The organism is Janthinobacterium aestuarii (assembly GCF_051380835.1).
GTDB classification, from domain to species: Bacteria; Pseudomonadota; Gammaproteobacteria; order Burkholderiales; family Burkholderiaceae_D; genus Janthinobacterium; species Janthinobacterium aestuarii.
Genome location: NZ_JBNYXU010000009.1, coordinates 1 through 56678, shown reverse-complemented (window position 1 = coordinate 56678; position 56678 = coordinate 1). Strand labels below are relative to the sequence as shown.

Here is a 56678-nt window from a genome sequence, read left to right as displayed (position 1 = left end):
ACATCGACTGGGCGCAACTGCAGCTGGACCAGTCCACTTTGGGCAAGCATGAACGCATCGAATCGATCGCGCGACGCGACCTGAGCATGACGCCGCTGACGGCGGCGCGTACGCAATACCTGACGGAGGGCGAATAATGAAGTTGGGCGGTAATAGCAACGGCCGGGTGGCGGCATCGAAAGGCGTGCCATTCTCGAAGAACCCCGTACTGGCGGTGCGTCTGCCCGTCTGGCGTTCGCGCGTCGTGCTGTTCCTGCTGTTCTTCGCTTTCGCCGGCCTGGGGGCGCGCGCCCTGTGGCTGCAGGGCGTGTCGACGCAGTTCCTGCAAAAGCAGGGCAAGGCGCGCTATGAGCGCACGCTGGAATTGCCGGCCACGCGCGGCAAGATCACCGACCGCAATGGCCAGGTGCTCGCTTCGTCCGTCCCGGTGAAAGCCATCTGGGCGATTCCCGACGACGTGCTGCAGGCGTCACCGGAAAAAATCAATGCGCTGGCCGGCCTGCTGGAAATGAACGTCAACGAATTGCGCAAGAAGCTCGATTCGGACCGCAGCTTCGTTTACCTGAAACGCCAGGTCGAGATGGACGTGGCCGACAAGATATCCAAGCTGGGCATCGACGGCATCGACGAACGCAAGGAATACAAGCGCTTCTATCCGCAGGGCGAAGTGATGACCCACGTGGTGGGCTTTACCAACGTGGAAGACGTGGGCCAGGAAAGCATGGAACTGGCGCAGCAGAAAACCCTCGTCGGCACCACCGGCAGCCGCCGCGTGATCAAGGACCGCCTGGGCCACATCGTCGAAGACATCGGCTTCATCCACGAACCGCATGACGGCAAGGACCTGACTCTGTCCGTCGACAGCAAGATCCAGTACATCGCCTTCACGCAGTTGAAGGAAGCGGTGGAGAAATTCAACGCCAAGGCCGGCGGCGCCGTGGTGCTCGACGTGCACACGGGCGAAGTGCTGGCCCTGGCCAATTACCCGAGCTACGACCCGAACGACCGCCGCAAGCTCACGGGCCAGCAGCTGCGCAACCGCGTCATGACCGATACCTTCGAACCAGGTTCGACCCTGAAACCGATCACGGTCTCGCTGGCGCTCGACACGGGCCGGGTCAAGCCGGGCACGCTGATCGACACGGGCCCGGGCCGCTACACCATCGCCGACCGCACGATCACCGACACCAAGCCGCACGGCGTGATCAATGTCTCCGAAATCATCGAGATGTCGTCGAACATCGGCACCTCGAAGATCGCGCTGGGCATGCCGTCGCAGGAAATGTGGGAAATGTTTACCAAGGTGGGCTTCGGCCAGCAGCCGAAATGGGGCTTCCCCGGCGCCGTGGCCGGCCGTGTGCGTCCGTATAAATCGTGGCGCCCGGTGGAACAGGCCACCATGAGCTACGGTAACGGCATTTCCGTGTCGCTGATCCAGCTGGCGCGCTCTTATATGATGTTCGCGCGCGACGGCGACACGATTCCCCTGTCGTTCCAGAAGGTCAATGAACTGCCCGTGGGCCAGCAGGTGATCAAGCCGAAGACGGCCGCCGAAATGCGCGCCATGCTCGAACTCGTGGTCTCCGGCGCGCACGGCTCGGCCAAGCGCGCCCAGGTTGCCGGCTACCGCGTGGGCGGCAAGACGGGTACCGCCTATAAAGTGGAAAACGGCCGCTATGCGATGCCGCGCAAATACATCGGCTCTTTCGTGGGCATGGTGCCGATGTCGGCGCCGCGCTTCATCATTGCCGTGATGATCGATGAACCGACCGGCCCCGCCCACTATGGCGGCCAGGTTGCCGCTCCCGCTTTCGCGGCAATTGCGACCAACGCGCTGCGCGCGATGAACGTACCGCCCGATTCCTCCGTTACCGAAATTGTGGTCCCGGCCAACGCCGGCCCGGAGGCCATGTGAAGTCACTCATGACCATACAAGACATCAGTTTGTGGATCAAAACGGCTGCCCCGTCGGGGCAGCTGACGTCCGATTCGCGCCGCGTGCAGCGCGGCGACGTGTTTTTCGCCTATGCGGGCGCCACCGATTTCATCGGCGCCGCCATCGCGCAGGGCGCCGCCGCCATCGTGCATGACGCCGTGGAATGGAACGCCGCATGGAGCGTGCCGCACCTGTTGGTCAGCGACCTGAAACGCCTGGCCGGCCCCGTGGCGCATGCTTTTTACGGCATGCCCGACAGCGCCATGTTCAGCGCCGGCGTGACGGGCACGAATGGCAAGACCTCGTGCGCGCTGTGGCTGGCGCAAGCGCTGGCGCGCCTGGGTGTAACGTCGTCCGTCATCGGGACGTTGGGCGTGGGCCTGTGCAAGCCGCGCGGCGCCATTGAATTCGACGTCACCGGCTACACGACGCCGGACGCCGTGCTGCTGGCGCGCAAACTGGCCGCCATGCGCGACGCAGGCGCCAAGGCCGTTGCCATCGAAGTATCGTCGATCGGCCTGGACCAGGACCGCGCGGCAGGCATGCATTTCGACGTCGCCATGTTTACCAATCTGACGCGCGACCACCTCGACTACCATGGCGACATGGCGGCCTACGAGGCGGCCAAAGTCAAACTGTTCGACTGGCCCGGCCTGAAAACGGCCGTCATCAACCTGGACGACGCCATGGGCCTGCGCCTGGCGCGCCACGTGGATGGCAAGCTGTCCGGCGAATATCCGGTCATCGGCTACACCTTGCAGGATGCTGCAGCCTTGCCCGACTTGCCGGGTGTGCTGATGCTGCGCGCCAGCCAGTTCCGCAGCCGCAATGCCGGCACCGACTTCCATCTGGAATGCGCGCTGGGCGTGGCGCTGGTCAAGACGCAGCTGGTGGGCCACTTCAATATCAGCAACGCGCTGGCCGTGCTGGGCGCCTTGCTGGCGCACGGCACCGGCCTGCGCGCGGCCATCGACGGCATCGAATCGCTGCAGCCGGCCCCGGGCCGCATGCAGCAGGTGGGCGGCCAGGAAGCGCCGATGGTCGTCATCGATTACGCGCATACGCCGGACGCATTGGAAAAAACCCTGGCTGCCTTGCGCCAGGTGGCGCAAGAGCGGGGCGGCCAGCTGTGGTGCGTGTTCGGCTGCGGCGGCGACCGCGATCCGGGCAAGCGTCCGCAGATGGGCGCCATCGCGCAGCTGGCCGATCACGTGCTCGTCACCAGCGACAATCCGCGCAGCGAAGATCCGCACGCCATCATCGCGCAGATTGTCGCCGGCATGCGCGCAGACGGCCCGCAGCCGCAAGCCATCGAAGACCGCGCCGCCGCCATCCTGTCGGCCATCAAGCACGCGGCCAAGCCGGACGTGATCCTGTTGGCGGGCAAGGGCCATGAGCCGTACCAGGAAATCAAGGGCAAGAAACTGCCGTTCTCCGACGCCGACCATGCGCAGCTGGCCCTGTCCGCGCGCCTGACGATGATGAGGACGAACTGATGGATCGCCTCATGCATGCAAGCCTGACGGAACTGATGCCATCGCTGCAAGGCGCGCAGCTGACGGGCGACGCCGTTTTTGACGGCGTGTCCACCGACAGCCGCAGCGCCCCAGCCGGCTCGCTGTTCGTCGCCCTGCGCGGCGAGAGTTTCGACGCCCACGACTTCCTCGACCAGGTGGCCGCGCGCGGCGTCGCCGCCGTGGTGGTCGAGCGCCTGCCCGAAGGCTGGGACAGCGGCAAGGTGCCGGCCATCGTGGTGGCCGATACCCTGGCCGCGCTGGGCCGCATCGCCAACCATTGGCGCGGCCGCTTCAATTTACCCGTCATCGGCGTCACCGGCAGCAATGGCAAGACTACCGTCAAGGAGATGATTTCAGCCATCCTGGCGGCGGCCTTTGGCGAAGAGGGTCGGCTGGCCACGCGCGGCAACCTGAATAACGAGATCGGCGTGCCACTGACCCTGTTCCGCCTGAGCGAGCAGCATAAGGCGGCCGTCATCGAGATGGGCATGAACCATCCGGGAGAAATTGCCCGCCTTGCCGCGATTGCCGCGCCGACCCTGGCGATGGTCAACAACGCGCAGCGCGAACACCAGGAATTCATGCATACGGTCGAGGCGGTAGCGCGCGAAAACGGCGCCGCGCTGGCGGCCCTGGCAGACGACGGCGTGGCCGTCTGCCCGCATGGCGACGAATTCACTCCCGTGTGGCGAGAGCTGGCCGGCGCGCGTGCCGTCATCACCTTCGGCCTGTCGAAAGAGGCGGACGTCAGCTGTACGCACCGCGCGGCCGAGGATTTTGGCAGCGACCTGTTCGTCAGCGTGCGCGCGCAGGACGGCAGTCTGCGCCAGTTCTTTGTCGGCTTGCAGGCGGCCGGTGAACACAATGTGCGCAATGCGCTGGCCGCCGTGGCATGCGCCGTTGGCGCCGGCATCGCGCCGGAACACATCAAGCAGGGCCTGGAGGCGTTCGCGCCCGTGAATGGCCGTCTGCAGAAAAAACGTGCCGCCAACGGCGCCACCATCATCGACGACACGTATAACGCCAATCCGGATTCGGCGCGCGCGGCCATCGATGTGCTGGCGCAGGCTGCGGCACCACGCATCCTGGTGCTGGGCGAGATGGGCGAAGTCGGCACGCAGGGGCAGCAGTTCCACGAAGAGATCGGCGCCTACGCCGCCGCCAAAGGCATTGAACACGTGCTGGCGACGGGCGGCCTGGCGCGCCATCTGCTCAATCCGGCGCAAGCTGCCGCGAGCCAGGAATCAGGCACGGTCGTGGAGTATTTCGAACAGTTCGACGGTTTGCTGGCGGCGCTCGATGCGCATTTGTCCGGCCGTTCGGATGCAACCGTATTAATCAAGGGCTCCCGTTTCATGAAGATGGAACGGGCCGTGCAGCATTTGATTGGTTCAAACAACAATAACAAGGAAGCTCACTAATCATGCTGCTCTGGCTCGCTCATTATTTCCAGGACGACATTGGCCCATTGCGGGTCTTTAACTTCATTACGTTCCGCGCCGTCTTCGCCACCTTGACGGCGATCCTGATCGGCCTGTGCGCCGGTCCCGCCGTGATCCGCATGCTCACGCGCATGAAGGTTGGCCAGGCCGTGCGTACGGACGGCCCGCAAACGCATCTGAAAAAACACGGCACGCCCACCATGGGCGGTGTGCTGATCCTCATCGCCATCGGCATTTCCACCTTGCTGTGGGCCGACCTGTCGAACCGTTTCATCTGGCCGGTCTTGATCGTCACCCTGGGCTTTGGCGCCGTCGGCTGGGCCGACGACTACCGCAAGGTGGTGCACCAGGACCCGGAAGGCATGCGCTCGCGCGAAAAATACTTCTGGCAGTCGCTGATCGGCATCGTCGCCGCGTTTTACCTGGCGTTTTCGGTCTCCGTGTCGGAGCCTGACGCGGGCCACGTGTGGAATCTGATCTACGCCTGGGTGCAGTCGGGCTTCGCCATGGACCTGCCGCCGAAGGCCGACCTGATCGTCCCGTTCTTCAAGACCATCAGCTATCCGCTGGGCGTGTGGGGCTTCATCGCGCTGACCTATTGCGTCATCGTCGGCACCAGCAACGCCGTCAATTTTACCGATGGTCTCGATGGCCTGGCCATCATGCCGACCGTGATGGTCGGCACGGCCCTGGGCCTGTTCGCCTACCTGACAGGTAACGCCACGTATGCGCGCTACCTGTTCATCCCGCACATCCCGGGCGCCGGCGAACTGGTGATCTTCTGCGGCGCGCTGGCCGGTTCCGGCCTGGCCTTCCTCTGGTATAACACGCACCCCGCGAAAGTGTTCATGGGCGACGTGGGCGCATTGGCATTGGGCGGCGCACTGGGCACCATCGCCGTCATCGTGCGCCAGGAAATCGTCCTGTTCATCATGGGCGGCATCTTCGTTGTCGAAACGCTGTCCGTGATCATCCAGGTCGTCTGGTTCAAGTACACGAAGAAGCGCTATGGCGCCGGCCGCCGCGTCTTCCTGATGGCGCCATTGCATCACCATTTTGAACAAAAAGGCTGGAAGGAGACGCAGGTTGTCGTGCGTTTCTGGATCATCACCATGATGCTGGTGCTGCTCGGCCTGACCACCTTGAAGCTGCGCTGATGATGTACGACGCTAAAACCGCACTGGTACTGGGCCTCGGCGAATCGGGGCTGGCCATGGCCCTGTGGCTGGCCCGCAGCGGTGCTCTAGTCCGCGTGGCCGACACGCGCGAGGCGCCCGAGCGCCTGGCCGCGTTGCAGGCCGCCGTGCCGCAGGCACAGTTCATCGCCGGCGCCTTCACGGCCGACCTGCTCGATGGCGTCGATTTCGTTGCCGTCAGCCCGGGCCTGGCGCCGGGACGCGAACTGGCGCACATTGCGCCGGCCTCTGCTGAAAAAAATATCCCCGTGTGGGGCGAGATCGAACTGTTCGCGCAGGCGCTGGCCGCGCTCAAGGCGCAACGCGGCTATGCGCCGAAAGTCATCGCCATCACGGGCACCAACGGCAAGACGACCGTCACCAGCCTGGTAGGCCTGCTGTGCGAACGCGCGGGATTGGCAACGCGCGTGGCCGGTAATATCAGTCCGGCCGCGCTCGACGTGCTGCGGGAAGTGCTCGATGCCGAGCCTGCGCCGCAGCCCGTGGATGCGGAAGCTGAAGCGGCCGAACCCGTCGCCAGCACCTTGCCGCAAGCGTGGATTCTGGAATTGTCCAGCTTCCAGCTGCACACGACGTTCAGCCTGCAGGCCGATGCGGCCACGGTCTTGAATCTGTCGCAGGATCACCTGGACTGGCACGGCGACATGGCTGCGTATGCCGAGGACAAGGCGCGCATCTTCGGCGACGAGACCGTGCGCATATTGAACCGCGACGATGCGGCCGTCATGCACATGGCCGATCCGCTGACCGAGACGATCACCTTCGGCACGGGCGAACCGGTGGACGTGGACAGCTTTGGCCTGGTCAATGAACGGGGCATCTTCTGGCTGGCGCAAGCCGTGCCCAGCGAAGAAGTGATCGAGAAAAAGCGCAAGAAGAACGATCCGGCGCCGGAACCGGTGCCGACGATGGCCAGGAAACTGATGCCGGCCGACGCGCTGAAAATCCGCGGCCAGCACAACGCCTCGAATGCGCTGGCGGCGCTGGCCCTGTGCCGCGCCATCGGCCTGCCATTCGCCCCGCTGCTGCACGGTTTGCGCGAATACCAGGGCGAGCCACACCGCGTGGAGCTGATCACGGCAGTCAATGAAGTCGAATACTACGACGACAGCAAGGGCACGAACGTGGGCGCGACAGTCGCGGCCCTGTTCGGCCTGGGCAAGGCGTTTGGCGGCGCGGAACAGCGTTTGGTGCTGATCGCTGGCGGCGACGGCAAGGGACAGGATTTTTCGCCGCTGGCCGAACCCGTATCGCGCTATGTGCGCGCCGTGGTGCTGATCGGCCGCGATGCGCCTGCGCTGCGCGCGGCCCTCGAGCCGGCCGGCGTGGACATCGTCGATTGCAGCACCTTGCCCGAAGCCGTCAAGCGCGCCAGCAGCCTGGCGCTGGCCGGCGATGCCGTGCTGCTGTCGCCCGCGTGCGCCAGCCTGGATATGTTCAAGAACTATGCGCACCGCGCGCAGGTGTTTGTCGACGCCGTGCGCGACATCGCCCTGGAAAACGGACAGGATATCTGATGGCTTTCCAACTGCCCTTCAGCTTTGGTTCCGGCTCGGCTGCCAAGCCGCTGGATAGCCGCGCGCGGCAGTCGAAGATGATGGACTACGACAAGCCGCTGGTGTGGGTGGTCCTGCTGCTCATGTTGCTGGGCATGGTGATGGTGTATTCGGCGTCGATCTCGCTGTCGGATGCGCGCAAGTTCGCCGCCTACACGAACAATTATTTCGTCGTGCGCCAGGCGCTGTTCATCGGCGTGTCGATCATCGTCGGTGCGCTGGTGTTCCGCATCCCCGTCGCCACCTGGCAAAAGATCGCGCCATGGCTGTTCATCGGCACCCTGGTGCTGCTGGTGATGGTGCTGATACCGGGCCTGGGCGTGTCGGTCAACGGCGGTCGCCGCTGGCTGAACCTGCCGGGCCTGCGGCCGCAGCCGTCCGAGCTGATGAAGGTGGTGATGGTGCTGTACGCGGCCGACTACACGGTGCGCAAGCAGGAATACATGCACAAGCTGACCAAGGGCTTCATGCCGATGGCGCTGGCCGTGAGCTTCGTCGGCTTGCTGCTGCTGATGGAGCCCGACCTGGGCGCTTTCGGCGTGATCGTCTGCATCGCCATGGGCATTCTGTTTCTCGGTGGCGTCAACGCCATCTGGTTCGGCGGCATCGGCGCCATGCTGACGGCGATCTTCGTCACCATCATCGCTTTGTCGAAATTCCGCCGCGAGCGGTTTTTTGCGTATCTCGATCCGTGGCAGGAAGACAATGCGCTGAACAAGGCTTACCAGCTGACGCATTCCTTGATCGCCTTCGGACGCGGCGAACTGTTTGGCGTGGGCCTGGGCGGCAGCGTGGAAAAACTGCACTACCTGCCCGAAGCGCATACGGACTTCTTGCTGGCCGTGATCGGCGAGGAACTGGGCCTGGTCGGCGTGCTGATCGTGATCGGCATGTTCTACTGGATTATCAAGCGCGCGTTCGACATCGGCCGCCAGGCGATCGCCATCGACCAGACCTTTGCCGGCCTGACGGCGAAGGGCATCGCCATCTGGATCGGCGTGCAGACCTTCATCAACATGGGCGTGAACCTGGGCCTGCTGCCGACCAAGGGCCTGACCTTGCCTTTGATGAGTTATGGCGGCACGGGTGTACTGATTAACTGTATCGGCTTGGCGATTTTGCTGCGCATCGATTACGAAAACCGGATCCTCATGCGCGGAGGCCGGCTATGAACAACGTGACGAATTTGAAAACGACGAAAAGACTGATGATCATGGCAGCCGGCACCGGCGGCCATATCTTCCCGGGTCTGGCGATTGCGCAGACGATGCGCGCGCGCGGCTGGGAAGTGAGCTGGCTGGGCACGACCCACGGCATGGAGCAGGATCTGGTGCCGAAGAGCGGCATTCCCATGGACGCCATTGCGTTCTCGGGCATGCGCGGCAAGGGCCTGGCGCACACGGTCAAGGGCGGCTTCAAGATGCTGGCCAGCTTCTTTGCCATCCGCCGTTTCATCGCGCGCCGCAAGCCGGACGTGGTGATGGGCATGGGCGGCTACGTCACGGTGCCGGGCGGCCTGATGGCGCGCCTGAAGGGCGTGCCGCTGGTGCTGGTCAATGCCGACGCGGCGCTGCTGTTGTCGAACAAGACCCTGGTGCCGCTGGCGCAGCAGGTGTGCTTTGGTTTCCCTGCCGATTTCGGCAGCGCCGCCGGCAAGGCCGTCGTCACGGGCAATCCCGTGCGCGCCGAGATCCTCGCCATGGCGCCGCCGGCCACGCGCTTCGTGGGCCGCAGCGGACCGTTGCGCATCCTCGTGGTGGGCGGTAGCCTGGGTGCGAAAGCGCTGAATGACAATCTGCCTGCCGCGCTGGCGTTGATGCCGGAGGCCGAACGCCCGCTGGTGACGCACCAGTCGGGCAAGAAGAATATCGACGCCCTGCATGCCGCGTATGCGCAGGCGGGCGTGCAAGCCAATGTGGTCGACTTCATCGACGACATGGCCAGGGCGTATACCGAGGCCGACCTGGTGATTTGCCGCGCAGGCGCCATCACCCTGTCGGAATTGACGGCGGCCGGCGTGGCCAGCGTGCTTGTGCCGCTGGTGGCCTCGACCACCAGCCACCAGCGCGACAACGCGCAATGGATGGCAAAACAAGGCGCGGCGATTCATCTGCCGCAAACGGAAATGAGTGCGGCGTCGCTGAGCACATTGCTGGCGTCCTTGACGCGGGATACCTGCCAGCACATGGCGCAAGCGGCACTGGCAGCAGGCAAGCGCGACGCCAATGAGGCGATCGCACACGTATTGGAAAAACTGGCATGAGGTTAGCTCTGTGAAGCATAAAGTAAACAATATCCACTTTGTCGGCATTGGCGGCAGCGGCATGAGCGGCATCGCCGAAGTGCTGGTCAACCTCGGCTACAAGGTGTCGGGCTCCGACCTGGGCAGCAATGCGGCGACGCAGCGCCTGGCGAGCCTGGGCGCGACCGTCATGCTCGGCCACGCGGCGGAAAATATCGGCGACGCCGATGCTGTGGTCACGTCGGGCGCCGTCCCGCAAGACAATCCGGAAGTGGCGGCCGCGCGCGCGCGCAAGATCCCGCTGGTGCCGCGCGCCGTGATGCTCGGCGAGTTGATGCGCCTGAAGCGCGGCATCGCGATTGCCGGCACGCACGGCAAGACGACGACCACCAGCCTGGTCGCCTCCGTACTGGCGCAGGGCGGTCTCGACCCGACTTTCGTCATCGGCGGCCGCCTGACCAGCGCCGGCGCAAACGCCAAGCTGGGCTCGGGCGACTACCTGGTGGCCGAAGCCGATGAATCGGATGCTTCGTTCCTGAACCTGACGCCGATGATCGAGGTGATCACGAATATCGATGCCGATCACATGGACACCTACGAGCACGATTTCGAAAAGCTCAAGCAGGCCTTCGTGCAGTTCACGCACCGCTTGCCGTTCTATGGCCGCGCCATGCTGTGCATCGATGACCCGCACGTGCGCGCCATCATCCCGTCCGTCACCAAGCCCGTCACCACCTATGGGTTCGCGGAAGACGCGCAAGTGCGCGCCATCAATGCGCGCGCCGTGGGCCTGGAAATGCACTTCACCGTGCTGCAGGAAGGCTATCCGGACCTGGACGTGGTGCTGAACCAGCCCGGCATGCACAATGTGCAGAATGCCTGCTCGGCGATCGCCATCGCGCGCGAAATCGGCATCGCCGACAGCGCCACGCAGCAGGGCTTGGCCGAGTTCTCCGGCGTGGGCCGCCGCTTCACGCGCTATGGCGACGTGGCGCTGCCGAACGGCGGCAGCTTCGCGCTGGTCGACGATTTCGGCCACCATCCGGTGGAAACGGAAGTGACCCTGGCCGCCGCGCGCGCCGCCTATCCGGGCCGCCGCCTCGTGCTGGCGTTCCAGCCGCACCGCTACAGCCGCACGCGCGACCTGTTCGAGGATTTCGTCAAGGTGCTGGGCGCGCCCGACGTGCTGCTCCTGTCCGAAGTGTATGCGGCGGGCGAAGCGCCCATCGTCGCCGCCGACGGACGCGCCCTGGCGCATGCGCTGCGCGCGCGCGGCAAGATCGAACCGATTTTCGTCGAATCCATGAAGGACATGGCCGACACCATCATGAGCGTGGCGCGCGATGGCGACGTCGTGCTGACCATGGGCGCGGGTTCCATCAGCGGCATCCCGAATCAACTGACAACGTATCCATCCAACACTGTAAAGGCCTGATGTGAACCAAGCTTCAGCTATCGATGTAAAACAATTGGGCAAGGTCGGCGTCCTGTTCGGCGGCAGCTCGGCCGAGCGCGAAGTGTCGCTGATGTCCGGCACGGGCGTGCTGGCCGCGTTGACAAGCCGCGGCGTGGACGCGCACGCGTTCGACACGGGCGAACGCAGCCTGGCCGAACTGGCCGCTGAAAAATTCGACCGCGTTTTCATCGCGCTGCACGGCCGCTTCGGCGAAGACGGCAGCCTGCAGGGCGCGCTGGAACAGCTGGGCATTCCCTACACGGGCAGCGGCGTGATGGCTTGCGCGGTGGGTATGGACAAGATTTACACCAAGATGATCTGGCTGATGCATCAACTGCCGACGCCGAAGTACGCGGTGCTCGATGACAGCTCCGACCTGGCCAAGGTCGCTGCGGAACTGGGCTTGCCGCTGATCGTCAAGCCGCCGCATGAAGGTTCGAGCATCGGCATCACCACGGTCAACGAGGCATCGGCCTTCCAGGCCGCCTATGATATCGCCGCCGGCCTCGATGATTCGGTGCTGGCCGAGGAATTCGTCAAGGGACGCGAATTCACCGTCGCGATCCTGGGCACGGGTGCCACGGCGCGTGCGCTGCCGCCGATCGAGATCGTCGCGCCGCAAGGCAATTACGATTACCAGAACAAGTACTTCACGGACGATACGCAGTATTTCTGCCCGCCGCAGCTGGATCAGGCGATCGTGGCGGAGATGGAACGCATCGCCGTGGCAGCCTACCGCGCTCTCGGCTGCGAAGGCTGGGGACGGGTGGACGTGCTGATGCGCGCGGCCGACAGCAAGCTGTTCCTGCTGGAAGTCAATACCTCGCCCGGCATGACGGGGCACTCGCTCGTGCCGATGGCGGCGCGCGCGGTGGGCATCAGCTATGAAGACCTGTGCCTGGAAATCGTCGCTGGCGCTCGTCTGAAAATGCACAAGGGACAGCACTGATATGTGGCATGACGCTAAAAGCCTCAATACGACTGCCAACGGCTTGCTGGCCGCGGTTCTGGTCGTGTGCGTGGCCGCCGGCGTCTGGTGGGTATCGCAGCGTCCCATGTTCGACCTGCGCACGATCAAGGTGGAAAGCGCGGACGACAAGGGCCTGCGCCACGTGAATTACCTGACTCTGCGCAGCGGCACTTTGGGCCGCATCAAGGGCAATTTTTTCACGACCAACCTGGAAAGCGTGCGCGGCGTGTTCGAATCGGTGCCCTGGGTGCGCCGTGCCAGCGTGCGGCGCGAGTGGCCGAACCAGCTGATCGTGGCGCTGGAAGAACACGAAGCGCTGGGCACCTGGGGCGAGGATGGACGCCTGCTGTCAGTCAAGGGCGACGTGTTTACGGCGAATGTGGCCGAAGCCGAAGACGACCATGAATTGCCTGCGTTTGCCGGCCCCGATGGCAGCGAAAAAGAAGTATTGGCCACCTATGTGCAACTGGCGAAATGGTTTGCGCCGCTGAAGATGGTGCCGGAAACCCTGTCGCTGTCGAGCCGCTATGCGTGGACGGTGAAACTGAATAATGGCATGAGCGTGGCGCTGGGACGCGAGCAAAATCATACGACCCTGAAGGCGCGGGTCGACCGGCTGGTGGGCATCTATCCGCAGCTGGCGAGCCGGCTGGAAAATATCGACACGATCGATATGCGCTACCAGAATGGCCTGGCGCTCAGTTCCGCCGGCCTGGTGATACCGGCCGAAGGCAAGGATGGCAAGCCAGTGATCAAGAAGAAAAACAGCAGTCCGATTAAAAAACCGACTTAACTTAATAATTTATAGCCCATACATTAGGCGAAAGAAATGACAAAAGACGCGAAAAACCTGATCGTCGGCCTCGACATCGGCACCTCGAAAGTGGTGGCGGTGGTAGCCGAAGTGATGTCCGACGGGCGCCACGAAGTGATCGGGCTGGGCCAGCACGAATCGAAGGGCCTGAAAAAGGGCGTGGTGGTCAATATCGAGGCCACGGTGGAGTCCATCCAGCGCGCGCTGGAAGAGGCCGAGCTGATGGCCGACTGCAAGATCCGCAATGTCTACGCGGGGATTGCGGGCAGCCATATCCGCAGCTTCAATTCCAGCGGCATGGTGGCCATCAAGGACAAGGAAGTGACGGCGACCGACGTGGCGCGCGTCATCGAGACGGCAAAAGCGGTTAACATTCCGACCGATCAGCAATTGCTGCACACGGTGCCGCAAGAGTTCATCGTCGACAGCCAGGAAGACGTGCGCGAGCCTATCGGCATGAGCGGCATCCGCCTGGAGGTGAAGGTGCATATCGTCACCGGCGCCGTGTCGGCGGTGCAGAACATCGTCAAGTGCGTGCGCCGCTGCGGCCTGGAAGTATCGGACCTGATCCTGCAGCCGATGGCGTCCGCCGATGCGGTGCTCACGCCCGACGAGAAGGAACTGGGCGTGGTGCTCATCGACATCGGCGGCGGCACGACCGATGTGGCGGTATTCTCCGATGGCGCGATCCGCCATACGGCAGTCATTCCCATCGCCGGCGACCAGATCACCAACGACATCGCCATGGCCTTGCGTACCCCGACCGCGGAAGCGGAAGAAATCAAGATCCGCTATGGCGTGGCCAAGCAGGTCCTGGCCGACCCTGGCGAATCGCTGGAAGTGCCTGGCCTGGGCGACCGCGGCCCGCGCAACCTGTCGCGCCAGGCGCTGGCGGCAGTGATCGAGCCGCGCGTCGAGGAACTGTTCGCCATGGTGCACCAGGTGGTGCGCGAATCCGGTTACGAAGGCGTGCTGTCGTCGGGCATCGTGCTCACGGGCGGCACGTCCATCATGCCCGGCATGGTGGAAATGGCGGAAGATATTTTCCTGAAACCGGCGCGCCTTGGCACGCCCGAGTATCGGGGCCAGCTGGCCGACGTGGTGCGCAGTCCGCGCTATGCCACGGTATTGGGCCTGCTGCTGGAAGCGAAGAAGCAATACCTGCGCGGCCACATCGTGACGCGTCAGGACGGCTCGGTGAAGGCAGTCTGGCAGCGCATGAAGGAATGGTTTTTAGGGAATTTTTAAGGGCATGATTTACGCCCGGCAGTACAGGTTTTTTGGCAGCATCGCAGGTACACACACATAACTTTATTTTATATTTAACCGCAGTTTTCAATCTCCAGTTCTCCTACCAATATGAGGCCTGGCGCTTGGAAACCGCATCTGATAGGAGCACATCATGGAGTTCGATATGGTCGATAACACAGCTTTAGGTACCGTCATCAAGGTCGTCGGCGTCGGCGGTGCGGGTGGCAATGCAGTCCAACACATGATCAACAAAGGCATGTCGGGCGTGGAGTTCATTGCCGCCAACACCGACGCACAGGCCCTGTCGACATCGAAGGCCCACAACATCATCCAGATCGGCGATACCGGTCTGGGCGCCGGCATGAAGCCTGCCGTCGGCCGCCAGCTGGCCGAAGAGTCGCGCACGCGCATCGCCGATTCGCTGCGCGGCGCGCACATGGTCTTCATCGCCGCCGGCATGGGCGGCGGCACGGGTACGGGCGCCGCTCCCATCGTGGCCGAAGTGGCCAAGGAACTGGGCGCGCTGACGGTGGCCGTGGTCTCCAAGCCATTCTCGTACGAAGGCCAGAAGTGCATGGACATCGCCGACGAAGGTCTGGAGCAGCTGTCCCTGCACGTCGATTCGCTGATCATCATCCTCAATGAAAAACTGGAAGAGATCTACGAAGACGAAAGCATGCTGGAATGGATGCAGCACGCCGATGATGTGCTCAACAACGCGGTGGCCGGCATTGCCGAGATCATCAACGTGCCTGGCCATATCAACGTCGACTTCAACGACGTGAAAACCATCATGGGCGAGCAGGGCAAGGCCATGATGGGCACGGCGACGGCTTCCGGCGTCGACCGCGCGCGCATCGCCGCCGAACAGGCTGTCGCTTCGCCGCTGTTGGATGGCATCGATCTGTCCGGCGCGCGTGGCGTGCTGGTCAATGTCACGGCCAGCCGTGGCTTGAAAGGTAAAGAGATCAAGGAAGTCATGGCTGCCGTGCGCGCGTTTGCCGCGCCGGACGCGTCGATCGCGCAAGGTATCGCCTACGACGACGCCATGGGCGACGACATCCGCGTTACCGTGGTGGCCACGGGCCTGGGCCGCGCGAAGAAAAACATCCAGCTGGTACCGCAGCAAGTGCTGCGCACCGGCACCCACAACAGCCCGTTGACCCCGTCGGCTGCCATGGGTAGCGCGCAAGCGGCGACGACGACGGTTGGCGTGGCCACGCCGGCAGCCGGTTTCGACGGCATGAAGGCGCCGGCGGTATGGCGCCGCGAATCGGCTTCCGAGCAAGTGCGCGCGATGGAAAAGAATGGCATGGAGACGTACGATATTCCAGCCTTCCTGCGCAAGCAAGCCGATTAAGGTGATCTGATGTCAGTAAAGATGACGGCGGCCTGAGGGCCGCCGTTTTTTTTGCCGGTTTTTGACTTTTGCCTTTGCCTTTCCGGCCATTTTCTGCACAAATACGACAAGTCAGGCATACTATCGCGCAGTGTCGGCATCATGCCGGCAGAACCCTCAACCGACAGTACACAAGGAGTCAACATGACCATCAAGATCGGCGACACCCTGCCAGAAGGCACCCTGGCCGAATTCATCGAAAGCGAAACCGAAGGTTGCGCACTGGGCCCGAACACGTTCAACGTGCAAGACCTGGTCAAGGGCAAGAAGATCGCCATCTTCGGCCTGCCAGGCGCCTACACCCCGACCTGCTCCGCACAGCACGTGCCAGGCTACGTGCAGCACGCTGCCGACCTGAAAGCCAAGGGCGTCGATGAAATCTGGTGCATCTCCGTCAACGACGCGTTCGTGATGGGCGCCTGGGGCCGCGATCAGAAAGCCACCGGCGTCGTGCGCATGATGGCTGACGGCAATGCCGCCTACAGCAAGGCGCTGGGCCTGGACGCCGATTTCTCCAAGCACGGCATGGGCACGCGCTCGCAGCGCTACTCGATGCTGGTCGACAATGGCGTCGTGACGCAATTGAACGTCGAGCAAGGCGGCAAGTTTGAAGTATCGAATGCCGAGACACTGCTGGGCCAGCTGGCTTAAATAAGCGGTAGGCCGACGTGCGGCGTTCGCATCACGTTTGCTCTGGCATTGTTGGATTACGCGCTGCGCGCTAATCCAACCTACGCGTTAATCCAACGTACGCAAAAAAAACGGCGCCATCGGCGCCGTTTTGACGTTTACTGTACCGACGGTTTCGTTGCCTCGAACATGGCCGCATCGATGCTGAACGAATAATCGTCCTGCAGCGCGAAATATCTTCTTGCTTCCTCGGGTGCGCCATCGAAGAGGTTGCGGATGGCCGCCACTCTTTCGCTTGGTGTGCGCATGCGCGCCACCCACTCGTCGAACTGCATCGTCAGTTTCCACACGCTGCGCAAGCTGTGCGTGAATCCCGCGTTATTGAATTTGGCGCCCCATTCGCAGGTGCGGTAGTCGCGCACGTGGGAAGCGTCGCGCAGCATTTCCACGGCCTGCAAGGTGCTGTCGTACAGGGCTGTCTTGGGCGCGACGATGTCGATCACAAGCAAGGTGCCGTTCGGGCGCAGCACGCGCCACGCTTCTGCCAGGGCAGCGGCAACGTCGTTCCAGTGGTGCGCGGAAAAGCGCGTGACGACCATGTCGAAGCTGGCGTCGGCAAACGGCAGGCGCGCCACGTCGCCCTGTTGCGTGCTGATGTTGTGCAAGCCGCGCTGCGCCTTGGCGTGGTCGACGACGTCGAGCATGGGCTGCGCCAAGTCGTAGGCGACCACCGATTGCGCCACGGGGGCGACGGCAAAGCTGGCGTGGCCGGCGCCGCAGCCCAGGTCCAGGACGGCGGGCTTGCCGTGGCGGCGTGCGCATTCCTGCATCAGCACCAGGTCGGCGCCTTGCGCGTGTACGGCGCTGCTCAGGTAGGCATTGGCCGTCTTGCCAAACTGTTCGGTAACGACATCGTGCTGCTGCATGGTTTTCTCCTGTTGATGGGTGAGTTCCTGCAGAATAGGGATAAAATTATCCTGTAACAAGACCATAAGTTATACTGGTATATCCACTACCATGCATCCATGCCATGTCGAATAAACTTGCTGAATTCATCCGCGCCCGGCGCGAAGCCGTCACCCCCGCCATGGCTGGCTTGCCCGGTGGCGGACGGCGGCGCACGCCGGGCTTGCGGCGCGAAGAGCTGGCGCAGCTGTGCGACGTCAGCCCCACCTGGCTGACATGGCTGGAGCAGGGACGGCCCGTGTCGGCCTCGGCCAAGATGCTGGCCCGCCTGGCGCAGGTGTTGCAGCTGAGCGCGGCCGAGCGCGCCTATCTGTTCGAGGTGGCCGACAAGCATGACCCCAGCCATGGGACAGGCGAGGGCGCGGGGCCTGCCAGCGCCGAACTGGCCGCCATCGTCGCCGCCATCGACGCGCCCGCGTACATCCTCGACCGCGAGTGGAACGCCGTGGCGTGGAACGGGGCCGCGTCCACCTTGTTTGCGGGCTGGCTGCAGGCCGGGGAGGGCGCGCCGAACCAGCTGCGCTTCATGTTCCTCGATGCGGCTGCGCGCGAGCTCGTCATCGGCTGGCCCGAGCGGGCGCAGCGGCTGGTGGCGGAGTTCCGCGCCGATATCGGCCGGCAGGCGGACCAGGCGCCGCTGGCCGGCCTGATCGCGGAACTGGCCGGCGCCAGTGCGCAATTTCGCCAGTGGTGGGGCGCGCAGCAGGTGCAGGGCCGCGATGGCGGCTTGCGCCAGTTTCAGCATGCGCAACAGGGGCTGCTGGCATTCAACCAGGTGACCTTGCACCTGGCGCGCCAGCATGAACTGAAGCTGGTGATGCTGTTGCCTGTGTCGTAGACGTCACTCGCGTGCTTGCCAGGTCCCGGCGTGCTCGTGCCGCTCTGCACCTGCAATGCGCGCTTGCATGGCTGCTGTCATGTGGACATTGCGCTGTGCGTCAACCATCAGCACTTCTTTCAGGTCGAGTTTTTCCGCCATCGCTTGCCAGTCTTTGGGGCCGGTGATGAACAGCGGTTTGGAGTGGCCGTCCGAGCGCAGGCCAGGGTCGCGGCCGCCGCTGGCGATGATGGTGACCGAAGCGACCAGATCGATCGGATAGCCGCTGCGCGGGTCGATGATGTGCGGGCGGCGCTTGCCGTCCTTCATGAAGTAGCGTTCATAATCACCGCTGGTGCCGATCGCTTCGTTGTCGCGCAAAGCGATCTGCGCCACTGTCCCGGCGCCACGCGGATCGCGGATGCCGACCTGCCACGGTCGTTCACCGGGCTGGCCGATGGCGATGACGTTGCCACCGATGTTGACCAGCGCCGCCTTGACGTGCGCGTTGCGCAGCAGCGCGGCGGCACGGTCGAGCGCGTAACCTTTGGCGTAGCCGCCGAGGTCGATCATGACGGCAGGGTTGACGCTGCTGATGATGTTGCCGTTGTAGCGCAGGTCGGACAGCGATGGCCGCGCGTCGACCCAGCGCTTGATCTCGGCGGCCTGCGGCCCCTGCGCGTCGCTGTCATTTTTTTGGAAGCCCCACAGCCTTATCAGGTGCCCAATGGTGGGGTTGAACAGCAGGCCGGAACGCACTGACAGCTTCTCGGCCGATTTTAGCAGGCCGACCATTTCAGCGTCGGCGCGCAATGGCTCGCCTTTGGCGATGCTGTCGTTGAGGGCGGTGAGCATGCTTGGCTCCCACGCATGGAATTTACGGTGCAGGCGATCGAATTCTTTCAATACCTCGGCGCCAAGCAGGTCGGCGCGCTGTTGCGAACCACCGTAGATGGTGATGTCGACCGTGGTGCCGAACACGTGGCCCCGGGTTTTGTAGAGGCGTTCCTCGCCGGAACAGGCAGTCAGGAACAGCAGTAGCGCCAGCAGCGTGCGGGTGAACATGGTATGTCTCCGGGTGTGGCCGCCGCGCGCAGGCGGCGGCCAGCAGTCTTAATTGCTCTTGGCGACCATGTAGTCGACCAGTGCTTTCATTTCATCATCCTTCAGGCCTGGATTGCCGCCGCGTGGCGGCATCATTTTCACGCCGTTGATGGCACTCAGGTACAGCGCCGGCTTGCCTTTGGCGATACGCGGTTTCCATCCCGCCTTGTCGCCAACCTTGGGCGCGCCCATGATGCCGGTGCCGTGGCAGGCCAGGCAGGTGGTGGAGTAGGTTTTCTCAACCTTGGCGGCGTCCGGCGCGGCGGCAGCGCTGGTGGCAGAGGTGATGGCTGCCAGCATTGCTGCCAGTGCAAGTAGTTTCTTCATGGTCTGTCTCTTTTCAAAAGTAAGTCGGCAAATGCCGGGGTAAAAACGGACCGGCGCTTTCCGCCGAACGGCAATGCCGGCCCAGGCGGTGGTGCTTCAATGCGCCATGGCGTGCGTCGGCATGGCGCCGCTGGCTTCGTTCAGCAGGGCCGGCGTTATCTGGTTGAAGCGCAGCACGCGACCGCCTTCCTTGCGAACAAACGCTTCCGCGTCTACCTGCCGGCTGAACGAGGCGATGGCCGGGCCCATCGAGCCCTGCGCCTTGCTGCCTAATACATAGAGCGCGTCGTGTGCCCCGATCCAGTGGCCTTGCGGCTGTTGCCAGTTGGCGCTGCCCATGTCCTGTACGTAGAAGGCGCTGGTGGCGCGACGCTGTTCCGGCGCCAGCATTTCGCCGAGCAGTTCTTTTACGTCACAGAAGTAGCTGGTCTTGCCGTCGGCGAAGCGAACCTGCGCTTTCGGCCCAGGGAAGTCGCGCAGCAGCATGCCGTCCAGCGCACACGCGGCTTCGTCGGACGGATCAATGGCTGGCAGGTTGGTGGCGCTGTACGTGCAGGCGGCCAGCGCAAGGGTGGCCAGTGTGGCCAGCGCGCTCCTGCGCAGGTGGAAAATAGTCATGAAAATCTCCTGAGTGCGATAGAAAACGGTAAAAAAATCCAGGCCAGCATCACGCCCGACAGCAGCGCCGGGTGGGTCCAGCCTTGCGGCATCACGGTGGCCAGGCCATACATGGCTTGCGCCTGGTCCGAGCTGAACACGTTCAGCAGGCGAAATACGTCGGCCGGGTTCAGCATCAGCATGGCGGCGAACAGGCCGCTACCGAGCTGGCCCTGGCTGAGCACCATCACCCCCATCAGCAGCAGGTCGAACACCAGCACGAACAGGAACCACAGCGCCAGTGCAATGCCGCTGGCGCGGACGCGGTCGCGGGTGCTGACCGATACCAGCATGGCAATGCTGAGGAAGGCCAGTCCCATCAGCACGGCGCTGGCGACGAATTGGGCGTAGCGCCAGCCCTCGGCCACAGTCAGTTGCGAGAACAGCGGCAGCAGGCCGGCGCCAAAGCCGATCGCAGTGGCGCTGGTGAGCGCCGCCGCCAGGCCGAGATATTTACCGAGCAGCACTTCCAGCGGCGTCACCGGCATCGACAGCAGTAGTTCCAGCGCGCCGCGCTCACGCTCGCCGACAATCGCGTCATAGCCGAGTATCAGCGCGATCAGCGGCACCAGATAGATCACCAGGCTGGACAGGCTGGCGATAGTGGCGTCGATGCCGTGGAAACCAACCTGTCCCTGCTGGGCTGCGCCGAAGTAGGCGATGGCCAGCGCGAAGAAGGCAAACACCAGCGCCACGGCCAGCACCCAGCGGTTGCGCAGCCGGTCACGCCATTCTTTTGCGGCCAGCACGCCGACCTGGCGCCATTCAATGCGTGCGCGCATGGGTGCCTCCGTAGCCGAGAAACACTTGTTCCAGTGTCGATTCCTGAATCGCGATGTCGTCGGCACAAGCAGCCAGCTGGCGCAGCACCGCCATCTTGTCGGCCCTGACGCAGCGCACGTGCAGCTGTTCGCCATGCACCTCCAGCGCCAGCTCCAGCGGCAACGCGGCCAGCGCCACGCGCACGCCCGCCTGCAGCGCAGGCGCAATCGTGGCGGTAATGGTCAGCATCCGGGGCGCATGGGTACCCGTCCGCAGCTGCCTCAGCGTGCCTTGCGCGGCCACCGTGCCGCCTTGCATGATGAGCAGCTGGTCGACCCGGTGCTCGATCTCTGCCAGGATGTGCGAGGTGATGACGATGGTGGCGCCGCGTTCCTGCGCGGTGCGCAAGATGGCGTAAAAGTCGGCGATGCCTTGCGGGTCCAATCCGTTGGTCGGCTCATCGAGGAAGATCAGGTCCGGCTCGCCCAGCAGAGCCTGCGCCAGGCCGAGCCGCTGGCGCATGCCCTTGGAGTACGCCTGTACCGGCCGCGCGGCGGCATGCGTCAGGCCCACCAGGTCGAGCAACGGTGCGCAAGCAGCGCGCGCAATGTGCTTCAGGTCCGCAAAAAAGTGCAGTACTTCCTGGCCACTCAGGTTATCGTAGGTGAGAAAACTTTCCGGCAGATAGCCGACGCGCCGGCGCGTCTGGCGAAAGGCAGGTTCGGCCGCGTTCTGACCCAGTACGTGCAGCGTGCCGGCGCACGGCGTGATCAGACCGAGCATCAGCTTGAATAGCGTGCTCTTGCCGGCGCCATTGTGGCCGATCAGGCCGAACATGGCGCCATGGGCGATGTCAAAGCTGACGTCCTGCAGCACCGTGAGCGCGCCGTAGCGATGCCGGATGCCGTGCAGGCTGACGGCGGCTTCAGTTGTATTCGATGCGGGGAGCGATGTCATTCCATTTCTTCCAATTCTGTGAGAGCGGGCGCATGCGCGGATGGCGGTCGACTACACTTGGCGCGCGCAGCAGCGGAAACTGGTGCGCGGCAAAGCGCAGCGTCTGCAGCGCGGGGCTGGCGCCGAGCAGCTTGAGCAGCGGGTATTGCCAGTTCAGACGGTCAACCAGATCGTTCGCTTCATACGCCAGGTCACCCTGGCCGTCGGCGTTCTGGTCCCAGCCGTTGTAATTGCTCCAGTAGTTGCCTTCCTGCTTGCCCCATTCGACATCGCGCGCGGCAACAAAGCGCACCTGCTCCTGGTTGCCGATGAAGTCGTTGCCGTCGACTTGGTTGTTCGACGAGCCGGCCGACAGGTGCACGCCGGTGCGGTTATTGATGATCAGGTTGTGGCGCAGCGTGTTGTACTCGGCGTCATAGATGAAAAAACCCCGGTCGTTGCCGGCCACCACGTTGTCTTCGATCAGCGAGTCCTGGATGGTGCGCAGCATGATGCCGTGATCGGTATGGCCCCACGCGATATTGCGGCGCACGGTCAGGCTGCGCACCTCCATCAGCGCCAGCCCGGCCCGGCTCAGATATACCTCGTTGTCTTCCCAGATACTGTGGTGGGTGTTCATGTAGTGCGTGCCGTAGCGGACATGGTGGATGCGGTTGTGGCGAAATTGCGCGTCGCGCGAAACGTCGACATAGATGCCGTCGCGCGTGCCGCTGATTTCGTTGCCGGTGACGCGCGCTCCGCGCGTGTCGTACACCTGGATGCCATTGCCGCGCTGCGCCGATTGCAGGTCGCGCCGGCCGGTGATGGTGTTGTTCAGCAAGCGCGCATCGTCAACGCCTTGCAGCCAGATGCCGAACAGGTTGGCGACCAGTCGACAGTTGTTGATCTGCACGCGATGCGCGCCAGGCACGATATAAATGCCGGCGTTCTGCGCAGTGAGGTCCGCGCCGCTGTCGATCACGATCAGGCCGATCAGGGTGACGTCGGGGGCGGTGATGCGGATGGTGTCGCCGTGTCCTCGGCCGCTGATGGTGGGGTGGCTGCGCCCTTGCAGCGTCAGCGCCTTGTCGACCAGCACGTGTTCGTTATATCTGCCGGGTGCGATCAGCAGTGTGTCGCCTTTCTGCGCACTGGCGATGGCCGCATTGATCGACGTGCCGGGCGCCACTTCCAGCACGGCGGCGGCCAGGCCCGGCCCATAGCCGGCCAGTATGAGTGCCAGCACCAGCGCGCGCATCAGCGCCAGCAGGGCGGAAGGCGCCAGCATCATGCGTCTTCCTTGCCTTGCGACGGCAGCGTTGAGCGCAAGCTGTCGAGCGTAACGAAGTAGCCGTCGGCGCCGATACGCGTCAGCGCTTCGCCCTTGGCAGTGCGCCGCTTGCGCTCTTTCACCAGGGGTGGACAGGCGTGATCGTCGTAGTACATCACCATGCAGTCCAGACACAGCATGCATTCCATCTGGTCGATTTTGCCTTGGCTGTCGATGGCGTGCGAGCCGCAACCGGCGGCGCAGGCGTGGCAGCTGGTGCATTCTGCCTTGCGCTTCAGACCGAACAGGCGGAACTTGCCGGGCAGCGCCAGGCCCGCGCCCATCGGGCACAGGTATTTGCAGTAAGGGCGCTCGCTGAACAGCGACAGGCCCAGAATGGCGCCGATAAAGAGCCAGAATGGCCAGCTGCGGTTCCATACGCCGACCAGGAAAGTGGTCTTGAAGGGTTCGATTTCGGCCAGATGTTCGGCCGTCTCCATTGAGAACAGGGATACGCCGATCAGGCCGAAGAAGATGGCGTACTTCAGCCAGCGCAGCTTGTCGTGCAGTGGTTTTGGCAGCAGTTTCTGCCAGCGTTTCAGGCCGATGGCGGAACCGAGTTTCAGCATCAGGTGCTGCAGCGAGCCGAATGGACATAACCAGCCGCAGAACAGGCCGCGTCCCCAGATCAGCACCGTGATGATGATGAACCACCAGAACAAAAAGATGAACGGATCGGACAGGAACAGCTCCCAGCGCCATTGATGGATCAGCGAATGGAGCCAGGTCATGATCTGCGTGATGCTGGGCTGCGCCTTCAGGTAGAAGCCGATGAAGCCGGCGCTGATGAGCCACAGCACCAGCCGCGGCCAGCTGATCAAAGGCTTGTGCTTGCGCGTCGATGCACGCACCAGCCGGTCGCGTCGTGCGTACCAGATGGCGGTAAACAACAGGGTGGCGACGAAGAAGCCGATCTTTGGCAGCCCGCCCAGCCAGATGTTTTGCCATGCCGGGCGCGCCGTCACCACTTTCGGATGGCCGCCTTCCAGATAGCGGGCCGGCAGCCAGTATGTCTGGTCGTAGTGGGTGAAGGTCTTGGCGCCTTTGGCGTCCAACTGATTGACCAATAGCGTCAGCGTCCACGGCCACGCCGGATTGAAGTGCTTCGAGCGGACGATGAAGATGCCCGACTCGCGATAGTGGGGCACATCGCTGGGCTGCAGGTGGTACAGGTTGAGGTAGTCGGTATCGCGGAAGGTGTAGGTTTCAGGATCTTGCCGCACCTGGATGCGGTCGTAGATGCCGCCGCGCACAAAGCCCGAGCCCTTGAACGAGGTCTGGCCGCTGGCGATGACGAAGATCGCATGCTCGTCCGGCTTCAGGTCGCGCATCAGGCGCTGGTAGTTGTCCTCGCCCAGCAGGCTGTTGCCCAGCGTCGGCGTGTTGAGGTAGCCGAAGTAGAGGTCGATGTAGTCGCCGCGCGCGCTGTCGGCGCCGACTTCGCGCGCGGTGATCGTCAGGCGGCCGACCGAGCCCTCGTCGGCCAGCTTGCCCCAGTTGAGGCGCTCGTCGAGCGGCGTGAAGCGGGCCGGCGGGCGCGCCGCCGCAGTGAAGATGCCGACCTGGCGGCCGATCTCATAGGCGCTGCGGGAAATCACCTGGTTCTCGGCGATGGCGGTCACGGTTGCGCCGCTGATCGCGTCCAATCCCACACTGCCATCGCCGCCACGGCCAATTTCCAGCCTGGCGTCACCGCGCAGGCCGACATATTGTCCGATGAACTTGAGCAGCGCCGATTCCGGTATGCCGGCCAGCAGGATCGGTTCGGAATGCTTGATCACGCGCACGCCGGTAATGATGCCTGCGGTGTCCATGCCGATCAGTGTAATGACCGGCTTGCCGGAATAGGCGGGAATGTCTACCACGTCGGTTGACAGGAAAACGTAGCCAACGAGCTTGCCGCCGGCGTCCAGCGCTTGCACATAGCGTGGAGAACCCATGCGCTGCGAGAAACGCTGCGCTTGCGGCATCACGTCGCGGCAGGCGGCATGCGCGCACAGGTCGGCGCCGTGCAACAGTTCGGAGGAAAGTTCAGCGTCGTAGATGTTGGCGGCGGCTACAGGCGGCGCCAGCATGGCCAGCAACATCAAGCACGACGCCAGCGAATTGAACAAGGTTATTAAAATAGTCGTCATGAGAATATGCCATGCCGGCTGACGCATCAGCTGGCATGGACTTGCGAAACAACTCAGGCTTCAACCAGGAAACGGCTACGCATTTCCAGATGCAGGGCGTGGCAGAAGTGCGTGCAATACAACCAGAACGCACCGGCGTGATCGGCCTTGAAAGTGACCGACTTGGTTTCCTGCGGATTGACGATAAAGTTGATGTTGTACGTCGGGATGGCACAACCGTGGGTCAAATCTTCGACCTTGTCGTAGTTGGTCAGGGTGAGCGTGACTTCATCGCCTTTTTTGACCTTGATGACCGGCATGCTGAACGCCGGCGCTTGCGACATCAGACGCGCATGCACCTTGTTGCCCTTGCGCTCGATGCCGGCGTTTTCCGGCGTGACGGCATTCGGGAAGTCGGTCATGGTGTAGATCTGGCGCGTCTTCACCACGTCGCGGCGCACGATAATGCCATCGTGCGGCTCCGGGTAGGCAGTGTGATCGGCTATCAGCTTCATGCTGGCGCCGCTGATGTCCACCAACTGTTCGGTTTCAGGATGCAGCGGGCCGACTGGCAGGAAGCGGTCCTTGGAGAACTTGTTGCCGGAGTTGAGGTATTTGCCGTCAGCTTCCCTGGTCTCACCCATCGATGAGTAGTTATGGCCCGGCTGGTAGTGCACGTCCAGCTTCTCGATGATGACCTTGGCGTTCTTGTCTCCCTTGAACTGGGCAATGGCTGCATCCACATTCCATTTGACGGCTTGGCTGTCGAGGAACAGCGAGGTATAGGCGTTGCCCCTGCCGTCGAAGGCGGTGTGCAGCGGGCCAAGACCGATTTCCGGTTCGGCCACCACGGTGTCGCGCGGATCCTTGACGTTACCGTCGAACCATTGCAGCACCTTGCTCAATTCAATCACGGTGGCGGTCGGCGACAGCTTGCCGGAGCAGACGAAGTATTTTCCGTCCGGGCTGGCGTTGACGCCATGCGGGTTCTTGCTGACCGGGACGTACAGCGAGATCGCGCTTTTCGGATCGGCGTTGGCGGCCTTGCGGCCATCGACCACGGGGACCTTGGAACTGCCGATGGTGGTGAACTTGCCTGCCTTGACCAGGGCCTCGACGCGTTCGATATGCAGGAACACGCAGGCATCACGCTCGGCCGCCATCATGCCGTTCAGGTCGGCGGCGTTTTCCACGTTGTACTGGTTGCAGGCGGCCAGCTTGCCGTCGTACGAGGTGGCGCACAGATCCATATTGCCGTCAACGCGCACCTGCCACATCACTTCCATGGTCTCTGCGCTGACGCAGCTGAACAACGCACCCCACTTGTCCGGATCGTCCAGGTCGCGGCCGTCGTTCGGCAGCGGGATATGGAATTCGGCGCCGCAGAACACGCGGGTGGTGTAGTCAATCTTCTGGTCGACCGGATCGCGCTTGTCAGGGAACAGGCCGTGGAAGCCGGCCACATTCGGCAGTTCGGTGATCTTGTCGCATTCCATGGTGTCCATGCGGATGCGCGCCACGCGTGAATGCAGCTTGTCGTTGATGAACAGCCAGCGGCCGTCATAAGTGCCGTTCTTGTAGCTGCCGTGGACGTGGTGGGTGTCGCCGGTGATGTATTTCAGCGTGCCGTCGGGCTTGGTGCCGATGATGGCTTTCGATTCATTGGTAATACCCCAGCCAACCATGCAATCGACGTTGAACACCGGGATGCGCTTGAGCGTGCGCCCGGAAGGCAGGCCGAGCACCCGCGCTTCGCCCGAATGGCCGGAACTGATGAAAGCATAGTAGTCGTCCAGCTGGCCTGGCGCGATCTCGGTGCCATGGTGTGCGGCCGGTGCGGCAGCGCTCTTGCCGCCGGCGGCAACTTCCTCCTTGCAGCCGGCCAGGCCCAGCGTGACGCCGGCCAGGCCCAGCGCGGCGCTCTTGCCGAGAAAGCCGCGGCGGCTCGACTGCGTGTCGTTGGTGGTATCTATCTTCTTGCTGTCCATCTCTCGTTCTCCATCGTTGCAAAATTATAAACAAGCATTTTATATGCATCTTTAAAAAAAACGATGACGTAGATCAAGCATTTCAGGCACCGCCGCCGCGATTGCAGCAGTACTTGATCCAGGCACTGTTTTCGTCGTCGACTCTGATGAGCTGGCCAGTGTCGTCTGCGATGGCCGCATCAGCTGGCCGGCTTGCTATAATCAACCCAGGCAGCGCCTCCGCTGTGCTGGCTCCGGACGTCGCCATAATGACGTTCCCAGTGGTCCGCCCCGGACCGGTCGTCAAGGAGCTTTCCCTGTCTTCTCGTCAAGAAAATCTGCACAGCATCTATGCGATGCTGATTGCGGTCGCCATGTTCTCGTGCATGGATACCGCCATGAAGCTGCTGTCTGCCCATTATCCCGCCACGCAGGTCACGGCGATGCGCTCGCTCAGTTCGTTGCCACTGCTGTGCGGCTACATGCTGTACCGCGGTGCGTTCAAGGGCATCTTCCGCATACGCTGGCCGATGCACCTGTTGCGCGCCGCACTCGGCATCGCCATGCTGACTACCTTTGCCTTCGGGCTGAAGTCGCTGTCGCTGGCCGAGGCATATTCGATCTTCTTCATTGCGCCGGCTTTGATCACGGCGCTGTCGGTGTGGGTGCTGAAGGAGCACGTGGGCCGCGGGCAGTGGGTGGCCATTGGCGTTGGCCTGCTGGGCGTGCTGGTGGTGCTGCGCCCCGAAGGCACCGGCTTCCTGTCGCTGGGCGGGCTGGCGATTCTGGTGGCAGCTGCCTGCTACGCCGTGTCGGCCATCAGCGCGCGCGTGTTGGCGCGCACCGATAGCACCGAGGCGATGATGTTCTGGCTGCTGACGCTGATGTCGATCGGCGCAGTAACGCTGGCGTGGAATATCTGGGTGCCTGTGCGTGCCGAACACGGCTCGATCTTGCTGGTGCTGGCGCTGTCAGGCTTCTTCGGGCAGTTGGCGATCACCAAGGCCTTCAGCACCGGCAAGGCGTCAATCGTGGCGCCGTTCGAGTATACGGCGCTGGCCTGGGGCGTGGCGATTGACTGGCTGCTGTGGCAGGCGCTGCCGGATCGCTATACCTTGCTTGGCGCGGGGATCATTATCGCCAGCGGCATCTACCTGGTGCGGCGCGAGGCGGTGCATGTGGAAAGTGAGCATCCGTAGCATTTCTTTGCCGGTCAGCATTCCACGCCGCAACTGGATATAATCGTGCCATGTTAAAACAACGCACCATCAAACAACAGGTCCGCACCATCGGTGTCGGTTTGCACTCCGGCACCAAGGTCGAGCTGATCCTGCGTCCTGCCGCGATCGACACGGGTATCGTGTTTCGCCGCATCGACCTCGACCCCATCGTCGAGTTTCCCGCCAGCGCCATGGCCGTGGGCGACACGCGCATGGCTTCCGTGCTGATCAAGGATGGCGCCAGGGTGTCCACCGTGGAGCATCTGATGTCGGCGGCGGCGGGCCTGGGGATCGACAATATGTATATCGACGTGAATGCGGAAGAAATTCCCATCATGGACGGTTCCGCCTCGTCCTTCGTCTACCTGCTGCAGCAGGCTGGCGTGGAAGAGCAGCAGGCGGCGAAGAAATTCATCAAGGTCATCAAGCCCGTGGAAGTGCGTCACGGCAAGGGTGACGCGGAGAAATGGGCGCGCTTGTCGCCATACGACGGCTTCAAGCTTGATTTCTTCATCGAATTCAACCACCCGGCCGTCGATGGCACGATGCAGCGCGCCTCGGTCGACTTCGGCGACGTGTCATATGTGCACGACGTGGCGCGCGCGCGCACCTTCGGTTTCATGCAGGATGTGGAAAGCTTGCGCGGCATGGGCCTGGCCCGTGGCGGTTCGCTGGAAAACGCCATCGTCATGGACGAGTACCGCATCCTCAATGCGGATGGCTTGCGCTATGAAGACGAGTTCGTGCGCCACAAGATCCTTGACGCCATCGGCGACCTGTACCTGGTCGGCCACCCCTTGCTCGCCTACTACACGGCGCACAAGTCAGGTCATGCGCTGAACAACCAACTGCTGCTGGCGCTGCTGGAGCAGCCCGATGCGTATGAAATCGTCTCGTTCGCCACGAACGAGGCGGCGCCGCAGTCGTATTTACGGCAAATGGAGCGTGAGTGGTCGCTTACCTGAATTAATCCTTCGATTTAGTCCTTTGGTTCGCGGTGGTGGCGCACCATGTTGCGCAGCGCCGCGATCAATTGCTCGTTCTGTTTCGACGCCGGCAGGGCCGTGCTCAGCTCTTCCAGGGCCGACATGGCTTTTTCCGGCAAGACCAGCGCCCGCGTATGCACGATGGGCGCGATGCTCCTGATGACTTGCACTTTCAGCTTGATGCCTGAAATCTGCCAGCCCTTTCTTTCCAGTTCCCCTTGCAACTTCGGCAATTGCTGCTTGAGCTTGGCCGCCAGCGCCGCGTTCGGCGTGGACAGCACCAGTTGGCCGCCCTCGAATTGCAGGATGTCGCAGTGCTCGAACATGGCCGGCAAGGCCTTGGCGCAGTCTTTTTGCAAGGCGGCCAGGCGCGTGACGGTGGGCATCAATGAGGCCATCGTCGCGTTGCCGCGCAGAAAATCGGTTGCGCCCGTGACGGCCGGGCCTGAACGGGCAAAGCCGTAGCCGCGGCGCGGCGCCGGAGAATAAGTGGGAGTTCGCATGGCCGAAACATAGCACACTCGCCCGCGCATGACGAGTGCTGCCGCGGGTGCGGCGCAGGCGGGCTGGCCGTATTGCCTTACAGTATGGAAAATGTCCGCAATTTCTGCCATTTGTTTGTCATTAAGCTATTGTTATATGGCGCATTACCCCAACCATGTCGGGAACGCATGATAAAATCATCGTCTTTTGCCATAGTCGAACTCCGTGCGGTGACGCGATACCTACCTCGTTGTTCCCTACCGAGCTTTTTTTAACGGCGTTTTTTCAAGAATTCAAGCATGTCATTACTGACCCAGATTTTCGGTAGCCGCAACCAGCGGCTGCTCAAGCAATACCAAAAAACGGTACGCGAGATCAATGCGCTCGAGCCGGCCATCGAAAAGCTGTCGGATGCCGAGCTGCAAGCGAAGACGCCTGCCTTCAAGGAACGCATCGCCGCTGGCGAATCGCTCGATGCCTTGTTGCCGGAAGCATTTGCCGTCTGCCGCGAGGCCAGCAAGCGCGTCCTGCGCATGCGCCATTTCGATGTGCAGATGATCGGCGGCATGGTCTTGCATTTCGGTAAGATCGCGGAGATGGGCACGGGCGAGGGCAAGACCCTGATGGCAACTTTGCCAGCCTACCTGAATGCCTTGTCGGGCAAGGGCGTGCATATCGTCACCGTCAATGATTACCTGGCGCAGCGCGATGCCGAGACCATGGGCCGCCTGTATGCATGGCTGGGCCTGTCGACGGGCGTAAACATGTCGCAAATGGAGCACAGCGCCAAGCAGCAGGCGTACAACTCCGACATCACCTATGGCACGAACAATGAATTCGGTTTCGACTTCTTGCGCGACAATATGGTCTACGAAGCGCGCGAACGCGTGCAGCGCAGCCTGAACTTCGGCATCGTCGATGAAGTCGACTCGATCCTGATCGATGAAGCGCGTACGCCGCTGATCATTTCGGGCCAGGCCGAGAACCATACGGACCTGTATCACAAGATCAATGAAGTGCCTGCGCGCCTGACTCTGCAGATCGGCGAAGAAACGCCGGACGGCAAAGGCAAGGTTGACGTGCCGGGCGACTACACCAAGGATGAAAAAGCGCACCAGGTGCTGCTGACGGAAGCCGGCCACGAAAAGGCCGAAGGCATCCTGATGGAAATGGGCCTGCTGCCGGAAGGCGCGTCGCTGTACGATTCGGCCAATATCACCCTCGTGCACCACCTGTATGCGGCCCTGCGCGCGCATGCGCTGTACTTCAAGGATCAGCACTATGTGGTGCAAAACAATGAAGTGGTGATCGTCGATGAATTCACGGGCCGTCTGATGACGGGCCGCCGCTGGTCCGATGGCTTGCACCAGGCCGTCGAAGCGAAAGAAGGCGTCAAGATCCAGAACGAGAACCAGACCCTGGCCTCGATCACCTTCCAGAACTACTTCCGCATGTACGCCAAGCTGGCCGGCATGACCGGTACGGCCGATACCGAAGCGTACGAATTCCAGGAAATCTACGGCCTGGAAACGGTCGTGATCCCGCAAAACCGTCCGTTGCAGCGCAAGGACCGCCAGGATCAGGTCTACAAATCGTCGGCTGAAAAATACAACGCGATGTTGAACGACATCCGCGACTGCTACGAGCGCGGCCAGCCCGTGCTGGTCGGTACGACCTCGATCGAGAACTCGGAACTGCTGTCGGGCATCCTGACCAAGGCCGGTTTGCCGCACAACGTGCTGAACGCGAAGCAGCATGCGCGCGAAGCGGAAATCATCGCCCAGGCAGGCCGTCCGAAAGCCATCACCATCGCCACCAACATGGCCGGTCGCGGTACGGACATCGTGTTGGGCGGTAACGTCGAGAACCAGATCAAGTTCATCGAAGCCAATGCTGAACTGAGCGATGCCGACAAGGCAGCCCAGTCGCAGACCTTGCGCGATGAATGGCAATCCCTGCACGACCACGTGGTCAATGCGGGCGGCTTGCACATCATCGGCACCGAACGCCACGAATCGCGCCGCGTCGACAATCAGCTGCGTGGCCGTGCCGGCCGCCAGGGCGATCCGGGTTCGTCGCGCTTCTACCTGTCGCTCGACGACGCGCTGCTGCGCATCTTCGCCGGCGACCGCGTGCGCGCCGTGATGGACCGTTTGAAAATGCCGGAAGGCGAACCGATCGAGGCAGGCATCGTCTCGCGTTCGATCGAATCGGCCCAGCGCAAGGTCGAAGCGCGCAACTTCGACATCCGCAAGCAATTGCTGGAATACGATGACGTCGCCAACGACCAGCGTAAAGTCATCTACCAGCAGCGCAACGAGCTGCTGGAGACGACCGATATTTCCGAGATGATCGGCTCGCTGCGCCATGGCGTGTTTACCGACCTGGTACACGAGTACGTGCCGCACGAATCGGTGGAAGAGCAGTGGGATATCAAGGGCCTGGAAAACACCCTGGCCAGCGAATGGCAGCTCGACTTGCCGCTGCAGCAATTGCTGGAAGCCGATTCGACCCTGACGGACGAAGAGATCCTGGAAAAAGTGCTGGCCGCGGCCGATGCCGTGTACCAGTCGAAGATCGATATCGTCGGCAAGGAATCGTTTGGCGGCTTCGAGCGCAATGTCATGCTGCAAAGCGTGGATAGCCACTGGCGCGAACACCTGGCGGCACTCGATCACCTGCGCCAGGGTATTCACCTGCGCGGCTATGCGCAGAAGAACCCGAAACAGGAATACAAGCGCGAAGCGTTTGAACTGTTTGGCCAGATGCTCGACATGATCAAGAACGACGTCACGAAACACGTGATGACGGTACGTATCCAGTCGCGCGAAGAAGTCGATGCCGCCGAACAGGCGATGCAGCAGTCGCACGTGGAAAACGTGCACTACCAGCACGCCGAATTCGACCCGAATGCGGCGCCGGAAGAACTGCTGGCACCTGCGGCCGGCGGCAACATGGACAACGTCGACGACATGAGCGTGAGCATGGGCGTCAAAGTGGGCCGCAACGATCCGTGCCCATGCGGCAGCGGTAAAAAATACAAAGCTTGCCACGGCAAGCTGGCATAAGGCGGTTTGACAGCTTGAGCAAAAACGGAGACCGCGGTCTCCGTTTTTTTATGCCTTTTCAACTGATGGGCGCGCATGTGTGGGCTTGCATGTTCACCGGCGCCGCGAAGGCGCTACAATAGCGCTTCCATTTTCCCTCGCAGAAGAACTCACCATGGCCGTCAATTCTCCCAAGCCCATCGCCGCCGACTTGAAAGCCGTCGCCGGCATTGAAATCGGTGTTGCCGAAGCCGGCATCAAGAAACCCAACCGCAAGGATTTGCTGGTATTGAAACTGGCGCCGACGGCCACCGTGGCCGGCGTGTTCACCTTGAACCGCTTCTGCGCCGCGCCCGTGCAAATCTCGAAAGCCAACCTGGCGGCCGTGACGGCCGGCGCCGCGCCGATCCGCGCGCTGCTGGTCAACACGGGCAACGCGAATGCGGGCACGGGCGAATCGGGCCTGGCCGACGCGCAGGCCAGCTGCGCCGCGCTGGCCGAACTGCTGGGCTGCACGCCGCAGCAAATCCTGCCGTTTTCCACGGGCGTGATCCTGGAACCCTTGCCCGTGCAGCGCCTGGTCGCCGGCTTGCCGCAAGCCGTGGCCGCGCTGACCTCGGACAACTGGTTCTCGGCCGCTGAAGCCATCATGACCACCGACACGCAGCCGAAAGCCGGTTCGCGCACGGTCACCATCGGTGGCCACGCGGTGACCCTGACGGGCATCAGCAAGGGCGCCGGCATGATCAAGCCGAACATGGCCACCATGCTCGGTTTCCTCGCGTTTGACGCCACCGTGGCGCAACCGGTGCTGGACCAGCTGGTGAAGCAGGCGGCCGACAAATCGTTCAACTGCATCACCATCGACGGCGACACGTCCACCAATGACTCGTTCATGCTGGTGGCCACGGGCGCCGGCAGCCTGGTCATCGATTCCATCGATTCGCCGCACTATGCGGCACTGGCCGCGGCCGTGACCGAACTGTCGACCTTCCTGGCACAAGCCATCGTGCGCGACGGCGAAGGCGCGACCAAGTTCATGACCGTGACCGTGGAAGACGGCCGCAACGTGGAAGAGTGCCGCAAGATCGCCTACTCCATCGCCCATTCGCCGCTGGTGAAAACGGCCTTCTTCGCCTCCGATCCGAACCTGGGCCGCATCCTGGCCGCCATCGGCTATGCGGGCGTGGACGATCTGGACGTGGGCCAGTTGAACCTGTACCTGGACGACGTGTGGGTGGCCAAGAATGGCGGCCGCAACCCCGACTACCAGGAACAGGATGGCCAGCGCGTGATGCAGCAAAGCGAAATCACCATCCGCGTCAAGCTGGCGCGCGGCGATGCCACGGCCACCCTGTGGACGTGCGACCTGTCGCATGACTACGTGTCGATTAACGCCGACTACCGCTCATGACCGGCCTCGATCAATTCCTGATCCGCGCCGAGCGGGTACTGGCGCGCCTCGAGTCGATCTTGCCGCCGGCCTTGCCGGCAACCGACTGGAACAGCTTTGCTTTCCGCTGGCGCCGGCGCCAGGGCGCGCTTCCTTATTTGCAGGCCGTGGCCCATGTGTCGTCCATCGCCTTGGATGATTTGCACAATATTGGCACGCAAAAAGCGCAGATCGAGCAGAACACGCATCAGTTCGTCAGCAACCGTCCAGCCAACAACGTGCTGCTGACGGGCGCGCGCGGCACGGGCAAGTCGTCGCTGATCAAGGCCTGTTTGAACCAGTTCGCCGATCAAGGTTTGCGTCTGATCGAAGTGGACAAGGCGGACCTGGCCGACCTGCCCGACATCGTCGACCTGGTGGCGGCGCGCCCCGAGCGCTTCATCATCTTTTGCGACGACCTGTCGTTCGAAGAGGGCGAGAGCGGCTACAAGGCGCTGAAAGTGGCGCTCGACGGCAGCATCGCCGCGCAATCGGATAATGTGCTGATCTACGCCACCTCGAACCGCCGTCACCTGATGCCGGAACGGATGTCGGACAACACGAGCTACAAGACGGACGACGATGGCGATCTGCATCCGGGCGAGACGGTGGAAGAGAAAATCTCGCTGTCCGAACGCTTCGGCCTGTGGCTGTCGTTCTACCCGTTCAAGCAGGACGATTACCTCGATATCGCGGCGCACTGGCTCGCTTCGTTCGGCTGCACGCCGGAACAGATCGCGGCAGCGCGCGGCGACGCTCTGCGCTGGGCCTTGCAGCGCGGTTCCCGCTCGGGCCGGGTGGCCTGGCAATTCGCGCGCGACCATGCGGGGAAACTTCCTGCGGGAAAGTTGCCGCAATGAGCGAAGTGAAAATCAAACCGGTCGACGTCGCCGTCGGCATCCTGATGAAGCCGAATGGCGACGTGTTGCTGGGCCAGCGCCCGGCCGGCAAGCCGTATGACGGCTATTGGGAATTTCCTGGCGGTAAAGTCGAGCCTGGCGAAGCCATTTTTGATGCCTTGAAACGCGAGTTTGTCGAGGAACTGGGCTTGCATATCGACAGTGCCGAAGCCTGGTGCGGCGTCGAATATGTGTATCCGCACGCCCATGTGCGCCTGCATTTCTATATCAGCCGCGAATGGCGGGGCGAGCCGCAAAGCCTGGAAGGGCAGGCGTTCGCCTGGCTGGGCACGGTCGGCGTGGAACCCTTGCTGCCGGCCACCATTCCTCTGCTGGAATGGTTAGATGAGGTGCGCCGGGAATCGCTGGCGCCTGCCTGATCCCCACTTGTGCCAGCGTGCAGCACCATGCTGCGTGCTGGCGCAAGTTTTCCTGTGACTCTCCTTGTATAGTCGGCGCTTTGCGCTACAGTGCTTTCATCACGCACCGGGGAGTTTCGCATGCCGCTGACATTGACCTTTACCGATACCGATGAATTGCTGATTGCCGCTTTGCACAAGCGTGCCCGCGCGCATGGGCGCAGCATCGAGGACGAGCACCGCGACATCTTGCGCAACGCCTTGCGGCCCCTGCCGAAGCGTCCGCTCGACGATATTTTGCGCAGCATGCCCGACGTGGGGCTGGACGTGGATTTCGAGCGCCGCCCCTGATGCGCCATGCCTATGCCCGCCTATCTGGTCGACACGGATGTGATCGTTGCAGCGCGCAAGGGGAATGCCGCGCCGGCGGGCGTGGCCGATTTTTTCGGGCGGGTGGCGCCCGAGGCGCGTTATGTGCCGGTGCAGGTGATCGCGCAATTGCGCGCAGGCATACAGCGCAGCTGGCGGCGCGAAGCGGCGCTGGAAGCACTGGCGCTGGAAGGCTGGCTGGAAGCCGTGCTGGCGGAGTATGCGCCGCGGCTGCTGGAATTCGATCTCGATTGCGCCCTCGTGTGCGCGCGCCTGCATGGTCACGCGCATGGCGTCGATGGGCAGATCGCGGCGATGGGCATCGCCTATGGTTTGACGGTGGTCAGTGGCAGGCTCGACAGTTTCGCGGCGCAGGGGCTGCGCCTGGAAAATCCGTTTGCCTGATACTTATTGGGGTTTGTTGTTCTCGTCGGCCAATGGGTCTTCGAACGGGTCGGCGGCGGGGATCGTGTATTTTTCTTCGGCCCAGGCACCCAGGTCGATCTGTTTGCAGCGTTCCGAGCAGAAGGGGCGGAATTTATTGGCTTCAGTCCATTCGACTTTGGCGGCACAGGTAGGGCAGTTAACGACGGTCATGATGGGGCAAATAAGTAACGGTTAAAAATTACAGAGCGTGAGCTCGAACGGGACATCTTCTTCCAGCGGCTTGGGTTTCAAGTCGCCGCCTTGGGTAGTGAAGCGTACCCACAGCATGTATTTGTTGGCGGAAATTTCCGGGATGGCGCCGCTGTTTTCATCGAGGCTCAGGCGCAGCATCTGGTACACCTTGCCTTGCAGCATTTGCTGGTAGCTGCCGCCATTGGCGATCAGTTTAACGGGGCCGCCGGAATCGCGCAGCAGGCGCAAGACGAGGGCCAGCGCATCGAACAGGGGTGCTAGCGGGGCGAACCAGGCGTGGATATCGGTCAGGCGCTGCTCGGAGCTGCGTTTTTGCCAGGCAAAGTAGGACGGCAAGTCGAATTCGCAGGCGCCGCCCGGGATGATGGTGCGGCCGCGGATGCTCATCAGCCATTCATTGTCGCGGATATTCTGTCCCGTCTTGCCTTGCGCCGCCACCAGGGCGCCGCTGACACTGTCGAGTTCACCGAGGATGGCGTCGAGAGTTTCCGGTTCCACGTTCGGATTGCTGCGGTAACCGAGCAGGCTCTGGCGCTGGCGCTCGAGTTCTTGCAGCAGGTCGGACTTCAGGTCGGCGCGGCCGGCCACTTCGAGCATATCGAAAATAGTTGCCAAGGCAACATGGTGCTGCATTGCATGCTCTTGCTGGATGAAGAACTTGAATTTGTCGTACAGGTCTTCCAGCCGCAACAAGGTACGTATGCGTTCGTTGAAAGGGTATTCGTAGACAATCAAAATAATTCCCTTAAGTAAGGACCTGCAAACAATCCCGTGATTTTGAACCAAGCGTCGACAAATTACAAACGTTGCGGGGCCATTCCAGCCATTCTTTTTGAAAATGCCAGATATAAATCGTGCAACTGGGCAATCTGCGGTGCCAGGGCGGCCAAATCGCCGTTGTTGTCGATCACATCGTCCGCCGCCGCCAGGCGCATGGCGCGCGTGGCCTGCGTGGCCATGATGGCTTTGACTTGTTCTTCCGATAAGCCATTGCGCGCCATCACGCGCGACACTTGCAGGCTTTCCAGGCAATCGATGACCAGTACCCGGTTGACCCGCTCCACCCAGCCGCCGGACTCGACCAACAGGGGAACGGCAAAGATCACATAGCTGCCCGTCGCTGCTTCGGCCGCCGCCAGGGTGGCCTGGCGGATACGCGGGTGCAGGATGGCTTCCAGTTTCGCCTTGGCGGCAGCGTCGGAAAACACAAGGTTGCGCATTTTGGTGCGGTCGAGGGCGCCGCGCGCATCGGCGTAGCCGGCGCCAAATTCCGCCACCAGGGCTGGCATGGCCGCACCGTTGGGCGCCGTCAGGCTGTGGGCGATCTGGTCGGTGTCGACGATGGAGGCGCCGCGCGCGGCGAACATGTCGGCCACCGTGCTCTTGCCGCAACCGATGCCGCCGGTGAGACCGACGCTGAAATAAGGGGCGTTTTGTCGTTGCATGTATTTATCCATAGGGGCGCAGTGCAGCGCCGGTCAGCCGGTCAGGCCCAGTGTAAGCCGCGACAGGGGCGCGCCGTACAGCAGCGCGATCAGGCCCGCCGCCGCAAGGTAGGGGCCGAACGGAATCGGTTTGTCGCGCCCGCGCTTGGCAAACACGATCAGGCCGATGCCGACTAGGGCGCCGACCAGCGACGACAACAGGATGATCGTCGGCAGCATGGCCCAGCCCAGCCAAGCACCGAGCGCCGCCAGCAATTTGAAGTCACCATAGCCCATTCCCTCCTTGCCTGTCGCCAGCTTGAAGGCCCAGTACACGGCCCACAAGGCCAGGTAGCCGGCGGCCGCGCCGATGACGGCCTCTTGCAGGGGCACGAAAGTGCCGTTGATATTGACCAGCAGTCCTGCCCACAGCAGGGGGAAGGTGAGGTCGTCCGGCAGCATTTGCGTATCGGCATCGATGAAGGTCATGGCGATCAGCAAATACGCAAACAGGAGCGTGGCGAGACCCGTCCAGCCGCTGCCGAAGTGCCAGATCAAGAGGGCCGACAGCGCACCCGTCAGCAGCTCGACGAGCGGGTAGCGCACGGAGATCGGCACCTTGCAGGCGCTGCACTTGCCACGCAGAAGCAGGTAGCTGATGACGGGGATGTTTTCCATGGCCGTGATGCGGTGGCCGCAGGCGGTGCAGTTCGAGTGCGGCAGCATCAGGTTGTAGCGGTCCGTGTGCGGCAAGGGCAAGCCGTTTTCTTCCGCCACGTAATTATCGGATTCGCGCTGCATCATTTTCGGCACGCGGTGGATCACCACGTTGAGGAAGCTGCCGACGATCAGGCCGAACAGGGCGGCGGCGAGGGTGACGGGCAGGTTGCCGGACGCGGCGAACAGCAGGGTATCTTGCAGCATGGTGGAGTTGTCTGATGTGATGATGTTGCCGCGCAAACATTGCCTGGCACTGCCGCAGTGTAAAACATCTGCCGGTGCATGGGGACGTTTTGCGCAGGACGAACGGTCAAATCACGGCCCCGAGCTTGAAAATCGGCAAATACAAGGCGATCACGAGGGAACCGACGAGTACGCCCAGCACCACCATCAGCGCCGGTTCCAGCAGGGCCGAGAGCGTGGTCACGGTGACGTCGATCTCGGCCTCGATGATGTCGGCCGCGCGCGACAGCATGGCGTCGAGGGCGCCCGATTCCTCGCCGATGAGGGCCAGTTGCGTCAGCAGCGGAGGAAACACGGCGCTGTGTTCCATGGCCAGGGCCAGGCTGCCGCCGGCGCGGATTTCACGCTCGATGCGCGTTGTCGCTTCCTGGTACAGCGCGTGGCCGGAGGCGGCGCCCACCAGACCGAGCGAGTCGAGCAGCGGCACGCCGGCGGCGAACATGGCGGCCAGGGTGCGCGTCCAGCGGGCGATCGCCGCCTTGCGCAGAAGCGGGCCAAACACGGGTAGCTGCAATGCCCGCAGTTGCAAGTTGCGCCGCAAGGCGGGCCAGCGGCGCCAGGCCAGGTGCAGCAGCACACAAGCGAACACGAGCGCCACCAGCAAGGCCAGCCAGTAATGCACGAGGAAGGCGGACACGCCCATGACGACGAGGGTGGGCAGCGGCAAGGGCGCGCCGAAGCTGTCGAAGACCTGGCGGAACGCGGGCACGACCACACTCATGATGATGGCCGTGACGACGATGGCGACGAGCACGATGACCAGCGGATACATCAGCGCACCGCGCACCTGCCGCCGCAGGGCGATGGCCTTTTCCTGGTGCGTGGCCAGGCGCGCCAGCAATTCCTGCACGATGCCCGCCTGTTCGCCCGCCGCCAGCAGGTTGCAATACAGTTCGTCAAACAGCAGCGGGAACTGGCGGAATGCCTGCTGCAGGCTGCTGCCCGCTTCGATGTCGTGGCGCAAGTCGTGCATCAGCTCCGTGACTGCCGGTTTGGCGTGCCCCTTGCCGGCGATGTCGAAGGCGTGCAGCAGCGGAACGCCGGCGGCCATCATGGTCGATAGCTGGCGCGTGAACAGGGCGATATCCTTGCGTGTGATGGCCTTTCCGGGCGCGGCGCGCGGGGCTTTTACCTTGCTGGCAAGGATGCCCTGGCGTCTGAGCGCGGCCTTGGCCGTGGTGGCGTCGGCCGCGCGCAAGACGCCATCGACCGCCTTGCCATGGCGGTCCGTGCCCTTCCACGCAAAGCGCCGCTCGGCCGCCATGTGCACCTCCTGCCGTCACGGTAGCAGCGCCGGGCAAAAGCACCAGCGGCGCCGGCGGCAAGCTTGATGTGGCTCAGCCTTTCTTGGTTTGCACTTCCGTCTGCACAACGGCCTGGGCCTTCACGTCGGCCGCGTCTTCCTCGTCGCTATCCGTGCCCTTGCTGATGCTTTCGCCATCGTCGCGGCGCAAGGTCCAGAACGTCAGCGAGGACAGCACCGTCAGGGCGGCCAGGGTCAGGAAGGCGTGGTGCAGCGCCGTGCTGAGCATGGCGCGGTCCGACTGCGGCATGTCGCCCAGGTACCAGCCCGTGATCAGCGAACCGAAGGCGAGGCCAAAGCTCATCGACAATTGCTGCATCGAGCTGGCGATGGTGCTGGCCATGCTGGAGTCAGCCTTGTCGACGTCGGCATACGCGATGGTATTCATGCTGGAAAACTGCAGCGAATTGAAAAATCCCATGCACAGGCTGATGGCAACGATCACGGACAGGGGGGTGCCCACACTTACCTGCGAAAACATGGCGATGGTGACGCCGATCAGCACCGTGTTGACGATCAGCACCTGGCGGTAGCCGAATCGGGCCAGCACGCGCGCGGAAATGAATTTCATGCCCATGGCGGCGGCCGCCGACGGCATCATCAGCAAGCCCGATTGCCACGCGGGCAAGCCCAGGCCCAGCTGGTACAGCAGCGGCAACAGGAAGGGCAGGCCGCCCACGCCCAGGCGCGTGACGAAGCCGCCCACCACGGAGACGCGGAAGGTGCGGATCTTGAACAAGGTCAGGCGCAGCAGCGGGTGCAGCACTTCGCTCGAATGCCAGGCATACGCGGCCAGCAGGCTGATGGAAATGAACAGCAGCACGGCAAACGAGGTGCCGTCGATGCGGTGTTCGCCGAAGATTTCCAGCAGCCACGACAGCAGCGCGATGCCCGTGCCGAACAGCACCAGGCCGATCAGGTCCAGCGGACGGGGCTTGTCGCCATAGTAATCGGGCATGTAGCGGTGCGCCAGGTACAGCGCCACCAGGCCGACAGGCACGTTGACGAAGAAGATCTCGCGCCACGACAGCCAGTGCACGATCAGCCCGCCCACCGTGGGCCCCAGCAGGGGGCCGATCAGGGCGGGAATGATGACGAAATTCATGGCCGCCAGCAATTGCGATTTGGGAAAGGTGCGGATGATGGTGAGCCTTCCCACCGGCATCATCATGGCCGCGCCCACCCCTTGCAGCAGGCGCGCGGCCACCAGCATGGGGGCATTCACGGACAGGCCGCACAGGATGGAAGCGATGGTAAAGATGGCAACGGCGGCGGAAAACACGCGCCGCGTGCCGAAGCGGTCGGCCATCCAGCCGCTGATGGGAATGCACACGGCCAGGCTCAGGATATAGCTGGTGACGACGGCCTTCAGGCTCAGCGGCGTCACGTTCAGGCTGGCGGCCATGGCGGGGATGGCGGTGTTGACGATGGTGGAGTCGAGTTGCTCCATGAACAGGGCGGTGGCGACCACCCAGGGAAGGTAGCTTTTAATCGGGGAACTGGTCATGGATGCGAGCCTGAGGAGGAAAAACGGAGCCGACAGTAGGGCGAATTGTCACATAAATGGCGCAGGCGTGCCGCCCGCGCCATTCATTTTGGCAGCTTGCCGGGGACATCGTCCATGGAACATTTGTTCCATGGCAATAGATTGCGGGCACGACTAGCATGTGTTTTCAGGCAGTTCCCTCTCTATTTCCCCGAAAGTCACACCACATGAAAAATGCACTTACCTTCCTTGTCCTCGGCGCGGCCCTGTCCGCATGCGGTGGCGGCAGCGACGGCGGCACGCCGGCAGCACCGGTCACGCCGCCCGTCGTGGTCACACCCGTCGCCGACCCAGTGACGGTCGCCTCGCAAGCGGTCGCGGCCCAGGCTGGCCTGACCGTGATCGCCGGCGCCAACGGGGACGAGACGGTGTATGACATGGCCGCCGATATCGGCGACACGTGGCGCATCACGTTCGATAGCGCGAAGAAAACCTACGCCATCCGCGTCCTGTCGACGCAGTTCGGCTTGAGCGACCGCAGCGGCACGTTCAGCGCTGTCACCACCGGCCATCTCACCACCTACACGGCAACGGATTTCAGCGTCACCGTCGACGCGCGTACGCGCCTGCTGACGGGGACCGTGAAACTGGGCAACATGAATTCCAACGTCAGCGGCACCGGCTATGCCGTCACGGACGTGGCCAAGCTGGCCGGCAACTATATCTTCCTGGGCGCCATGCGCAATGCATCGAATGGCGGCGACCGTTTCAATCCGAAAGGCAGCCTCAAGGTGGCGGCCGATGGCAGCGCGCAACTGTGCAATGGCGGCGTGTTCAATGCGCAAGGCGTGTGCTCCGCGGTATCGCCGCAACTGGAAGCGGAAAATGCCAGCCTGATCCTGGTTCGTGACGCGACGCGTGGCCTGATCATTGCCCGCCAGGGTAACCAGGACTTCGGCATCGTCCACGCGCACGCCGGGGACCGGGGGCTGGCGCTGTTCATCGACCGCTACAGCCGCAATCAGCAGAACGTGCTGCGCGTGGGCACCATCGTGGCCGCCAAACAGCAAAAGATCGGCGCCGAAATCGCCGGCAGCTACGCCTGCGCGGCGCCGGGCATCAGCGCGAAGATCGTGGTGGCCGGCAGCACCGCCACCATCACCAACAATACCGCCGGCAAGACGCATGCCGAAACGATCACGATCAACAAGCTGGGCCTGGGCGCGCAGGCCGTCGATTTCGATGGCATCGCCGTGTTCAAGGACCCGGCCGACGTGCCGGCGGATTATTCGATGTTCATGCCGGTGTCGTCGAGCATGGCGGTCGAATTTTCGACCGACCGCTCGTATATGGGCACATGTTTGAAAAATTAAAAGGTGCCGCCACGTGCCTGTGTGAGTAGTGTGAGTAGGTCGGGTTAGCCGGTACGGCGTAACCCGACATCACCATTAGCGTGGCAGTCGTTCCAGCGCATCCATCAACGGCATCGCCGCGTCGGCAATCCGCTCCAGGCTGGCCTCGCGCAGGGCGGCCGTATCGACCGAGTGCGCCGAGTCCAGCCCGGCCCAGCGCAGCAGCGCCGAACACGCGGCTGGCGTATCGAACATGCCGTGCAAATAGCTGCCGAGGATTTGCCCGTCGCCCGACACGGCGCCTTCCGGCCGCCCATCGATGACAAAGGCCGGCTGCGCCAGTGCCGCGCCATGCGAGAGTCCCATGTGGATTTCATAGCCTGCCACGCGCGTGCCGGCTGCGCCGTCAAACGCGCAGTGGCCGCTCACCTGTTCCAGGCGTTTTGCGCTTGTCAGTTCCGTCATCATGTCGAGCAAGCCCAGTGCCTTTGACTCTCCCGCCGCGCCTTCCACGCCCAGCGAATCGCGCACGCTTTGTCCCAGCATCTGGAAGCCACCGCAAATGCCCAGCACTTTGCCGCCATAGCGCAGGTGTTTTGCCAGGTAGGCGGGCCAGCCTTGCTGTTGTAGCCAGGCCAGGTCGCCGCGCGTGTTCTTGCTGCCAGGCAGGATCACCAGGTCGGCCGCTGGAATCGGCTGCCCCTGCTGGATGAATTGCAGGTCGATATCGGGATGGGCGCGCAGCGCGTCGAAGTCCGTGTGGTTGCTGATGCGCGGCAGTTGCGGCACCACCACTTTGAAGGCGCCCCGTTCGGCCTGCATCGCCTCGACGGCGTCTTCCGCGTCGAGGAACAGGCCTTGCAAATACGGCAGCACGGCCAGCACGGGTTTGCCCGTCTGCTGCTCGAGCCATTCGATGCCAGGTTGCAGCAGCGAGATGTCGCCGCGGAAGCGGTTGATGACGAAGCCGAGGATGCGTGCCCGTTCGCTGTCGGACAAGCACGCCAGGGTGCCGATGATGTGCGCGAAGACGCCGCCACGGTCGATGTCGGCCACCAGAATCACAGGGCAGTCGACGGCTTCGGCAAAGCCCATGTTGGCGATGTCGCGCGCGCGCAGGTTGACTTCGGCGGGGCTGCCCGCGCCTTCGACGACGACGGCGTCGTACTGCTGGCGCAAGCGCGCGTACGACTCCAGCACGGCGCCCATGGCGATGGTCTTGTATTGCTGGTAGTCGCGCGCATCCATCTCGGCGCGCACCTTGCCGTGGATGATCACCTGTGCGCCCGTGTCCGACGACGGTTTCAAGAGCACCGGGTTCATGTCCGTGTGCGGCGCGATGCCGCAAGCCAGCGCCTGCAAGGCTTGCGCGCGGCCGATCTCGCCGCCGCCGCTGGTCACGGCGCTATTCAAGGCCATGTTCTGCGGCTTGAACGGCGCTACCGTCACGCCACGGCGTTTCAACAAGCGGCACAGGGCCGCGACGACGGTGCTCTTGCCCGCGTCGGACGTCGTGCCTTGCACCATCAGGGCGGGGAAGGGACTCTTCATGCCTGCTGCTCCTGCCACTGCGCGATGATGTCGCTGATCTGGCGCAGCCCTTCGGTAATCGCCGCCGGGCCAGGCGACAGAATGTCGGGCGACTTGATCTCGAACAGCATGTCATCGCGTACTGCGGGAATGGCGTCCCATCCTGGGCGTGCCGCCAGTTGTGTGGGCTGGAATTTCTTGCCGCACCAGCTGGCGAGGATGATGTCGGGCGCGCGTGCGACCACGTCATGGGGATCGGCGATGATGCGTTCCTTCGCGCCCGGCTGCAGGGACAATTCAGGGAAGGCATCCGTGCCGCCGGCGATCTCGATCAGTTCCGCCGCCCAGCCGATGCCGCTCATCAGGGGATCGTTCCATTCTTCAAAGTAAATCACAGGCTTGCGCGTCCAGGCGGCGGCGCGGGCCCGGGCGGTGGCGATGTCCGCGCGCAGGCTGGCGATCAATGCGTTTCCCGCTTCCTCGCGCTGCACCAGCGCGGCCAGCACGGCGATCATGCGCAGGATGCCGTCCACCGTGCGCTGGTTGAACTGGTGCACTTCGATGCCTGCCTTGACCAGGTCGCGGCAGATATCGGCCTGCATGTCGCAAAAGCCGATCACGAGATCCGGTTTTACTGCCAGAATGCGTTCCAGGTTCGTGGACGAAAAGCCGCTGATCTTGGTCTTTTCCTCGCGTGCGCGGGGAGGGCGCACGGTAAAGCCGGAAATGCCTGCGATCGTGTCTTCGGCGCCCAGCGCGTACAGCGTTTCCACGGCTTCCGTCGACAAACAGGCGATGCGCTGGTAATGGCTCATTGAGCCGCCTTGCTGGTACGGCGCTGGCGGGCCGCTTCCAGCTGTTCGCACATGGCGGCCGTGCCTTCGATCATGCGCGGGCCGGCGCGGTTCAGCAGGTCGCCATTCAGGCGGAACAGGTTATTTTTGCGCACGGCCGTCATCGACGGGAAGGCGCGCCACATGGCCAGGCCGCCTTCGCTGCGCGGATCGCTTTTTTCGCTGGTGCCAAAAATGACTTCCGGGTCTTCCTGCAGCACGCCTTCCGGCGTGACGACGGGCGCCACCACCTTCATTGCGGCGAACACATTCTGGCCGCCGCATACGCGCATGGAATCGCTGATGATGCTCGCGCCGCTCAGGGTATACAAAGGTTTATCCCACACCTGGTAAAACACGCGCACGGGCGGGCGCTGCGCATACTGGGTCGTCAAGCCAGCCAATTTGGCGCGCAACTGGGCGGCGGCCGGTTTGGCGGTCTTTTCCGTGCCCATCAGCTGCCCCAGGCGCTCCATGCTGTCGGGGATATCGGCCAGCTTGCGCGGTTCGCTGTGATAGATCGGCACCTTCAAATGGCGCAGCATGGCGATCTGGCGCTCGGCGCTGCCATGCATCCAGACGACGATCAGGTCCGGCTTCATGGCGATGATGCGCTCCATGTCGTACTGGCGGTTGTCGCCCACCTGCGGCAGTTTCTTGGCCGCTTCCGGATAGTCGCTGTAGCTGACGACACCGGCGATCTTCTCGCCGCCACCAGCGGCGAACAGCAGTTCCGTCACGTGCGGCGCCAGCGCCAGGATGCGCTGCGCCGGCTTTTCCACGGTGACGGTATTGCCGTCATCGTCGCGCACGGTGATGGCGGCATGCGTTTGCAACGAGACCAGTCCGGCCAGCAGTAGTGCGGTTTTCAAGTGGTTCATATGTGCTTCCATGCGGTGAGAGCCTGCTGCAGGCGCAGCCAGGCGTGTTCGTCGGGGGGCAGACCCAGGCGGATGCCGTGGGCGGCGTGGCGGAACAGGCGCACCCAGATGCCCGATTCTGCCATGTGGCGCCAGAACGCTTCGGCGCGTGCTTCCGGCCACCACTGAAGCAGCGCCGTGCCGCTGCTGGCGATGCAGTGCGCGGCCAATAGCTGGCGCAGGCGGTCGCCTTCGCCGCGCAGGCGTTCGCGCATCACTTCCTGCCAGTGTGTATCGGTGAGCGCGGCCAGCGCCACCTGCTGCGCCGGGCCGCTGACGGTCCACGGGCCCAGCATGTCGGCCAGCCGGGCCAGCAGCACGGGATGGGCAGCGACAAAGCCCAGGCGCAGTCCCGCCAGGCCAAAGAATTTGCCGATGGAGCGCAGCACGACCAGGCCAGGCTGGCCCGAGTGCGGGCCGAGGCTGGCGTGCGCTTCCGTGTCGCCAAACGCTTCATCGACCACCAGCCAGCCGCCGCGCGCGGCCAGCCGGGTGGCCCATGCCAGCAGCAGTGCGGGGGCGATGCGTTCGCCCGTGGGATTGTTCGGATTGCAGATGACCAGCACGTCGCAGTGATCCACCACGTCGGCCAGCTGCGCATACGCTACTTGCCGCAATTGGTGGCCGTGCTGGCCCCAGTGGTGCGCGTGTTCCGCATACGAGGGCGCGGCCACCACCACGCGCGATGGCGCGCGCAGCCGGGGCAGGGCCTGGATGGCGGCCTGCGTGCCCGCCACGGGCAGCATGGCTGGCGCGTCATAGTAGCTGCAGGCGGCTGCGGCCAACGCGGGATCTGCCTCCGGCAGCCGGTGCCAGGCGTTGGCGTCGGGTGCTGGCGCTGCATACCAGTGCGGGTTGATGCCGGTCGACAGGTCGATCCAGTCGGCCAGCGGTCTGCCATATTCGCGCGCGGCGTCGCGCAGGTTGCCGCCATGTTCAAGCAATGTATTTCCCCTTCAGGTAGAACAGGCCCGCCAGCAGCGCCATCCAGATCAACCACAGGACGGCCGTTTCCGCCACCAGGCGCCAGGCGCGGTCGATGTCGCGCGCTTCGGCGGGACGGCCGGCGCCCAGCGGCGGACGGCGTTCCAGTTCGCCGTCATAGATGGCGTCGCCGCCCAAGGCCAGGCCCAGGGCGCCGGCGCCGCTGGCCATCACGGGGCCTGCGTTCGGGCTGCCCCAGTTGGGGGCCTGGCTGCGCCAGCATTGCCATGCGCGCTGTTTGTCGGTCATGGTTTTGCCCAGCAATACATACGACAGGGCCGTCAGGCGCGCGGGCAGATAATTCAAGATGTCGTCGATGCGCGCGGCGTAGCAGCCGAACCAGTTATAGCGCTCGTTCCGATAGCCCCACATGGCGTCGAGGGTATTGGCCAGCCTGAATAGCACGGCGCCGGGGCCGCCCGCCACGGCAAACCAGAACAGGGTGCCGAAGACGGCGTCGTTGCCGTTTTCCAGCAGGGATTCCGTGCTGGCCTTGGCCAGGCTGACCGCGTCGGCATTGGCCGTGTCGCGGCTGACGATGCGCGCCGTCAGCAGGCGCGCGTTGTCCAGGTCATCGATGGCCAAGGCATCGGCGATCGGTTGATTGTGGTCGCGCAGGCTGCGCAAACCGAGGCAGAGATAGAGCAGGAAGACGTGGAGCGCCGCACCGGCCAGGCCGCACAGCCAGTAGGCGGCATAGCTGATGGGCAGCACGGCCAGCGACCAGGCCAGCGCGCCGCGCAGCAAACGCCCGCGGCCCCGGTTCAGCAGGCGTTCCAGTGCGCTGGCGATGCGCCCAAAGCCGACCAGCGGATGCCAGCGGCGCGTTTCTCCCAGCAGCATGTCGAGCAGCACGCCAGCCGTCATCAAGGCAGCCAGCATGGGCAGCGACAGGCCGCTCAGCATGGGCCGCCTTTCAGGTACAGGGGCAGGCCGGCGGCGACGAAGACGGCCTTGTCGCACACGGCCGCCACGGCCTGGTTCAAGCGGCCTGCTTCATCGGTGAAGCAGCGCGAGATGGCGCCGTAGGGCACGATGCCCATGCCCACTTCATTCGAGACGAGAACGAGGTCGCAATCGGTATCGCCAATTTCGGCCAGCGCGTACAGCAGGTGCGCGCGCTCGCTGTGGAACAGTTCGGGCAGGGCGATGTCGCCCACGTCCGGATACGTCTCGCCGCTGGAAAATATCAGGTTCGTCAGCCACAGGGTCAGGCAGTCGACCAGCAGCAGACGGCCGGGCCGTGCTTCCCGCAGGATGGCGTCGCCCAGGCGCAGCGCTTCTTCCATGGTTGCCCACTCGGCCGGGCGCTGCGCACGGTGGTGCGCGATGCGCGTGGCCATTTCGCCATCGCCCGCCTGCGCGGTGGCGATGTAGATCACTTCCCTGCCGGACTCGCGGGCCAGCTTTTCCGCATGGGCGCTCTTGCCGGAACGGGCGCCGCCAAAGACCAGGGTGCGCGTCATGGCGCTGTTACCACTCGGTGCCGATTTGTGCGCCGATGCCGGCCGCATACGCATGCTTGACGACGGCCATTTCGGTGACGGTGTCGGCGATCGCGATCAGTTCGTCCGGCGCGCCGCGGCCCGTGATGACCACGTGTTGCATGGCCGGGCGTTCCAGCAGGTCGGCGATGACCTTGTGCACGTCGAGGTAGTTGTACTTGAGGGCGATATTGAGTTCATCGAACAGCACCAGGCCGTAGCTTGGGTCGGCCAGGAAGGTTTTCGCCTGCTCCCATGCCAGTTCGGCTTTTTCGATGTCGCGTTCGCGGTTTTGCGTTTCCCAGGTATAGCCTTCGCCCATCGCATGAAAACTGATCTCGTCGGGGAAGCGGCGCAGGAATTTCTCTTCGCCCGTCGACATGGCGCCTTTGATGAACTGCACCACGCCCACTTTCATGCCGTGACCCATGGCGCGGATGGCCATGCCGAAGCCGCTCGAGCTCTTGCCCTTGCCATTGCCCGTGTTGACGATGATGATGCCGATTTTCTTGTCGGCCTTGGCGATGGCCGCGTCGATGATGGCCTTTTTTCGTTCCATGCGCACGCGGTGGCGTTGGTTTATAGCTGCGGTATTGGCTGCGGTCTCCGCATCGATGGTTTTGTTCTCGCTCATGTCAGTCCTCTTTCGGTATGAATATCTTGCGTTTGCCGTGATCGATGATCTCGATCGGGTGGCCCAGGTAGTCGCCCAGGATGGACGCCTGCATCACGTCGGCCACGGGGCCGGCCAGCCAGCCGCCATCGCCCATCAGCAGCAGCGCATGGGTCGAGACGCTGTGCGCCAGGTTCAGGTCATGGCCCACCATGACCACGGTTTTGTTCTGTTCTCGGCACAGCTTCGACAGCAGGCCCATGACGCTGACCTGGTGCGCCAGGTCCAGCGCGTTGGCCGGTTCATCGAGCAGCAGCAAGGGCGTATCCTGCGCCAGCATGGCGGCGATCGCCACGCGCTGGCGTTCGCCGCCGGACAGATTGCGCACGTCGCGCTCGGCCAGGTGCTCGACTTCCATCGACGCCAGCGCCGCCAGGGCGATGCGCTGGTCGTCGCTGCCTTCCCAGTAATGGTGGTCGTGATACGGATGGCGCGCCGACAGCACCGTTTCGATGACGCGGTACGAGAACGCGTCCTTGCGCGCCTGCGCCAGGAAAGCCCGTTCGCGCGCCAGCTCTTCCAATGGCCAGTCGATCAGGGCGCGGCCCTGTATCGTCACGTGGCCGGCATCCGGTTCGCGCAAGCCGGCCAGGGTGCGCAGCAAGGTGCTCTTGCCGGCGCCATTGCGGCCGATCACGCTCCAGCATTCGCCATCCCTGATGTGCCAGATGAGGTTTTCCACGAGGCAGCGTGTGCCCGCTTTCAGGCCGAGTTGGTAGGTACGTATCATGCTCGTTTCATCCCCTGCGCAAGCGGTGCAATTGGTACAGGAAGACGGGCGCGCCTATCATGGCCGTGACCACGCCGACTGGCAGCTGCAACGGTGCCAGCACGGTGCGCGCCAAGGTATCGGCCAGTACGAGGAAGGTGCCGCCAGCCAGCGCGGCGGCCGGTATCAGCAGGCGGTGATCGGGACCGCACGCAAAGCGCAGCGCATGCGGCACGATCAGACCGACGAAGCCCACGCTGCCGGCGCTGGTGACGGCGCTGGCCGTGAGCAGGCCGGAACAGAAGAACAGTCCCTTGCGCAGGGCGCCCACGCGCACGCCCAGGGTGCTGGCCGCTTCCGCGTGCAGCGCCATGACGTTCAGCGCGCGCGCGCAGCGCAAGGCGAAGACCATGGCGCCCGCCAGGACCAGCCAGGGCATCAGCCGCGCCGGCGCGCCGGACAGGTCGCCGATCATCCAGAACACCATGCTGCGCAAGCGGCTTTCCGGGGCGATGGACAGCATCAGGGTGACGATGGCCATGCAGGCCGAGGCCAGGATCACGCCCGTCAGCAGCAAGAGCGAGGCGCCGCCTTCGGCCGCCGTGCCGCCGCGCAGGTCGCGCCGGGCAAAGAAATACAGCAGCATGGACACGCCGACGGCGCCGGCAAAGGCGGCCGCATCGACCACCCACAGCGCGCACATGAACAGCAGCGCGGCCAGCGCGCCGACAGAGGCACCGGCGGAAATGCCCAGCACATACGGGTCCGCCAGGGGATTGCGCAGGAGAGCCTGCATCATCAGCCCCGCCAGCGACAGCGCCGCGCCGGTGACAAAGGCGGTCAGCGCGCGGCCCAGACGCAGGTCGAGCAAGGTGGCGGCGAGGGTGTCGGTTTGGCCCTGCACGACATGGAGCAGCGCGGAAGGCAGGTCGGCGAGCGGAATGGCGATCGAACCGATCATGCCGGAGAAAATCAGGCTGGCAACCGCGCACACGATCAGCACCGTGAGGATCACGGTGGCGCGGTGGCGCATATTGCGGAAAAATGGGTGCATGCATACCTTTAAAACGGGGACCGCAGAACTGCACTGCGGGCGATGACGGATAGCGCCACCGCCCGCAGCTTACATCATTACATCATGTTCATTTCATGCCGTAGCGTACGCCAACGAAGAGGTTCGAACCTGGCGTCGCGTAAAAGCGGCCCAGTTCATAGTCCTTGTTGGTGATGTTGTTCCAGCGTGCCAGCACCGACCAGTCGCGCGCGAACTGGTAGGTGGTGTACAGGTTCAGCAAACCATAGCCACCGAGGGTGGTTTTGTTGGCGGGATCTTCAAAACGCTTGCCTGACAACTGCCATTCCGTACCGGCAGTCAAAGGACCGGTCGTGTAATCGACGGCGAAATTGGCATGCTTTTTCGCGCGGCGTGCCAGTTGCTTGTCTGTGGTCTCATTGCGAGGATCTTGCAGATCGATATTGCCACTGACGTTGAAGGCACCGAATTTGCGCGCGCCAGCCAGTGTCAAGCCTTCGAGCAGGGCTTTGTCGACATTCATGCTGCAGCCATAGCCTGGTTTCCAGCCGATTACCGGGCAAGCCGACACATAGGTGAGCATGTCGGTAATCTTGTTATGGTAATAGGTCGCGCTCAGTTGCGATTGGCCATCGTTGTAATGCAAGCCGATTTCAGCATTGCGGCCTTTTTCTGGCTTGTTCGTCGGGATGCCGGAATCAGGGTAGTACAGATCGTTGAAAGTAGGTGCGCGGAAGCTTGTGCCATAACTGGCGCTGGCGCGCAAGGCATTGCTGAAACGATAGCCATAGGCAACGCTGCCCGTGTTGTGCGTGCCGTACGCCGAGCTGTCGTCGCGACGGCCGCTGATGCTGGCCAGGTGAGCGCCGCGCACCAGGTTATACGATGCTGCGAACGATTTGGTATTGCGTCCGCCGGACAGGCCTTTTGCGGAGCTCACGACGTCTTCGTCACGGTATTCACCCAGCAGTTGCAGGGTGTCACGGCCGATGAGAATATCGTTTTGCCAGCTGATGTCGCTTTGCTTGGTGTCGAACTGGCTTCTGCCGAAGGCGCCAGTGGCGGAAACCGAGGTTTGTTTGTCCTTCGCCTGTGCGTAGCGCAGCTCACTGCTCCAGTTCGGCAAGAACTGGTTCTTCGTGAAGACCGAGATGTTTTCCAGCTTATTGTAGTTGCGTGCGTCGAAGTTCAAGCCCGAATCGTACTGCGCATCCAGTTTGCTTTTCAGGAAAGTCAGGCCGACATCATGGCCTTTGGCCATCTGGTAGCCAAACTGGCCACTGACGCTTTCCTTGTCGTAGCCGTCTTTGTCCGGATTGTAGGTGTACGTCGAGGCGCCCAGCTTGGAGGCGGAAAAGCCATCCGATTTTTCCTTGCCCGCAGTCAGCGCATAGCTGAAGTTGTTGTTGCCACCAGTAGAGCCAGCAACGCTGGCTTCCGCCTGACGCGTGTTGTAGCGGCCATAGCCAGCGAAGGCGGAAAAGCGCGCCGCGCCGTCGCCTTTCTTGGTAAAGATCTGGATCACGCCGCCGACGGCATCGGCACCATACATGGTGCTCAGTGGACCGTAGACGATTTCAACGTGATCGATGCTCGACAAAGGCAGGGCGCTCCAGTTGGCAGTGCCCGATGTGGCGGAACCGATGCGCACGCCGTCGACCAGTACGATATTCTGGTTGGCGTTCGCGCCGCGAATGAATACGCTCGAATTGGTGCCTGGGCCGCCACTGCGATTGACTTCAATGCCGCGCTGCTTTTGCAGCAGGTCGATCAGCGTACCGGCGCCGGAGCGCGCGATGTCTTCCGAGCTGATGGTCTGCGTATCGCTCAACACTTCGCTCAAGTGCTGAGGGTAGCGGTTGGCGGTGACGACGACGGGATCAAAGGTGTCTGGCGTGGCTTGGGCGAAAGCGGCAGGCGCGGCAATGGCTAGCGCGAGCGACGTGAGCGCCGCGTGGCGGGAAACAGCATGGGTCATAATAATTTTCAGTAAGTAATATGCAACCAGCCGACGTCCCCGTAGGCCAGATTGAACAGAAGTGGGAACTGAAGATGACGATCGAAGATGGACACAGGGGCCATTCGGATCGCGAACATCCCCGTTCGCACACTTCCACCTGTCCTGGCCGGTATCCGGGCTGGCAAGTGCGGCTATCCCACCTTCCCATGCTCGATGATTGCAAGCACAGTGGTTGTCAGAGATAGCTTGTCGCCCGCATCCTGTTGGAGCGGCGACACTTGCTTACCGTTGCGGGGGCAGCACACGTTCGCCGCGAGCGCGGCATCGTGTTTCCCGTTTAACTGCGTTCATGGACATGAACGCGGGCACCAAAACCCCGCCATTATACGTGCAGTGGGCGTGGACTGAAATGGCTGGCTGGACGATTCGATATCAGAAATCGACGACGACCGTCGCACCGTAGGCGATTTTATGGGCGGAACGGGCGGCCAGCAGGGCCGTTTCTTCCAATGGCAGCCGGGCTTGCAGTGCCGACAGCAGGCGGATGGTGCCCGCATGGCAGATGATGACCACCGTTTCGTGTTGTTCGCGCAACAGATCGCCTAAAAACGCATCGACACGGGCGGCCATCGCCAGCACATTTTCGCCCCCGCCGGGGCGGTACCAGGCCATGTCGGCCGCCCAGGCATCGATTTCCGCGCGCGCAATTGCGTGCCAGGGCTGCATTTCCCAGGTGCCAAAATCCATTTCGGCCAGCCGCGCATCAAGGAGCAGGGCGCTGGAAGGCAAGTCTTGCGCCAATGCTGACGCCAGACCGGCGCAGCGGCGCAGCGGACTCGCGTAGAGCGGCACACCGGCCGGTAAAGTCGCTTGAATCCTGGCGCGCACTGTGACCATTTCATGCGGCGCCACCGCCACGTCGCTGCGGCCATAGCAGGTGCCGCTGGTCACTTGCGGCGTGGGATGGCGAACGAGGATCAAGCGCATGCTTGTTCAGTAGAAGCGCAATGGAGGTTGGAAGCTGGAAAGGATGGCCAGGTAAATCGCCACTTCCGCCACCTGCTGCACGGCGCCCAGGCAGTCGCCCGTATAGCCTTGCAGGCGGCGCTGGCATTTGCGGCCCAGCCAGAATGCGGCAGCTGCCGCCGCCACGATGGCAAAGACCAGCGTGGCCCAGTCAAATATTCCCAGCAGGCCGCAGGCGATGGCGGGCAGCAGGCCGCACACGGCGGCGATGATGAATTCTCCCGTGGTCATCTCCTGCGCCATCGGCTTGGCCTTGCCTTCATCGCGTGCATAATCCATGGCCCATATCAGCGAGACGGCGGCCAGGCGCGAAAGCGGATGAGCGATGAGTAAGGTTGCCATCACCGTGGCAGGCGGCAGCGATGCGAGCGCCGCGCATTTGATGGCCAGCAGGCACAGGATGCCGATGGCGCCATACGCGCCGATGCGCGAATCCTTCATGATTTCCAGCACCCGTTCGCGCGTCATGCCGCCGCCAAAGCCGTCGCACATGTCGGCGAAGCCGTCTTCATGGAAGGCGCCCGTCAGGTAGATGCCGGCGGCGACGGCCAGCAGCACGGCCACGGCCGAAGGCAGGAGCCAGCTGGCCAGCAGATACACGGCGCCACTGACGGACGCCACCACCACGCCGATCGATGGAAAGTAGCGCGAAGCGTGCTGCAGCCATGCCGGCTCGAAACCCACCCAGCGAGGGATGGGCAGGCGCGTGAAGAACTGCAGCGCAATAAAGAACAGGCGGCACTGGTGGATGGCGGCGGAAACGGGATTGGCCATGGTCTTAGTCTGGCGTGGACTTTTCGCTGACCTGGGCCGAGGCAAAGGTGGCCATCTCGCGCATGAAATTGACGGCCGCGTGCAGCAGCGGCAAGGCCAGCGCCGAACCCGTGCCTTCGCCGAGGCGCAAATCGAGGTGCAGCAGCGGACGCGCTCCCAGGTTGGCTAGCAACTGGCGGTGACCATTTTCATCGGAGCAGTGCGAAAACACGCAGTAATCGAGAATGGCCGGCTGCAAACGGGCCGCCACCAGCAAAGCGCTGCTGACGATAAAGCCGTCGATCAGCAAGATCATGCGCCGTTCGGCCGCTTTGAGCATGGCGCCGGCCATCATGGCGATCTCGAAACCGCCAAAGCTGGCCAGCACGTCGAGCGGCTCGGTGACTGCCGCATGATGGACGACAGCCGCCTCGATCACCTGTTGCTTGTGCAATATCCCTTCCTTCGACAGGCCGGTGCCGGCGCCCACGCAGTCGGCGACGGGCGTGCCGGTCAGCTTGTGCATCAGTGCGGCGGCGGCCGTGGTGTTGCCGATACCCATTTCGCCAAAGCCCAGCACATTGCCGTCCAGTGTGGCGACCAGGTCCATCCCCGCCTGCATGGCGGCCAGGCACTGCTCTTGGCTCATGGCGGGTTCTTTGGCAAAGTTGCGGGTACCGGGGCCTTGTTTGCGGTCGAGCAAGCCGTCGCGTGGGCCGAAATCGTGGTTCACGCCGGCGTCTACTATATAGAGGGCGCAATCGGCCTGACGGGCGAAGACGTTGATGGCGGCACCGTTGCCGAGGAAGTTCTCCACCATTTGCCACGTCACGCTTTGCGGGTAGGCGGAAATGCCTTCGGCCACGACGCCATGGTCGGCCGCGAAAACGATGATGGCGGGCTGGCGCAATGCCAGTTGCGTGCTTTGCTGGATCAGGCCGATCTGGCGGGCCAGGGTTTCCAGCATGCCGAGACTGCCCAGCGGCTTCGTTTTGCTATCGATGGCGTGGTCGAGTGCGCTGGCCAGGGCGGAATTGGCTGTAGGGACAATGTATGGGATAGGCATGGGAATCTAATATAGATGAGGCTTGATTTGGTCGGCGCTACGATATCACACAGCAATATCTGCCTGACTGCAAAATAGCCCTTGCGGGGCGTTCGGGGCTTGGCTATAATTCGCCCCCTCGCTGAACGACGCATGCAAATGCAGAGTAAAGCAGGGTGAAAAAAGAAGGTTGACGAAATGCTGCAAACGCTTCATACTCTTCCTTCTTCGCAGCTGACAAACACAACGCTTTGTCGATGGCGCGAAAGCAGTAACCGAATACAGTTCTTTAACAATTAACAGTCGATAAGTGTGGGCATTTGATGTAGTGCAGCGATGATCTTCGGATTGTCGTAATACTTAAAATATCAAATGTT

At 63.1% G+C, this 56678-nt stretch carries 53 protein-coding genes and 1 riboswitch (1 of these 54 running past the window's edge); of the genes, 24 read left to right on the top strand and 29 right to left on the bottom strand.

The features are described 5' to 3' along the window. From ftsL to ACQ4WO_RS21725, 14 genes are all read left to right on the top strand, one after another. Positions 1–137, top strand: partial view of a cell division protein FtsL gene (gene ftsL, locus ACQ4WO_RS21790; protein ID WP_034748894.1) — the 3' portion only. Its footprint begins 133 nt before the window's first position; the window shows 137 of its 270 coding nt (coding positions 134–270); the start codon falls outside the window, past its left edge; it ends in the stop codon at positions 135–137. Then, on the top strand, positions 137–1915 hold the full coding sequence (locus tag ACQ4WO_RS21785) for a peptidoglycan D,D-transpeptidase FtsI family protein (RefSeq protein ID WP_034748891.1): 1779 nt from the start codon (positions 137–139) through the stop codon (positions 1913–1915). Before ftsL ends, ACQ4WO_RS21785 begins: the two co-directional genes overlap by 1 nt. A gap of 8 nt (positions 1916–1923) precedes the next feature. Further along, entirely contained in the window at positions 1924–3432 is a 1509-nt protein-coding gene (locus tag ACQ4WO_RS21780) for a UDP-N-acetylmuramoyl-L-alanyl-D-glutamate--2,6-diaminopimelate ligase (RefSeq protein ID WP_436483224.1), read from the top strand. An 11-nt stretch (positions 3433–3443) separates the two neighbouring features. Continuing rightward, complete coding sequence (locus ACQ4WO_RS21775; RefSeq protein ID WP_436483363.1) at positions 3444–4874, top strand: UDP-N-acetylmuramoyl-tripeptide--D-alanyl-D-alanine ligase; 1431 nt, start codon at positions 3444–3446, stop codon at positions 4872–4874. 2 nt (positions 4875–4876) lie between these two features. After that, on the top strand, positions 4877–6052 hold the full coding sequence (gene mraY, locus ACQ4WO_RS21770; RefSeq protein ID WP_034748886.1) for a phospho-N-acetylmuramoyl-pentapeptide-transferase: 1176 nt from the start codon (positions 4877–4879) through the stop codon (positions 6050–6052). After that, a complete protein-coding gene (gene murD / locus ACQ4WO_RS21765; RefSeq protein ID WP_436483223.1) occupies positions 6052–7608 on the top strand; it encodes a UDP-N-acetylmuramoyl-L-alanine--D-glutamate ligase in 1557 nt (518 codons plus the stop codon). The genes mraY and murD overlap by 1 nt, the downstream gene beginning before the upstream one ends. Beyond that, complete coding sequence (gene ftsW, locus ACQ4WO_RS21760; RefSeq protein WP_046683352.1) at positions 7608–8819, top strand: putative lipid II flippase FtsW; 1212 nt, start codon at positions 7608–7610, stop codon at positions 8817–8819. The genes murD and ftsW overlap by 1 nt, the downstream gene beginning before the upstream one ends. After that, on the top strand, positions 8816–9910 hold the full coding sequence (gene murG, locus ACQ4WO_RS21755) for an undecaprenyldiphospho-muramoylpentapeptide beta-N-acetylglucosaminyltransferase (protein ID WP_436483222.1): 1095 nt from the start codon (positions 8816–8818) through the stop codon (positions 9908–9910). The genes ftsW and murG overlap by 4 nt, the downstream gene beginning before the upstream one ends. A gap of 10 nt (positions 9911–9920) precedes the next feature. Beyond that, the gene (murC, locus tag ACQ4WO_RS21750; protein WP_436483221.1) at positions 9921–11324 is read left to right on the top strand and encodes a UDP-N-acetylmuramate--L-alanine ligase; all 1404 of its coding nucleotides are present in this window, start codon (positions 9921–9923) and stop codon (positions 11322–11324) included. A 1-nt stretch (position 11325) separates the two neighbouring features. Next, on the top strand, positions 11326–12294 hold the full coding sequence (locus tag ACQ4WO_RS21745; protein WP_436483220.1) for a D-alanine--D-alanine ligase: 969 nt from the start codon (positions 11326–11328) through the stop codon (positions 12292–12294). A gap of 1 nt (position 12295) precedes the next feature. After that, positions 12296–13108 (top strand): cell division protein FtsQ/DivIB, encoded by an 813-nt coding sequence (locus ACQ4WO_RS21740; RefSeq protein ID WP_436483219.1) that lies wholly within the window; start codon positions 12296–12298, stop codon positions 13106–13108. Between the two features lie 36 nt (positions 13109–13144). Beyond that, the gene (gene ftsA, locus ACQ4WO_RS21735; protein WP_010394955.1) at positions 13145–14377 is read left to right on the top strand and encodes a cell division protein FtsA; all 1233 of its coding nucleotides are present in this window, start codon (positions 13145–13147) and stop codon (positions 14375–14377) included. Positions 14378–14531: 154 nt separating this feature from the next. Further along, positions 14532–15740 (top strand): cell division protein FtsZ, encoded by a 1209-nt coding sequence (ftsZ, locus tag ACQ4WO_RS21730; RefSeq protein WP_034748865.1) that lies wholly within the window; start codon positions 14532–14534, stop codon positions 15738–15740. Between the two features lie 183 nt (positions 15741–15923). Continuing rightward, complete coding sequence (locus ACQ4WO_RS21725) at positions 15924–16430, top strand: peroxiredoxin (RefSeq protein ID WP_058050716.1); 507 nt, start codon at positions 15924–15926, stop codon at positions 16428–16430. Between the two features lie 137 nt (positions 16431–16567). Here ACQ4WO_RS21725 and ACQ4WO_RS21720 read toward each other — a convergent pair whose 3' ends face one another. Beyond that, positions 16568–17335, bottom strand: a complete 768-nt coding sequence (locus ACQ4WO_RS21720; protein WP_436483218.1) for a class I SAM-dependent methyltransferase — start codon at positions 17333–17335, stop codon at positions 16568–16570. A gap of 104 nt (positions 17336–17439) precedes the next feature. Here ACQ4WO_RS21720 and ACQ4WO_RS21715 point away from each other — a divergent pair, with 104 nt between their 5' ends. Continuing rightward, the gene (locus ACQ4WO_RS21715) at positions 17440–18213 is read left to right on the top strand and encodes a helix-turn-helix transcriptional regulator (protein ID WP_436483217.1); all 774 of its coding nucleotides are present in this window, start codon (positions 17440–17442) and stop codon (positions 18211–18213) included. Positions 18214–18216: 3 nt separating this feature from the next. Here ACQ4WO_RS21715 and ACQ4WO_RS21710 read toward each other — a convergent pair whose 3' ends face one another. The 8 genes from ACQ4WO_RS21710 to nosZ form a co-directional block, all read right to left on the bottom strand. Next, the gene (locus tag ACQ4WO_RS21710; RefSeq protein WP_436483216.1) at positions 18217–19257 is read right to left on the bottom strand and encodes an FAD:protein FMN transferase; all 1041 of its coding nucleotides are present in this window, start codon (positions 19255–19257) and stop codon (positions 18217–18219) included. Positions 19258–19305: 48 nt separating this feature from the next. Continuing rightward, positions 19306–19623 carry a c-type cytochrome gene (locus tag ACQ4WO_RS21705; protein ID WP_436483215.1) on the bottom strand — a complete coding sequence of 106 codons (318 nt, stop codon included), beginning with the start codon at positions 19621–19623 and terminating at the stop codon, positions 19306–19308. A 96-nt stretch (positions 19624–19719) separates the two neighbouring features. Further along, entirely contained in the window at positions 19720–20241 is a 522-nt protein-coding gene (locus tag ACQ4WO_RS21700; RefSeq protein ID WP_436483214.1) for a nitrous oxide reductase accessory protein NosL, read from the bottom strand. After that, positions 20238–21062 (bottom strand): ABC transporter permease, encoded by an 825-nt coding sequence (locus ACQ4WO_RS21695; protein WP_200880309.1) that lies wholly within the window; start codon positions 21060–21062, stop codon positions 20238–20240. The genes ACQ4WO_RS21700 and ACQ4WO_RS21695 overlap by 4 nt, the downstream gene beginning before the upstream one ends. Then, positions 21046–21999: an ABC transporter ATP-binding protein gene (locus tag ACQ4WO_RS21690; protein ID WP_436483213.1), complete on the bottom strand. Its 954-nt coding sequence runs from the start codon at positions 21997–21999 to the stop codon at positions 21046–21048. Before ACQ4WO_RS21690 ends, ACQ4WO_RS21695 begins: the two co-directional genes overlap by 17 nt. Beyond that, entirely contained in the window at positions 21968–23236 is a 1269-nt protein-coding gene (locus tag ACQ4WO_RS21685) for a nitrous oxide reductase family maturation protein NosD (protein ID WP_436483362.1), read from the bottom strand. The genes ACQ4WO_RS21690 and ACQ4WO_RS21685 overlap by 32 nt, the downstream gene beginning before the upstream one ends. Positions 23237–23265: 29 nt before the next feature. After that, the gene (locus ACQ4WO_RS21680) at positions 23266–25443 is read right to left on the bottom strand and encodes a 4Fe-4S binding protein (RefSeq protein ID WP_436483212.1); all 2178 of its coding nucleotides are present in this window, start codon (positions 25441–25443) and stop codon (positions 23266–23268) included. 53 nt (positions 25444–25496) lie between these two features. After that, positions 25497–27410: a TAT-dependent nitrous-oxide reductase gene (nosZ, locus tag ACQ4WO_RS21675; RefSeq protein WP_436483211.1), complete on the bottom strand. Its 1914-nt coding sequence runs from the start codon at positions 27408–27410 to the stop codon at positions 25497–25499. 335 nt (positions 27411–27745) lie between these two features. On the opposite strand from nosZ, the gene ACQ4WO_RS21670 reads away from it, so the two are divergent. Next, positions 27746–28588, top strand: a complete 843-nt coding sequence (locus ACQ4WO_RS21670; protein WP_436483361.1) for a DMT family transporter — start codon at positions 27746–27748, stop codon at positions 28586–28588. Positions 28589–28638: 50 nt separating this feature from the next. Further along, positions 28639–29574, top strand: a complete 936-nt coding sequence (lpxC, locus tag ACQ4WO_RS21665) for a UDP-3-O-acyl-N-acetylglucosamine deacetylase (RefSeq protein WP_128141365.1) — start codon at positions 28639–28641, stop codon at positions 29572–29574. A 14-nt stretch (positions 29575–29588) separates the two neighbouring features. Here the strand turns inward: lpxC and ACQ4WO_RS21660 are convergent, their stop codons facing one another. Further along, positions 29589–30098 (bottom strand): DciA family protein, encoded by a 510-nt coding sequence (locus tag ACQ4WO_RS21660; protein ID WP_436483210.1) that lies wholly within the window; start codon positions 30096–30098, stop codon positions 29589–29591. 279 nt (positions 30099–30377) lie between these two features. On the opposite strand from ACQ4WO_RS21660, the gene secA reads away from it, so the two are divergent. The 6 genes from secA to ACQ4WO_RS21630 all read left to right on the top strand — a co-directional run bounded on the left by secA (position 30378) and on the right by ACQ4WO_RS21630 (position 36589). After that, positions 30378–33146: a preprotein translocase subunit SecA gene (gene secA / locus ACQ4WO_RS21655; protein ID WP_436483209.1), complete on the top strand. Its 2769-nt coding sequence runs from the start codon at positions 30378–30380 to the stop codon at positions 33144–33146. A 154-nt stretch (positions 33147–33300) separates the two neighbouring features. Beyond that, positions 33301–34539, top strand: a complete 1239-nt coding sequence (argJ, locus tag ACQ4WO_RS21650) for a bifunctional glutamate N-acetyltransferase/amino-acid acetyltransferase ArgJ (RefSeq protein ID WP_436483208.1) — start codon at positions 33301–33303, stop codon at positions 34537–34539. After that, positions 34536–35417 carry an ATP-binding protein gene (locus ACQ4WO_RS21645; protein WP_436483207.1) on the top strand — a complete coding sequence of 294 codons (882 nt, stop codon included), beginning with the start codon at positions 34536–34538 and terminating at the stop codon, positions 35415–35417. The genes argJ and ACQ4WO_RS21645 overlap by 4 nt, the downstream gene beginning before the upstream one ends. After that, a complete protein-coding gene (locus ACQ4WO_RS21640; RefSeq protein ID WP_436483206.1) occupies positions 35414–35836 on the top strand; it encodes an NUDIX domain-containing protein in 423 nt (140 codons plus the stop codon). Before ACQ4WO_RS21645 ends, ACQ4WO_RS21640 begins: the two co-directional genes overlap by 4 nt. A 120-nt stretch (positions 35837–35956) precedes the next feature. Then, on the top strand, positions 35957–36166 hold the full coding sequence (locus ACQ4WO_RS21635; protein WP_436483205.1) for a FitA-like ribbon-helix-helix domain-containing protein: 210 nt from the start codon (positions 35957–35959) through the stop codon (positions 36164–36166). A gap of 6 nt (positions 36167–36172) precedes the next feature. Further along, positions 36173–36589 carry a PIN domain-containing protein gene (locus ACQ4WO_RS21630; protein WP_436483204.1) on the top strand — a complete coding sequence of 139 codons (417 nt, stop codon included), beginning with the start codon at positions 36173–36175 and terminating at the stop codon, positions 36587–36589. 3 nt (positions 36590–36592) lie between these two features. Here the strand turns inward: ACQ4WO_RS21630 and yacG are convergent, their stop codons facing one another. The 6 genes from yacG to ACQ4WO_RS21600 all read right to left on the bottom strand — a co-directional run bounded on the left by yacG (position 36593) and on the right by ACQ4WO_RS21600 (position 42020). Continuing rightward, entirely contained in the window at positions 36593–36784 is a 192-nt protein-coding gene (gene yacG / locus ACQ4WO_RS21625; RefSeq protein ID WP_128141371.1) for a DNA gyrase inhibitor YacG, read from the bottom strand. A gap of 18 nt (positions 36785–36802) precedes the next feature. Beyond that, positions 36803–37558, bottom strand: coding sequence for a cell division protein ZapD (gene zapD / locus ACQ4WO_RS21620; RefSeq protein WP_034748811.1), 756 nt, complete (start codon positions 37556–37558; stop codon positions 36803–36805). A gap of 62 nt (positions 37559–37620) precedes the next feature. Next, a complete protein-coding gene (coaE, locus tag ACQ4WO_RS21615) occupies positions 37621–38268 on the bottom strand; it encodes a dephospho-CoA kinase (RefSeq protein WP_436483203.1) in 648 nt (215 codons plus the stop codon). Between the two features lie 33 nt (positions 38269–38301). Next, positions 38302–39171: a prepilin peptidase gene (locus tag ACQ4WO_RS21610; RefSeq protein WP_436483202.1), complete on the bottom strand. Its 870-nt coding sequence runs from the start codon at positions 39169–39171 to the stop codon at positions 38302–38304. A gap of 106 nt (positions 39172–39277) precedes the next feature. Beyond that, positions 39278–40474 carry a type II secretion system F family protein gene (locus tag ACQ4WO_RS21605; protein WP_436483201.1) on the bottom strand — a complete coding sequence of 399 codons (1197 nt, stop codon included), beginning with the start codon at positions 40472–40474 and terminating at the stop codon, positions 39278–39280. A gap of 73 nt (positions 40475–40547) precedes the next feature. Continuing rightward, positions 40548–42020, bottom strand: a complete 1473-nt coding sequence (locus ACQ4WO_RS21600) for a DHA2 family efflux MFS transporter permease subunit (RefSeq protein ID WP_436483200.1) — start codon at positions 42018–42020, stop codon at positions 40548–40550. A 206-nt stretch (positions 42021–42226) separates the two neighbouring features. On the opposite strand from ACQ4WO_RS21600, the gene ACQ4WO_RS21595 reads away from it, so the two are divergent. After that, positions 42227–43372, top strand: a complete 1146-nt coding sequence (locus ACQ4WO_RS21595) for a hypothetical protein (RefSeq protein WP_436483199.1) — start codon at positions 42227–42229, stop codon at positions 43370–43372. A gap of 75 nt (positions 43373–43447) precedes the next feature. On the opposite strand, the gene ACQ4WO_RS21590 is transcribed toward ACQ4WO_RS21595, so the two are convergent. From ACQ4WO_RS21590 to cobT, 13 genes are all read right to left on the bottom strand, one after another. Next, positions 43448–44902 carry a cobyric acid synthase gene (locus ACQ4WO_RS21590; protein ID WP_436483198.1) on the bottom strand — a complete coding sequence of 485 codons (1455 nt, stop codon included), beginning with the start codon at positions 44900–44902 and terminating at the stop codon, positions 43448–43450. After that, positions 44899–45696 (bottom strand): ABC transporter substrate-binding protein, encoded by a 798-nt coding sequence (locus ACQ4WO_RS21585; RefSeq protein WP_436483197.1) that lies wholly within the window; start codon positions 45694–45696, stop codon positions 44899–44901. Before ACQ4WO_RS21585 ends, ACQ4WO_RS21590 begins: the two co-directional genes overlap by 4 nt. Further along, on the bottom strand, positions 45693–46595 hold the full coding sequence (locus ACQ4WO_RS21580; RefSeq protein WP_436483196.1) for a cobalamin-binding protein: 903 nt from the start codon (positions 46593–46595) through the stop codon (positions 45693–45695). The genes ACQ4WO_RS21585 and ACQ4WO_RS21580 overlap by 4 nt, the downstream gene beginning before the upstream one ends. After that, on the bottom strand, positions 46592–47578 hold the full coding sequence (gene cobD, locus ACQ4WO_RS21575; protein WP_436483195.1) for a threonine-phosphate decarboxylase CobD: 987 nt from the start codon (positions 47576–47578) through the stop codon (positions 46592–46594). Before cobD ends, ACQ4WO_RS21580 begins: the two co-directional genes overlap by 4 nt. After that, the gene (cbiB, locus tag ACQ4WO_RS21570) at positions 47571–48524 is read right to left on the bottom strand and encodes an adenosylcobinamide-phosphate synthase CbiB (protein WP_436483194.1); all 954 of its coding nucleotides are present in this window, start codon (positions 48522–48524) and stop codon (positions 47571–47573) included. The genes cobD and cbiB overlap by 8 nt, the downstream gene beginning before the upstream one ends. After that, positions 48518–49084, bottom strand: a complete 567-nt coding sequence (cobU, locus tag ACQ4WO_RS21565; RefSeq protein ID WP_436483193.1) for a bifunctional adenosylcobinamide kinase/adenosylcobinamide-phosphate guanylyltransferase — start codon at positions 49082–49084, stop codon at positions 48518–48520. Before cobU ends, cbiB begins: the two co-directional genes overlap by 7 nt. A gap of 7 nt (positions 49085–49091) precedes the next feature. Next, positions 49092–49736, bottom strand: a complete 645-nt coding sequence (gene cobO / locus ACQ4WO_RS21560) for a cob(I)yrinic acid a,c-diamide adenosyltransferase (RefSeq protein ID WP_436483192.1) — start codon at positions 49734–49736, stop codon at positions 49092–49094. Position 49737: 1 nt separating this feature from the next. After that, the gene (locus ACQ4WO_RS21555; protein WP_436483191.1) at positions 49738–50505 is read right to left on the bottom strand and encodes an ABC transporter ATP-binding protein; all 768 of its coding nucleotides are present in this window, start codon (positions 50503–50505) and stop codon (positions 49738–49740) included. A gap of 7 nt (positions 50506–50512) precedes the next feature. Continuing rightward, positions 50513–51538, bottom strand: a complete 1026-nt coding sequence (locus ACQ4WO_RS21550; protein ID WP_436483190.1) for a FecCD family ABC transporter permease — start codon at positions 51536–51538, stop codon at positions 50513–50515. 88 nt (positions 51539–51626) lie between these two features. Next, the gene (locus ACQ4WO_RS21545) at positions 51627–53495 is read right to left on the bottom strand and encodes a TonB-dependent receptor domain-containing protein (protein ID WP_436483189.1); all 1869 of its coding nucleotides are present in this window, start codon (positions 53493–53495) and stop codon (positions 51627–51629) included. 129 nt (positions 53496–53624) lie between these two features. Next, positions 53625–53865: riboswitch (cobalamin riboswitch) on the bottom strand. Positions 53866–53909: 44 nt separating this feature from the next. Further along, a complete protein-coding gene (locus ACQ4WO_RS21540) occupies positions 53910–54464 on the bottom strand; it encodes a histidine phosphatase family protein (protein WP_436483188.1) in 555 nt (184 codons plus the stop codon). A 6-nt stretch (positions 54465–54470) separates the two neighbouring features. Then, positions 54471–55277 carry an adenosylcobinamide-GDP ribazoletransferase gene (locus ACQ4WO_RS21535; protein WP_436483187.1) on the bottom strand — a complete coding sequence of 269 codons (807 nt, stop codon included), beginning with the start codon at positions 55275–55277 and terminating at the stop codon, positions 54471–54473. Positions 55278–55281: 4 nt separating this feature from the next. After that, positions 55282–56322, bottom strand: coding sequence for a nicotinate-nucleotide--dimethylbenzimidazole phosphoribosyltransferase (gene cobT, locus ACQ4WO_RS21530; RefSeq protein ID WP_436483186.1), 1041 nt, complete (start codon positions 56320–56322; stop codon positions 55282–55284). Between the last annotated feature and the right edge of the window lie 356 nt (positions 56323–56678).

Bases quoted from the DNA above. Each gene is read 5' to 3' on its own strand.
- ACQ4WO_RS21785 (WP_034748891.1), top strand. From the start codon at position 137: ATGAAGTTGGGCGGTAATAGCAACGGCCGGGTGGCGGCATCGAAAGGC.
- ACQ4WO_RS21780 (WP_436483224.1), top strand. From the start codon at position 1,924: ATGACCATACAAGACATCAGTTTGTGGATCAAAACGGCTGCCCCGTCG.
- ACQ4WO_RS21775 (WP_436483363.1), top strand. From the start codon at position 3,444: ATGCATGCAAGCCTGACGGAACTGATGCCATCGCTGCAAGGCGCGCAG.
- mraY (WP_034748886.1), top strand. From the start codon at position 4,877: ATGCTGCTCTGGCTCGCTCATTATTTCCAGGACGACATTGGCCCATTG.
- murD (WP_436483223.1), top strand. From the start codon at position 6,052: ATGATGTACGACGCTAAAACCGCACTGGTACTGGGCCTCGGCGAATCG.
- ftsW (WP_046683352.1), top strand. From the start codon at position 7,608: ATGGCTTTCCAACTGCCCTTCAGCTTTGGTTCCGGCTCGGCTGCCAAG.
- murG (WP_436483222.1), top strand. From the start codon at position 8,816: ATGAACAACGTGACGAATTTGAAAACGACGAAAAGACTGATGATCATG.
- ACQ4WO_RS21740 (WP_436483219.1), top strand. From the start codon at position 12,296: ATGTGGCATGACGCTAAAAGCCTCAATACGACTGCCAACGGCTTGCTG.
- ftsA (WP_010394955.1), top strand. From the start codon at position 13,145: ATGACAAAAGACGCGAAAAACCTGATCGTCGGCCTCGACATCGGCACC.
- ftsZ (WP_034748865.1), top strand. From the start codon at position 14,532: ATGGAGTTCGATATGGTCGATAACACAGCTTTAGGTACCGTCATCAAG.
- ACQ4WO_RS21725 (WP_058050716.1), top strand. From the start codon at position 15,924: ATGACCATCAAGATCGGCGACACCCTGCCAGAAGGCACCCTGGCCGAA.
- ACQ4WO_RS21720 (WP_436483218.1), bottom strand. From the start codon at position 17,335: ATGCAGCAGCACGATGTCGTTACCGAACAGTTTGGCAAGACGGCCAAT.
- ACQ4WO_RS21715 (WP_436483217.1), top strand. From the start codon at position 17,440: ATGTCGAATAAACTTGCTGAATTCATCCGCGCCCGGCGCGAAGCCGTC.
- ACQ4WO_RS21710 (WP_436483216.1), bottom strand. From the start codon at position 19,257: ATGTTCACCCGCACGCTGCTGGCGCTACTGCTGTTCCTGACTGCCTGT.
- ACQ4WO_RS21705 (WP_436483215.1), bottom strand. From the start codon at position 19,623: ATGAAGAAACTACTTGCACTGGCAGCAATGCTGGCAGCCATCACCTCT.
- ACQ4WO_RS21700 (WP_436483214.1), bottom strand. From the start codon at position 20,241: ATGACTATTTTCCACCTGCGCAGGAGCGCGCTGGCCACACTGGCCACC.
- ACQ4WO_RS21695 (WP_200880309.1), bottom strand. From the start codon at position 21,062: ATGCGCGCACGCATTGAATGGCGCCAGGTCGGCGTGCTGGCCGCAAAA.
- ACQ4WO_RS21690 (WP_436483213.1), bottom strand. From the start codon at position 21,999: ATGACATCGCTCCCCGCATCGAATACAACTGAAGCCGCCGTCAGCCTG.
- ACQ4WO_RS21685 (WP_436483362.1), bottom strand. From the start codon at position 23,236: ATGCGCGCGCTGGTGCTGGCACTCATACTGGCCGGCTATGGGCCGGGC.
- ACQ4WO_RS21680 (WP_436483212.1), bottom strand. From the start codon at position 25,443: ATGACGACTATTTTAATAACCTTGTTCAATTCGCTGGCGTCGTGCTTG.
- nosZ (WP_436483211.1), bottom strand. From the start codon at position 27,410: ATGGACAGCAAGAAGATAGATACCACCAACGACACGCAGTCGAGCCGC.
- ACQ4WO_RS21670 (WP_436483361.1), top strand. From the start codon at position 27,746: ATGCTGATTGCGGTCGCCATGTTCTCGTGCATGGATACCGCCATGAAG.
- lpxC (WP_128141365.1), top strand. From the start codon at position 28,639: ATGTTAAAACAACGCACCATCAAACAACAGGTCCGCACCATCGGTGTC.
- ACQ4WO_RS21660 (WP_436483210.1), bottom strand. From the start codon at position 30,098: ATGCGAACTCCCACTTATTCTCCGGCGCCGCGCCGCGGCTACGGCTTT.
- secA (WP_436483209.1), top strand. From the start codon at position 30,378: ATGTCATTACTGACCCAGATTTTCGGTAGCCGCAACCAGCGGCTGCTC.
- argJ (WP_436483208.1), top strand. From the start codon at position 33,301: ATGGCCGTCAATTCTCCCAAGCCCATCGCCGCCGACTTGAAAGCCGTC.
- ACQ4WO_RS21645 (WP_436483207.1), top strand. From the start codon at position 34,536: ATGACCGGCCTCGATCAATTCCTGATCCGCGCCGAGCGGGTACTGGCG.
- ACQ4WO_RS21640 (WP_436483206.1), top strand. From the start codon at position 35,414: ATGAGCGAAGTGAAAATCAAACCGGTCGACGTCGCCGTCGGCATCCTG.
- ACQ4WO_RS21635 (WP_436483205.1), top strand. From the start codon at position 35,957: ATGCCGCTGACATTGACCTTTACCGATACCGATGAATTGCTGATTGCC.
- ACQ4WO_RS21630 (WP_436483204.1), top strand. From the start codon at position 36,173: ATGCCTATGCCCGCCTATCTGGTCGACACGGATGTGATCGTTGCAGCG.
- coaE (WP_436483203.1), bottom strand. From the start codon at position 38,268: ATGCAACGACAAAACGCCCCTTATTTCAGCGTCGGTCTCACCGGCGGC.
- ACQ4WO_RS21610 (WP_436483202.1), bottom strand. From the start codon at position 39,171: ATGCTGCAAGATACCCTGCTGTTCGCCGCGTCCGGCAACCTGCCCGTC.
- ACQ4WO_RS21605 (WP_436483201.1), bottom strand. From the start codon at position 40,474: ATGGCGGCCGAGCGGCGCTTTGCGTGGAAGGGCACGGACCGCCATGGC.
- ACQ4WO_RS21600 (WP_436483200.1), bottom strand. From the start codon at position 42,020: ATGACCAGTTCCCCGATTAAAAGCTACCTTCCCTGGGTGGTCGCCACC.
- ACQ4WO_RS21595 (WP_436483199.1), top strand. From the start codon at position 42,227: ATGAAAAATGCACTTACCTTCCTTGTCCTCGGCGCGGCCCTGTCCGCA.
- ACQ4WO_RS21590 (WP_436483198.1), bottom strand. From the start codon at position 44,902: ATGAAGAGTCCCTTCCCCGCCCTGATGGTGCAAGGCACGACGTCCGAC.
- ACQ4WO_RS21585 (WP_436483197.1), bottom strand. From the start codon at position 45,696: ATGAGCCATTACCAGCGCATCGCCTGTTTGTCGACGGAAGCCGTGGAA.
- ACQ4WO_RS21580 (WP_436483196.1), bottom strand. From the start codon at position 46,595: ATGAACCACTTGAAAACCGCACTACTGCTGGCCGGACTGGTCTCGTTG.
- cbiB (WP_436483194.1), bottom strand. From the start codon at position 48,524: ATGCTGAGCGGCCTGTCGCTGCCCATGCTGGCTGCCTTGATGACGGCT.
- cobU (WP_436483193.1), bottom strand. From the start codon at position 49,084: ATGACGCGCACCCTGGTCTTTGGCGGCGCCCGTTCCGGCAAGAGCGCC.
- cobO (WP_436483192.1), bottom strand. From the start codon at position 49,736: ATGAGCGAGAACAAAACCATCGATGCGGAGACCGCAGCCAATACCGCA.
- ACQ4WO_RS21555 (WP_436483191.1), bottom strand. From the start codon at position 50,505: ATGATACGTACCTACCAACTCGGCCTGAAAGCGGGCACACGCTGCCTC.
- ACQ4WO_RS21550 (WP_436483190.1), bottom strand. From the start codon at position 51,538: ATGCACCCATTTTTCCGCAATATGCGCCACCGCGCCACCGTGATCCTC.
- ACQ4WO_RS21545 (WP_436483189.1), bottom strand. From the start codon at position 53,495: ATGACCCATGCTGTTTCCCGCCACGCGGCGCTCACGTCGCTCGCGCTA.
- ACQ4WO_RS21540 (WP_436483188.1), bottom strand. From the start codon at position 54,464: ATGCGCTTGATCCTCGTTCGCCATCCCACGCCGCAAGTGACCAGCGGC.
- ACQ4WO_RS21535 (WP_436483187.1), bottom strand. From the start codon at position 55,277: ATGGCCAATCCCGTTTCCGCCGCCATCCACCAGTGCCGCCTGTTCTTT.
- cobT (WP_436483186.1), bottom strand. From the start codon at position 56,322: ATGCCTATCCCATACATTGTCCCTACAGCCAATTCCGCCCTGGCCAGC.